Raw genomic sequence first — 57,671 nt, 5'->3', positions numbered from 1 at the left:
TCTCCGGTAACGGCTGCGTACCGATTTACGGTCTGATGGAAGATGCGGCCACCGCCGAAATCTCCCGCACCTCCATCTGGCAGTGGATCCACCACCAGAAGACGCTCAGCAACGGCAAGCCGGTGACCAAACCGCTGTTCCGCCAGATGCTGGCCGAAGAGATGTTGGTGATTCAGGACGAACTGGGCGAGCACCGCTACAGCAGCGGGCGTTTTGACGATGCCGCGCGCCTGATGGAGCAAATCACGACCTCTGATGAACTGATCGATTTCTTGACCCTGCCAGGTTACCGCCTGCTGGCTTAACTCACCACATAACAATATGGAGCATCTGCACATGAAAACCCGTACTCAACAAATCGAAGAATTACAGAAAGAGTGGACTCAACCGCGCTGGGAAGGCATCACCCGTCCGTATAGCGCGGAGGATGTGGTGAAATTACGTGGCTCGGTCAACCCGGAATGCACGCTGGCGCAGCTTGGCGCGGCGAAAATGTGGCGTCTGCTGCACGGTGAGTCGAAGAAAGGGTATATCAACAGCCTCGGCGCGCTGACCGGCGGCCAGGCGCTGCAACAGGCTAAAGCCGGTATTGAAGCGGTCTACCTTTCAGGCTGGCAGGTAGCGGCAGATGCTAACCTGGCCTCCAGCATGTATCCGGATCAATCGCTGTATCCGGCGAACTCCGTCCCGGCAGTGGTGGATCGGATCAACAACACTTTCCGTCGTGCGGATCAGATCCAATGGTCAAGTGGTATTGAGCCGAACGATCCGCGCTACGTGGATTACTTCCTGCCGATCGTTGCTGATGCGGAAGCGGGCTTTGGCGGGGTTCTGAACGCGTTTGAACTGATGAAATCGATGATTGAGGCTGGTGCAGCAGCCGTTCACTTCGAAGATCAGCTCGCATCAGTGAAAAAATGCGGTCACATGGGCGGTAAGGTGCTGGTGCCGACTCAGGAAGCTATCCAGAAACTGGTGGCTGCCCGTCTGGCTGCCGACGTCATGGGCGTGCCGACGCTGGTGATTGCGCGTACCGATGCTGACGCAGCTGATTTGATTACCTCTGACTGCGATGCCTACGACAGCGAGTTCATTACTGGCGAACGTACCTGCGAAGGCTTCTTCCGTACACATGCTGGTATTGAGCAGGCGATCAGCCGCGGTCTGGCCTACGCGCCGTATGCGGATCTGGTGTGGTGTGAAACTTCCACACCAGACCTCGAACTGGCGAAGCGCTTTGCCGATGCTATTCATGCGAAATTCCCGGGTAAACTGCTGGCCTACAACTGTTCGCCGTCGTTTAACTGGCAGAAAAATCTGGATGATAAAACCATTGCCAGCTTCCAGCAGCAGTTGTCGGACATGGGCTATAAATACCAGTTCATTACCCTGGCGGGTATTCACAGCATGTGGTTCAACATGTTCGACCTCGCGCACTCCTATGCGCAGGGTGAAGGCATGCGCCACTATGTTGAGAAGGTTCAGCAGCCAGAATTTGCGGCGGCAAAAGACGGTTATACCTTCGTGTCCCACCAGCAGGAAGTGGGTACCGGGTACTTCGATAAAGTTACCACCATCATTCAGGGCGGCGCCTCTTCCGTTACCGCGTTAACGGGTTCCACCGAAGAATCGCAGTTCTGATCAATGCCCGGTAGCGCTGCGCTTGCCGGGCCTACGAAGGGATGTAGGCCGGAAAAGCGCATGCGCCATCCGGCATGACGTTGTGCCGGATGGGAGAAATCGATGACGCGTGGCCTGGAATTACTGATTGCTCAGACTATCTTGCAAGGTTTCGACGCCCAGTACGGGCGTTTTCTGGAAGTCACCTCCGGCGCGCAGCAGCGTTTTGAACATGCCGACTGGCATGCGGTTCAGCAGGCGATGAAAAGCCGTATTCACCTTTACGATCACCATGTGGGTCTGGTGGTGGAACAGCTGCGCTGCATTACTGACGGCAAAAGTACCGACGCGGGTTTTTTGCTCCGCGTGAAAGATCATTACACCCGGCTCTTGCCGGATTATCCGCGCTTCGAGATTGCGGAGAGCTTCTTTAACTCCGTTTACTGCCGGTTATTTGACCACCGCTCGCTGACTCCCGAGCGGCTGTTTATTTTTAGCTCTCAGCCAGAGCGCCGTTTTCGCACGATCCCCCGCCCGCTGGCGAAAGACTTTTTTCCTGATACCGGCTGGGAGTGGCTGCTCACCCGCGTCCTCAGCGATCTGCCTCTGCGTCTACCGTGGCAGAATAAACATCGTGATATCCACTACATCATCGAACACCTGACCGAAACGCTGGGTGCGGATGTGTTGCCGCGCTGTCATTTACAGGTGGCGAACGAACTGTTTTATCGCAATAAGGCCGCCTGGCTGGTCGGTAAGCTGATTACCCCTTCCGGGACGCTGCCGTTTTTATTGCCAATCCACCGGACTGACGAAGGCGAACTGTTTGTCGATACCTGTCTGACCACGACGGCGGAAGCGAGCATTGTGTTTGGCTTTGCCCGTTCCTATTTTATGGTTTATGCCCCACTGCCCGCGGCGTTAGTGGAGTGGCTGCGCGAGATCCTGCCCGGTAAAACCACCGCTGAATTGTATATGGCGATTGGCTGTCAGAAACATGCGAAGACTGAAAGCTACCGCGAGTATCTGCTCTATCTCGCTGATTGCGATGAGCAATTTATCGAAGCGCCGGGGATCCGCGGCATGGTGATGCTGGTGTTTACCCTACCGGGCTTCGACCGGGTGTTTAAAATCATCAAAGACAAATTTGCGCCGCAAAAGGAGATGTCCGCCGCGCACGTCCGCGCCTGCTACCAGCTGGTGAAAGAGCACGACCGCGTCGGGCGCATGGCCGATACCCAGGAGTTTGAAAACTTTGTACTGGATAAACGGCAAATCGACCCGGCGCTGATGGCCCTGCTGCTACAGGAAGCGCCGGAAAAAATTACCGATCTCGGCGATCAGATTGCTATTCGCCATCTGTATATCGAACGGCGCATGGTGCCGCTGAATATCTGGCTGGAGCAGGTCGAAGGCCAGCAGCTGCGCGACGCGATAGAAGAGTACGGCAACGCCATTCGTCAGCTGGCCGCCGCCAATATTTTCCCGGGAGATATGCTGTTTAAGAACTTTGGCGTTACCCGCCACGGGCGCGTGGTGTTCTACGACTACGATGAAATTTGCTATATGACGGAGGTGAATTTCCGCCATATCCCACCGCCGCGCTACTCAGAGGATGAGATGAGCGCTGAACCGTGGTACAGCGTGTCGCCGGGGGATGTCTTCCCGGAAGAGTTTCGTCACTGGCTATGTGCCGACCCGCGCATCGGGCCGCTGTTTGAGGAGATGCACGCCGACCTGTTCAGCGCCGACTACTGGCGAGGGCTGCAAACGCGGATCCGTGAAGGGCACGTGGAAGATGTTTACGCTTACCGTCGTCGGCAGCGGTTTAGCGTACGTTATGAAACCGACCGTCGGCCAGATAAGGCCTTTGCGCCGCCATCCGACAATGTACGCCGCGCCTGATGGCGCTGCGCTTATCATGTTAACAAATCAGTCCCAACCCTTGCTTATCTAAACCCGCCGTACGCCAGCGTGACTTCTTTCGCTGCTTTGATCGCCATTGCGCCAAACTCGGTCACGCGGTCATCGGTAATACGTGAAATTGGCCCGGAAATGGAGATGGCGGCGAACGGCTCACGGTGTTCATCATAAATGCACGACGCCACGCAGCGCAGGCCCAGCGCGTGTTCTTCATCATCAAAGGAATAGCCGCGCTTACGCGTCTGCGCCAAATCCTCTTTCAGATGGACCGGCGACACCAGCGTGGCATGGGTATACGCGTGCAGCCCTTTGCGGTGCAGCAGGCCGGTAACCTGTTCTTCACTCAATTGAGATAAAAATGCCTTGCCCGCGCCGGAGGCGTGCATCGGCAGCTTGCCGCCGATAGGCGCAGACATGCGCATCAACTGGGTGCACTGCACCTGGTCGATAATAATGGCCTGATGGTCGCTTTGATCCAGTACGGCGAGGTTTACCGTCTCACCCGAATCTTCCATTAGTTTGCGCAGAATAGGGTGCACAATCGCCAGCAGATTGCGGCTTTGCAAAAAGCTGCTGCCGACAATAAACGCATGCGCGCCCACGGCCCAGTGGCCTAATTCGCCCACCTGGCGGACAAAACCCTGCTGCTGCATGGTGGTCAGCAGACGATGAGTCGTGGAGTTGGGCAGACCGGCCTGCTGCGCCAGCTCGGTTAGCGCCACGCTGCCGTTGGATTCCGCAATCCACTCCAGTAGCTTCAGACCCCGGGTCAAAGACTGAACCTGTCCGGTTGCAGGCGTAGTGGCAGCGGCGGGTTTTCTACCGCGTTTAGCGGGGACAGGGGCAACCATGGCGGACTCCTTTTCTGTATCGTGGAAATCATTTTCGTTTTATTCGATTATAATGCAAGAATTCCTGTACTGATCGGATGAGTGAAGCTGAACATGTCTCATGTTGGCCGTTGTTCTCTTTTCCGCCTCTCAGGTTTGTGCCAGTATGACCTGTTGAGTTTTTTTCGGTCTGGTTGAGCGTTGTCGGGAGCGAGTGTGAGCAGCAAAGTAGAACAATTACGTCAGCAGTTAAATGAACGTATTCTGGTGCTGGACGGCGGGATGGGCACCATGATCCAGGGATATCGTCTGAGCGAAGAGGATTTCCGCGGCGAGCGCTTCGCCGACTGGCCCTGCGACCTGAAGGGCAACAACGACCTGCTGGTGCTCAGCAAGCCGGAGGTGATTGCCGCGATCCATAACGCCTACTTTGAGGCGGGCGCGGATATCATCGAAACCAACACCTTTAACTCCACGACTATCGCCATGGCGGATTACCAGATGGAATCCCTGTCGGCGGAAATCAACTTTGCGGCAGCTAAACTGGCGCGCGCTTGCGCAGATGAGTGGACGGCACGCACGCCGGAAAAACCGCGCTATGTCGCGGGCGTGCTTGGTCCAACCAACCGTACGGCCTCTATCTCACCCGACGTCAACGACCCGGCATACCGCAACATTACCTTTGACCAGCTGGTGGCTGCCTATCGCGAATCCACCAAAGCGCTGGTGGAAGGCGGCAGTGACCTGATTCTGATTGAAACCGTCTTCGATACCCTCAATGCTAAAGCCGCTATTTTCGCGGTAAAAACAGAGTTCGAAGCGCTGGGCATTGAGCTGCCGATAATGCTTTCCGGCACCATTACCGACGCCTCCGGGCGTACGCTTTCCGGCCAGACCACCGAAGCGTTCTATAACTCATTGCGCCACGCCGATGCGCTGACCTTCGGTCTGAACTGCGCCTTAGGCCCGGACGAGCTGCGCCAGTACGTGCAGGAGCTGTCACGCATTGCCGAATGCTATGTCACCGCGCACCCGAACGCCGGCCTGCCGAACGCTTTCGGCGAGTACGACCTTGACGCCGACACCATGGCGGCGCAAATCCGCGAGTGGGCGCAGGCGGGTTTTCTCAACGTGGTTGGCGGCTGTTGCGGCACCACGCCGGAACATATCGCCGCGATGAGCCGGGCGGTAGAAGGTTTACCGCCGCGCAAGTTGCCTGAAATCCCGGTGGCCTGCCGGCTGTCCGGCCTTGAACCGCTGAACATTGGCGACGACAGCCTGTTTGTTAACGTCGGCGAACGTACCAACGTCACCGGCTCAGCGAAATTTAAGCGTCTGATCAAAGAAGAGAAATACAGCGAAGCGCTGGACGTCGCCCGCCAGCAGGTGGAAAGCGGCGCGCAGATTATCGACATCAACATGGATGAGGGGATGCTCGACGCCGAAGCGGCGATGGTGCGCTTCCTCAACCTGATTGCTGGCGAGCCGGACATTGCCCGCGTGCCGATTATGATCGACTCCTCCAAATGGGAAGTCATCGAAAAAGGGCTGAAGTGCATTCAGGGTAAAGGCATCGTTAACTCCATCTCGATGAAAGAGGGGGTGGAGACCTTTATCCATCACGCGAAGCTGCTGCGTCGCTACGGTGCTGCGGTGGTGGTGATGGCTTTTGACGAGCAGGGCCAGGCCGATACCCGCGCGCGTAAAATCGAGATTTGCCGCCGGGCGTACAAAATTCTCACCGAAGAGGTGGGTTTTCCGCCGGAAGACATCATCTTCGACCCGAATATTTTCGCCGTCGCCACCGGTATTGAAGAGCACAACAACTACGCGCAGGACTTTATCGGCGCCTGTGAGGACATCAAACGCGAGCTGCCGCACGCGCTGATTTCCGGCGGCGTGTCTAACGTTTCCTTCTCGTTCCGCGGCAACGACCCGGTACGTGAAGCTATCCACGCGGTATTCCTCTACTATGCGATTCGCAACGGGATGGACATGGGCATCGTCAACGCCGGACAGCTGGCGATTTATGACGATCTCCCGACCGAACTGCGCGACGCGGTTGAAGATGTGATCCTCAACCGACGTGAAGATGGTACCGAGCGTCTGCTGGAGCTGGCGGAGAAATATCGCGGCAGTAAAACCGACGACACCGCGAATGCCCAGATGGCGGAGTGGCGTAGTTGGGACGTGAAAAAGCGCCTTGAATACTCGCTGGTGAAAGGCATTACCGAATTTATCGAGCTCGACACAGAAGAGGCGCGCCAGCAGGCCGAACGCCCGATTGAGGTGATCGAAGGGCCGCTGATGGACGGCATGAACGTGGTCGGCGACTTGTTCGGCGAGGGCAAAATGTTCCTGCCGCAGGTGGTGAAATCCGCCCGCGTGATGAAGCAGGCAGTGGCTTACCTCGAACCGTATATCGAAGCCAGTAAAGAGAAAGGCTCCAGCAACGGCAAGATGGTCATCGCCACCGTGAAGGGCGATGTGCACGACATTGGCAAGAACATCGTCGGCGTGGTGCTGCAGTGTAACAACTACGAAATCGTCGATCTTGGCGTGATGGTGCCCGCGGAGAAAATCCTCAGAACGGCGCGTGAAGTGAATGCCGATCTGATTGGCCTTTCCGGGCTTATCACCCCGTCGCTGGACGAAATGGTCAACGTGGCGAAAGAGATGGAGCGTCAGGGCTTCACCATCCCATTGCTGATTGGCGGCGCGACCACCTCAAAAGCGCACACTGCGGTGAAAATTGAGCAGAACTACAGCGGCCCGACGGTTTATGTGCAGAACGCCTCGCGGACCGTCGGCGTAGTCGCCGCGCTGCTCTCCGACACCCAGCGCGATGACTTTGTCGCCCGTACCCGTAAAGAGTATGAAACCGTGCGCATCCAGCATGCGCGTAAGAAACCTCGCACGCCGCCGGTAACGTTACAGGCCGCACGTGATAACGATCTTGCCTTCGACTGGGAAAGCTACACGCCGCCGGTCGCGCATCGTTTAGGCGTGCAGGAAGTCGAGGCCAGCATCGAAACGCTGCGCAATTACATCGACTGGACGCCGTTCTTTATGACCTGGTCGCTGGCCGGGAAGTATCCGCGCATCCTCGAAGATGAAGTAGTGGGCGAAGAGGCGAAGCGCCTGTTCAAAGACGCCAACGACATGCTGGATAAACTCAGCGCTGAGAAGACCCTGAACCCGCGCGGCGTGGTGGGGTTGTTCCCGGCTAACCGCGTGGGTGACGATATCGAGATTTACCGTGACGAGACGCGTACGCACGTTATCAGCGTGAGTCATCACCTGCGCCAGCAGACGGAAAAAGTCGGCTTCGCCAACTACTGCCTGTCTGACTTTGTCGCGCCGAAACTGAGCGGCAAAGCGGATTACATCGGTGCTTTCGCGGTGACCGGCGGTCTGGAGGAGGATGCGCTGGCAGACGCCTTCGAAGCGCAGCATGACGACTACAACAAGATCATGGTGAAAGCCATCGCTGACCGTCTGGCGGAAGCGTTCGCGGAATATCTGCATGAGCGCGTGCGTAAAGTCTACTGGGGTTATGCGGCGAACGAGAACCTCAGTAACGAAGAGCTGATCCGCGAAAACTACCAGGGCATTCGTCCGGCACCGGGCTACCCGGCGTGCCCGGAACATACCGAAAAGGCCACCATCTGGGAGCTGCTGGACGTCGAAGCACATACCGGGATGAAGCTCACCGAATCCTTCGCCATGTGGCCTGGCGCCTCGGTTTCCGGCTGGTATTTCAGCCATCCTGACAGCAAGTATTACGCCGTGGCGCAAATTCAGCGCGATCAGGTTGAAGATTATGCCTTCCGTAAAGGCATGAGCGTGGCAGAAGTTGAACGTTGGTTAGCGCCAAACCTCGGCTACGACGCTGACTGATTCACAAAACTGTCATCTTTCTTTACAACAAACAGGGCACTCAATGAGTGCCCTGTCTCTTTCTTACGTTTAAACCCTTATACTGAAAGAACGTTCATCGGCACTGCTTGCCGGATGGCTCATTTTTGTAGGCCTGATAAGCGTAGCGTCCTCAGGCGGTATGTCATTGCGATGAACTTCAGGAACATATAACGATAAGGAGAACCTGATTCCGTGCTAACTCTGTTACACCTGCTTTCTGCTGTCTCTATGCTGGTTTGGGGCACACATATTGTGCGTACCGGCGTGATGCGCGTCTTTGGCGCCCGTTTGCGTACCGTACTCAGCCGTAGCGTTGAAAAGAAGCCGCTCGCCTTTTGTGCGGGTATCGGCGTGACGGCGCTGGTACAAAGCAGCAACGCCACCACCATGCTGGTGACCTCATTTGTCGCCCAGGATCTCGTGGCGCTTACCCCGGCGCTGGTCATTGTGCTGGGCGCCGACGTGGGGACCGCGCTGATGGCGCGTATCCTGACTTTCGATCTCTCATGGCTATCGCCACTGCTGATTTTCATCGGCGTGATCTTTTTTCTCGGGCGTAAGCAGTCCCGCGTGGGGCAACTGGGGCGGGTTGGCATCGGGCTGGGGTTGATTTTACTGGCGCTGGAGCTGATTGTGCAGGCGGTCACGCCGATAACTCAGGCTAATGGCGTCCAGGTTATTTTCGCCTCGCTGACCGGCGATATTATGCTGGATGCGCTGATTGGCGCCATGTTCGCGGTTATCAGTTACTCCAGCCTGGCGGCGGTTTTGCTGACGGCAACCCTGACCGCTGCCAGCATTATCTCGTTCCCGGTGGCGTTGTGCCTGGTGATTGGCGCCAACCTTGGCTCCGGCCTGCTGGCGATGCTCAACAATAGCGCGGCTAATGCAGCTGCCCGTCGCGTGGCGCTTGGCAGCCTGCTGTTTAAGCTGGTGGGGAGTCTGATTATCCTGCCGTTTGTTCATCCGTTGGCGAATCTTATGGATGAACTGCCGCTGCCGAAATCTGAGCTGGTCATTTATTTCCATGTCTTCTACAACCTGGTACGTTGCATAGCTATGGTGCCGTTCGCCGAACCGATGGCACGTTTTTGTAAACGTATTATCCGTGATGAGCCGGAACTGGACGCCCACCTGAAGCCTAAGCATCTGGACATCAGCGCACTGGATACCCCAACTCTGGCCCTGGCCAATGCCGCCCGTGAAGCCCTGCGTATTGGCGATGCGATGGAGCAGATGATGGACGGGCTAAAGAAGGTGATGCACGGCGAGCCGCGTGAAGAGAAAGAGTTGCGCAGGATGGCGGACGATATCAACGTACTGTACACGGCGATTAAGCTCTATCTGGCGAGGATGCCAAAGGATGAACTGGCAGAAGAAGAGTCGCGCCGTTGGGCTGAGATTATCGAAATGTCGCTCAACCTTGAACAGGCTTCGGATATTGTTGAGCGTATGGGCAGCGAGATTGCCGACAAGTCGCTGGCAGCGCGTCGGGCATTCTCTGTCGAAGGGCTGAAAGAACTTGATGCACTGTACGATCAACTGCTCAGTAATCTGCAACTGGCGATGTCGGTATTCTTCTCTGGCGACGTGACCAGCGCCCGTCGTCTGCGCCGCAGCAAGCACCGTTTCCGCATCCTTAACCGTCGTTATTCGCATGCGCACGTGGATCGTCTGCATCAGCAGAACGTGCAGAGCATTGAGACCAGTTCCCTGCACCTGGCGTTGCTGGGTGATATGCAGCGTCTGAACTCGCTATTTTGCTCTGTGGCTTACAGTGTGCTGGAACAGCCGGATGAAGACGACGAGCGCGAGTACTAACGAGGACAGGTGAAATGTTGCCCGGTGGCGCTGATGCTTACCGGGCCTACGGATAACCGTCAATGTTGTCGTCTACTTTGATGCCGGATAAGGCGAAGCCACCATCCGGCATCAGACAACAAACCAACTAAAAGCAGTGACCCGCCTCAACGGAAACCGCTTCTTCGCCCGCTTTAAAGATATAGGTGGTGTTTGGGCCGCCAAGCACGGATTGACCGTTGCTCACTTTGATCCAGTTCCCTTCCGGCAGACCAATCACCGTCAGTTCCGGTGCCACAACCAACAGCTCGCGAATACGCTGTTCACGCGTTTCGCCTTTATGGCCTTCCGGCAGCGCGTTGGTGAAGTGCGGGTTAATCTGCAGCGGGAAAAGACCCAGCGCATCAAAGCCTTTTGGATCGACAATCGGCATGTCGTTGGTGGTGCGGATGGTCTGGCAGGCAAGGTTGGAACCCGCGCTCCAGCCGATGTACAGCGCACCGCGTTTGACGACATCGACAATCGGCGCCAGCAGGCCGCGCTCGCGGCTCTCTTTCAGCAACTGGAAGGTGTTACCCCCGCCGACAATCACCAGTTCGGCGTTTTCAATGGCTGCAATCGGATCGGCAACGGTATGAATGCCAGTAACGTTAACGCCCATTGGCGCAAAGATGGCTGCCGTTTTCGCCGTGTACTCATCCCAGGTTTGCGTCACGCCGGCAAATGGAATAAACACCGCAGTGCGGCGACCGTTCAGTTGCTCTGCGATCAGCGGCAGCGCATGTTCCATCCAGCCTTTGCCCGGCAGCGTCGAGTTACTCAATAAAAGCAGTTCCATCATTTCTCCATGTAATCAGAAAATTACAAACCGCGGTAATGCTACCACTATCGATCTAACTCCTTCCTGATATGGCTCACGATGTTGGAAGGGAGGAGATAGAAGCTGAGACTATTTTTTAAGTGTCAATTATTTTTCTCCTCCCGAGAGCGCAGATGATTTCAAAATTAATATATATGATTTATCATATGTGTTCTCTAAAAGGAACGGAGAGGAAAATGCTACAACCTGTTCAGCTTTTCAAAATCCTGTCGGATGAAACACGGCTCGCCATTGTCATGCTTCTGCGGGAGTCCGGAGAACTGTGCGTGTGCGATATCTGTGCAGCTACCGCCGAATCACAGCCAAAAATATCACGCCATATGGCTATCCTTCGCGAGTCTGGGCTAGTTCTGGATCGTCGGGAAGGCAAATGGATTCACTATCGTCTGTCTCCTCATATTCCTGCGTGGGCCGCTGAGACAATCACGACGTCCTGGCAGTGCCTTCGGAAGGATGTGCGGGAATGGTTGGCAAAGTCGGCCTGTACCTCCTGTTGAGGCAGAAAAACATATTCATATAATCATATATAACGGAGTTTGAAATGTTTTTGGCAGGGAGTATATTTTTACTGACGCTGGTACTGGTGATCTGGCAACCCAGAGGCCTGAGTATTGGCTGGAGCGCGAGTATCGGAGCTGCGTTGGCGCTGGGAACCGGAGTCATCCATATCGCTGATATTCCCGTTGTCTGGAATATCGTCTGGAACGCGACAGCGGCATTTATTGCGGTCATCATCATCAGCCTGCTGCTCGATGAGTCCGGTTTCTTTGAATGGGCCGCACTGCACGTCTCCCGCTGGGGTAACGGACGTGGCCGCCTTTTGTTTACGTGGATAGTCTTGCTTGGGGCCGCTGTTGCTGCGTTGTTTGCCAATGACGGCGCCGCACTGATCCTGACGCCGATTGTAATTGCGATGCTGCTCGCACTGGGATTCAGCCAGGGCACGACATTGGCCTTTGTCATGGCTGCAGGGTTTATTGCAGATACGGCCAGCCTGCCGCTCATTGTTTCTAACCTGGTGAACATCGTCTCGGCGGACTTTTTCGGTCTGGGCTTTACGCAGTATGCCTCCGTTATGATCCCCGTAGATGTGGCAGCGATTGCGGCCACGCTGGTCATGCTGCATCTCTTCTTCCGCAGGGACATTCCGGCGACGTATGACGTTTCTCTGCTGAAGACGCCCGCCAGTGTGATAAAGGATCCGGCAACGTTCAAGGCGGGCTGGATTGTCCTGTTATTGCTGCTTGTCGGTTTCTTTGTGCTGGAGCCTCTGGGGATCCCGGTCAGTGCGATAGCGGCTACTGGCGCAGCAGTACTGTTTATAGTGGCGAAAAGAGGTCATGCCATCAACACCGGAAAAGTCCTGCGCGGTGCGCCATGGCAGATCGTTATTTTTTCGCTGGGCATGTACCTGGTAGTCTATGGCCTGCGCAATGCAGGGCTCACGGAGTATCTGTCTGACGTGCTGAACCTGCTGGCAGAAAAGGGGTTATGGGCAGCAACGTTCGGCACCGGTTTCCTGACCGCGTTCCTGTCATCGGTGATGAATAATATGCCGACGGTACTGATTGGCGCGCTGTCGATTGACGGGAGTACGGCGACTGGCATCGTCAAAGAGGCAATGATTTATGCCAATGTGATTGGCTGCGATTTAGGTCCGAAAATCACTCCCATTGGCAGTCTGGCAACCCTGCTTTGGCTGCATGTGCTTGCCCAGAAAAATATAACGATTACCTGGGGATATTACTTCCGCACCGGCATTATCATGACTCTGCCCGTGCTGTTTGTCACTTTGGCCGCGCTGGCGTTACGGCTCTCCCTCACTTTGTAATGAGATACAGATATGAGCAACATTACCATCTATCACAACCCTGCCTGCGGCACTTCTCGTAACACGCTGGAGATGATCCGTAACAGCGGCAACGAACCGACGATAATTTATTATCTCGATACGCCACCGACCCGTGATGAGCTGATTAAACTTATTTCAGAAATGGGAATTACGGTGCGTGCATTACTGCGTAAGAATGTTGAGCCTTACGAACACCTGGGTCTTGATGAAGAGAAATTTAGTGATGAGCAGTTGATTGATTTCATGCTTCAACATCCGATCCTGATTAATCGGCCGGTAGTCGTTACGCCGCTCGGCACTCGTCTTTGTCGCCCTTCAGAAAGAGTGTTGGATATTCTGCCGGAAGGTCAGAAAGGAACGTTTACCAAAGAGGATGGCGAGAAGGTCATTGACGAAACGGGGAAGCGGGTTAAGTAATCGGCCCACTTCAAAATATTGGACGCCTGTTAACGTTATGCGGGCGTCCGACTCACCCAGTACGTCCGCTCTGTGCCATAAGCGGAAGTTAACTACGGATAAAATTCAGCGCCTCACACCCAGAGGCGCTGCATAACGGCAATAAGCTACACTTGTTCATTATTTCCAAAGCAGGAAAGCCTTCCGCTGCTTCAACGGTATGTGTTTGACATCGCGCAGTTGGGGCATTTTGATCAACAACGAGCATGGCCCGCTAACGATGAAATTGATACTTGTTCGACACGCAGAAACAGAGTGGAATTTGGAAGGAATTATTCAGGGGCACAGCGATAGCTCCTTGACCTGTCGGGGTTTGCGTGAAACATCCGTCCTACTAGCAGCGTTTAGTGCAAGTGAGTATCAAATAGAGCGTGTTTACGCTTCTCCGCTTGGACGTGCCTGGCAAATGGGGCAAAGCCTGGCTGAACACTTTCGCTGTTCATTGACGGCTGAACCGGCCCTTAAAGAGCAGGCCTTTGGTCAGTTTGAAGGTATGCCGTTAGAACTACTCAGACAAAAACATCCGAACGATGCAAATGCGTTATTCAGGCTTGATGCAGAGTATTGTCCACCTGGGGGGGAGTCACTGGCGCATGCTTCTCAGCGAGTTATGCGTTTTTTACAAAACCTGGAAGATACCTCATCACATCAACAAACAATATGTATTGTGTCTCACGGGCATGTCAGTCAGGGCACTCTGGCAATTCTTAAAGAAGGGACTGTCAATAGTTTCCCTCGCTATGCTCACCCCAATGCAAGTTATTCTGTTATCGACCTGATTAATGGAAAATGTATCGGCCTAAAGTGGGGGATTGCTACACATTTACGTCACCTGAATTAGTGGCTACCTTTCAATCATTGAAAACCCATCCTGCCAGAGTCATCATTATTTAAGCACAATGTCAGCTCCCCGCTCTAAACAGATCTTCAGAAAACGATACAGAATTCCGGCCACCAGACTTCAATCTCTTTCTGCTTCAGCTCTTTTCTAACCACGCGTTTAATCCAGGCTGCCAACGATCCATCGTCATCCTGCTTGGTGATGACACATGATGACAGGCATACCTGTGAAGAATATGGGTAACTGTGTGAGAGACCTGACCGCAAACAGGGCAGAACTTCGAGATGCGATTGATTTCCTGCTTAATGGCTATTTTAGAGCGCCCATCCCTGGCGCTCAGTTCCTGCTTCTTTACCCCGCCCGCGCAAATTCTGCTGCTTCGGCGATTAGCGCGTCATCCGGGCGTACGCCGGTATACAAGGCGAACTGCTCTACGGCCTGTAAGGCAATCACCTCTGCACCGCTGATGGTCTTTTTACCTAATTGTTGTGCCAGTTTGATTACCGGTGTTTCCGGCGGCAGGGCGACCACGTCAAATACCACGCTGGCGGCAGCGACCATCGCTTCGCTGTAGGCCAGTTCATCGCTCTCTTTACCGCCAGCCATACCGACGGGCGTCACGTTGACCAGAATATCGCAGGCAATCCCTTCCGGCTGAGGCTGCCACTGGAAACCGTACTGTTTTGCCAGCGCCGGGCCGCTCTCACGATTGCGGGCGGCGACGATCACATCGTGAAAACCGGCATCGCGAAACGCGGCGATAACCGCTTTACCCATTCCACCGCTGCCGCGAATTATGACGCGTGCGCTGCTATTGAGCTGGTGGCTGGCAATCAGGCTTTTTACCGCAATGTAGTCGGTGTTAAATCCTGCCAGCGTACCGTTGTCATTGACGATGGTGTTGACGGAATCAATGACTTTTGCGGAAGGATCGATGACATCCAGAAACGGCATGCAGCTCTCTTTAAACGGCATAGAAACCGCACAGCCGCGAATTTCGAGTGCGCGAACGCCTTTCACTGCGGCCTCAATATCCTGCGTAGTAAAGGCTTTATAGATAAAATTTAACCCTAATTTTTCATACAGATAGTTGTGAAAGCGCGTGCCAAAGTTACCGGGCCGACCGGCAAGCGACATGCACAACTGGGTGTCGCGGTTAATCATGTTAAATCTCCTCGGCGTGAGACAATATGTACTGTTCGGCTTCCTGCGACCAAATCCCCTGATGACGCTCCAGGATATCGCGCAAGGCTGGATCATCAATCTGGGTGAGCGCGGTTAATGGTAAGGCTTTGCCGGTGTAAACCAGTTTTTTACCGCCACCGACTTGCGGCAATTCCAGCGTTGTTTCACCAGCCGCATTCAGCCCCAGAATGTGCGTCACCACTTTTGCTGCCTGAACTTTCTTCTCTTCGATCAGTTTTACCGCTGTGCGCATATCGTCGGTATTGCCGCCAGATGTCCCAACATAATGGGTGAAGGCGTAGTGCACGTCGTAGAAGTTAATCGGCGCGCTAAACTGCTTATCCTGCGGACCGGCAAAGAAGTTCATGCAGCCATCGGCAGCCAGCAGGGAAGAGGCCAGCGTGACCAGCCCTTCGTTGGGCACAAACACAAAGATGTCATCAAATCCATGCCCGCCGCTCAACGCCATCAAGGTATCATAAGCCGCATCCTGGGCGTGGAGATAGTGGATTAACGTTTGTGGTTCTGATGGATAGTGCTTGCGGGCGTAGCTCAACTTGTCGTTATTGGTGTCGGTTACCACAAGCAGCGCAGGGTTAACCGGGCCATGCAGTGCATAGTCGATCGCCAGTAGTCCCATTGGTCCGGTACCGCCGAGGATTAACGTGCGCCCCTGCGGACGAATGCCCATCTTATGGTTATAAGTGCCTTCCTGCAGGTGATAGTTGGCGTTGAATGCGCCAATCACGCAGGATAGTGGCTCAACCAGCGAGCCTTCAAAATAGGTTTCGCCTTCGTAGGCCAACAAGCAGTCCTGCTCCATGACTTCATCAGGAATGATGACGTGCGTGGCTTCACCGCCTACCCACGGGAAGGAGTAGCCGGGACAGTCCGGGCGATCCGGCAGTTGCAGGTTAGCCTGAATGACATAGCGTTGGCCGGGCTGAAACTTATGCTGCCATTTTTTCCCCACGGCAATAATATCGCCGCAGAACTCGTGGCCAATGATGATCGGGTTGGTGGCCACATCATCCGGCACTTTTTTGTGGTTCTCGCCCTGGTTAGCCTCTTTCCAGGAAGAAAGGCACAGGCTGTCGGTCACGACCGAGGCCAGAATTTCATCGTCCTGCATTTCGGGAAGGTCGAAGGTTTCCAGGCGCAGATCGCGTTTACCATAAAGGCGTAAAGCTGTTGTTGTTTGCATTGTTACCACCTCTTCCTCTTTCGAGGACAATTTGTTGAAGTAGCCCCAGCATCGCCGGGGCGGAAAAATCAGGACAGGAAGCCCAGCGCGTTGCCGATAATCCCCAGCGCAAACAGGGCGAAGATCAGCCATACCGGATTAATTTTCTTGTTGAGCAGCCGTACCATCAGCAGCGTCAGACCCAGCGCCAGCAGGCCAGGACAGAGTTGGTCGAGGATGTTCTGCACGGTCATGGTGACGGTGGCGCCGTCTGCGCCAGGCGTTTGCGATACCACCAGCGGCACGTTGATGCTGGTCCATTTGGTGACCAGTACCCCCATCACAAACAGGCCAAGAATTGATGCGCCTTCGGTCAGTTTTTGCAGCAGGTTGCCGCCCATGTCGCTGACGATATTGACCCCTTTACGAAAGCCAAGCTGTAAGCCGTACCACTTCATGGCAAGACGTACTGCATTGAAAAGAAAGAAGAACAATAGTGGCCCGAGAATGTTTCCGGAGAGCGCCAGCGAGGCGCCGAGCGCGGCGGTAATCGGGCGCAGCGTTCCCCATACCAGCGGGTCGCCAACACCGGCCAGCGGACCCATCAGCCCAACTTTGATGCCGTTGATGGCCCCGTCGTCAATTTCCGCACCGTTCGCGCGGGCTTCTTCCATCGCGGCGGTCACGCCAATTACCGGGCCGCAAACGGCAGGTGTGGTATTGAAGAACACCAGGTGGCGCTTGAGGGCCGCAACCTGGTCCTCTTTCAGTGGATACAGGCGCTTAATAGCCGGGATCATGTCGTAGCAAAAGCCCAGCCCATGAATGCGTTCAAAGTTGAATGACGCTTGCTGGAGGTTGGAGCGAACAAACATGCTAAACAGGTCGGATTTGGTCAGTTTTTTCTGTTCCATGGTGGGCTCCATTAGTCATCAAGCTGATCGAGAGCTTGAGAAGAGGCGGGTTGCGCCTGCGGTTCGGCTTTACGCCACTGTGGGTTCAACTGGATGTAGACCAGCGCGATAATCACGCCAACCCCACCGAAAGCCAGCAGGCTCAAATCGAGATACCCTCCGGCAATAAATCCGAGGAAGAAGAAGGGCATCAGGTACTTCACGCCCATCATGCGCAGCACCATGGCGTAACCGACCACCACGATAAAGCCACCGGCAATCTGCAATCCGCGGGTGACGAATTCTGGAATGGCGTTGAGCATATTGCTGACCATATCGGCGCTGACAAACAGCGAGACGATTAATGCAGGGATGGCAACGCGCAGCGCCTGTACGCCGAGAGCGGAAACGTGCAGCATGTCGATGGTGCGAAAGCGGGCCTCTTCGGCTGCTTTATCCGCCGCGTGCTGGAACACCACGGTGATGGTACGGGCAAAGACGGTTAGTACCTGACCTGCCGCCGCGACGGGCAGGGCGATGGCGATACCGGTCGCAATGCTTTGCTGACCGACGATAACCAGAATGGCGGAGATAATACTGGCGAGCGCCGAATCGGGAGACTGCGCTGCGCCGACGTTCATCCAGCCAAGAGCAATTAACTCCAGCGTGCCGCCGAGCATAATCCCGGTTTTTAAATCACCAAGAATCAGTCCGATAACGGTACAAGCGATCAGCGGACGGTGGGTCTGGAACTCATCCAGCACGCTGCCCATTCCGGCAATACAGGAAAATAGGAATATGGCGATAATTTGTAGGGTACTTATTTCCATAATATGTCACCTTGTGAATGTGAACATCCCTGCCTGTTAAAGCATAAGTACACAGGCATTTTTATTTATTCAGCGAAAGATTGTTCTTCTATTTTTTCGAGAATATTAATCGATGGATCGGATGCGACGACGCGTAAATCCAGCGTGACGCCTAGTTTATCTAACTCACGAAACGCATTAATGTCGTCGCTGTCTAAAGAAACGGCTTTGGTTAATTGTTTTTTACCCGGTCGCCAGGCCATGCCGCCAATATTTAACGTGGAAATTTTTACCCCTTGTTTTACCATTGCTAATGCATCCTGTGGGCGGGTAAACAAATAAAAAACGGTTTCGCTCTGATATTGCGGGTTATGGTAAACAGCGACCGCCTTTTCGATATTAACGACGTTAACCTTCATTCCTGGCGGGGCTGCCTGACGTAATAATGTTCGACGTACTTCATCGTTATAAACGTCGTCATTGCAGATAATAATTCGTTGGGCATTCGCCACCTTCGACCAGACGGTGGTGACCTGACCGTGAATCAAGCGGTCATCGATACGAGCAAGGGTAATGTTCATCAGAAATCCTCTTCGGTCGTTTCCAGATGTTGCCAGACGACACAGGTTTGTTGAGCAATGGTCGTCAGGTGTTCGCACAGTTCATCCACATTCATACAGCTTTGGTTGTCTACCAGTTCCAGAGCTAATGGCAGCGACAACCCGCTAATGACGCGAATGGTGGGGTTTTGCATTGCCAGCGAAGCGGCAGCATTCCAGGGACTGCCACACTGCAGATCGACGGCAATCAGCCATTCATCACTAGTGTGAATACTTACTAACTTTTCCAGCTTTTCCACGATGTTGCTGGCGTTCTCCCCAGGGACAAATGCCACCGCTTCGACGTTGACATCGCCGTAGACCATCTGTACCGATTCCAGCATGGCGCAGGCCAGTTTGCCGTGAGCACAGAAGATTGCATTGACCATAAAACCTCCTTAGCCGCGCGTTTTTCCGCCCGCAATGTTAGTGGTTACTCCGGTGATGTAACTGGCGCGCTCAGATAAAAGATAACAAATAAAATCAGCGACTTCGCTTAAGCGCCCTGATCGACCAATCGGGATCGCGTTCTTGGTATAACCCTCACGCAACTGTTCGACGGTGATGTTGCGGGTCCAGGCCAGCGCTTCTTCATACTCGGGGGTGCGCAGACCGGTTTTTTCCAGAATGCCAGGCGCAATTCCCACCACACGAATGCCGTGTTTGCCCAACTCTTTCGACCAGGAGCGGGTAAAGCTATTCAACGCGGCTTTGGTGGCGGCATAGCAGCTTTGGCCCTCTGAACCTTCCAGCCCGCTTTCGGAAGAGACATTCACGATCACGCCGTTATGCTGTTTTACCATTTGGCGTGCCGTTGCTTGCGACATTAAGAACACACCTTTCTGGTTGATATTAACCATTTTTTCAAAAGCAGCTTCGTTGAGTTCGTATTGCCCGGCGGGTGCTTTTTCATCAACCAATAGCCGTGGGAAGTTAACGCCAGCATTATTTACCAGTCCATCAATACGTCCGTAGCGTTGGATAATTTCAGCAACAGTATGATTAACCTCTTTGGCACTGGAAATATCCGTTGGCCAGAAATGATATCCGCTATGGCTGTCATATTTACCTTCTCCGCCATGAATATCCGCCATTTGTACATTAGCGCCTTGCGCTAATAGCTCCTCGACAATGGCCAGGCCAATTCCGGATGCACCACCGGTAACAATAATGACTTTTCCCTGCAAGTTTAACCACGTTTGCATAATAAACTCCCGATTTCAGATAATGGGATCCCACATAAAATTAATTATGGCAGGACCAATTAGAATTTATTTACTTCAACAATAATTCAGCGGTATGACTGTTGGTGACTAAACAGTTAATATAATTCCCACGTAATGCGCCTAATATCCCACTGTATTTTTCTTCACCCATTGCAATACCAATGGAGTAACGTGCCTGTTTTAATTTATCTGTTTCGATGGCGAGCGTCTTTTCACTCATCCTGGTCTCTACGGTCACACCGTTGATATCGTAAAAGCGCGAGCAAATGTCTCCGGCAACATGGCGGGCATGCAGGTCATCACTCTCTTCACTGCCGTAAAAAGCGTGCCAGTTGGCACCATCGCGTATTGCCGGAGACCCAATACCGACCAGCGCGACATCCAGATTATCCCAGTAAGCGGAAATCGATTTGAAGTGCCGGGACTGCATAATGCCGTTACGGATCAGCGGGTTTTCCAGCAGTGCCGGGAAATCTGCCAGGTGTGATTCCCCTTTGAGCTTTGCCGCAGCGCCGTAGGTCAGCGTATTGACGTGGTAGCGGCTTTCAAGCTTGCCGGATGGTCCGCCGATAATCGGCACACAGATCAGCTGGCGCGACTGGCTGGCAGGAGATAATCCTTCCACCAGTCCCCGTACCGCGCGGCCCCATGAGAACCCGATAATGTCGCCGGGTTCCAGTAAGCGTTCCAGCAACTGTGCGCCATGTACGCCCATCATATTAAGTTGTTCATCTTCCTGCTCGCTATCGCAGGAGACTACGACCGCCTCTTTCAGGCCAAATTTCTGTTTTAGCTGCTGTTCCAGCCACAGATTTTCGTTGTAGTCGTAATTAATGGCGATGGTGACGATACCCTGCTCGCGTCCACGTTTTAGTAACCGGCTGATCGTGGTGCGATAAATACCCAGCTCGCGGGCGATTTGCGCTTGTGTCATATCCTGTTCGTAATACAGCTGCGCTATTTTTACGATCAGGCGGATATCATCGCTGTTTTCCATCGCCATTTTTGGACTCCTGCACATTTGTGCAAATCACGAAATTGCCTTCTTGATCTGATATAACCCCATCTGTTTCACATCTCAAAGCTATTTTCACTTATTTCAGCGTTAAGAACTGAACGATTGTGTTGCACATTTGATGTGGAGATTGCGCGTTGTCGGCACAGATGTGCATGTTGCTCTAATGTATTGATTCTGCTTGTTTTCACTCAGCAAAATTGCAGGTATGCATTGCTAACACTTTTGTGTCAAAAGCTGGGACAGATCACAAATAGTGCGTAGGCAGTCGAACACGATTATTTTTTATCGCCCACAAGGTAGGGTATATTTCGCTGTCAAAGGAGAAACTATGCTGCCCGACTCATCCATCCGATTAAATAAATACATCAGTGAAAGCGGAATCTGCTCGCGTCGCGAGGCGGATCGCTTTATCGAACAAGGGAATGTCTTCCTGAATGGTAAACGCGCCACCATTGGCGATCAGGTAAAGCCTGGCGACGTCGTAAAAGTGAATGGTCGGTTGATTGAGCCGCGTGAAGCGGAAGATCTGGTCTTTATCGCGCTGAACAAGCCAGTAGGGATTGTCAGCACCACCGAAGACAGCGAGCGCGACAACATTGTTGATTTCGTGAATCACAGCAAGCGTGTGTTCCCAATCGGTCGTCTGGACAAAGATTCCCAGGGACTTATCTTTCTGACCAACCACGGCGACCTGGTGAATAAAATCTTGCGTGCCGGTAACGATCATGAAAAAGAGTATCTGGTGACGGTAGATAAGCCGGTCACTGATGACTTTATCCGTGGGATGGGGGCCGGTGTGCCAATCCTCGGCACCGTCACCAAGAAATGTAAGGTGAAAAAAGAAGCGCCGTTTGTGTTTCGCATCACGCTGATTCAGGGGCTGAACCGTCAGATCCGTCGTATGTGCGAGCACTTTGGCTATGAAGTTACCAAACTTGAGCGTACACGTATCATGAACGTTGGCTTGTCTGGCCTGCCGCTTGGTGAATGGCGCGACCTGACGGATGACGAACTGATTGATCTGTTCAAGCTGATTGAGAACTCGTCCTCAGAAGCCAAACCGAAGGCGAAAGCGAAGCCAAAAACCGCAGGCATTAAGCGCCCGGTAGTGAAAATCGAAAAATCTGCGGAGAAAGAGAAATCGCGCCCGGCAGCAAACGGTAAACGCTTTACCTCACCGGGGCGTAAGAAGAAAGGGCGTTAACGTCTGCCGCGCGTGGGCGTATTCGCTGACCAGGAAAACGATGCTTCCGCATCCGGTTTATAAGCCTGCTTTTTCTTTAACTGGCGGGCTTTTTTTGCTTCCGCTTCGCGCAAGGCCATCAGTTTATCGATGTACTCTTTCTTGATGCTGTTGGTCTCTGCGTTGGTCAGCAGCCGACCATGCGCGATGCGCGCGCGGTCGAGCAGCGTTTTCAGTTCACGCTGCTCGCGCTCGGTCATCTCTTTTTGGGTAATGCGGGGGAGTGCCATAGGGGTGCCCTCTGTTAGCCGATGTCCTCAGTGTACGGCAAAGTGCAGAGGCTGGGTAGGCCGGATAAGGCGTTAGCCACCATCCGGCGATTTGCACGCATTGTGCCTGATAGCGTTACGCTTATCGGGCCTACAGCCGACAATTAGCGGCGTTTTTTCTCATCAATCGGTTTACCGGACCAGTAACCCGCCAGCAGCGAACCAGAAAGGTTGTGCCAGACGGAGAACAGCGCACCGGGCAGGGCGGCGAGCGGGCCAAAGTAGATTTTGCCCAGCGCAGCGGCCAGCCCTGAATTCTGCATGCCGACTTCGATAGCTAACGTACGGCAGGTCGACTCGTCGAAACCAAACAGTTTTCCGCCCCAGTAACCGCCGAGCAGGCCAATGGTGTTATGCAGGATAACGGCGATAATCACCACAAAGCCGACGGACGCAATGTGCGAAGCGGAGCCTGCCACGACGGCGCTGATGATCGCCAGGATGCACACCATAGAAAACGCGGGCAGATACGGCTCGACGGCTTTTACGATGCGTGGGAACAAATGGTGAATGACCAGTCCCAGGGCAATCGGAATGACCACGATCTGCAGAATACTCAGTAGCATACCCATCACATCCACCTGAATATGCGCATCGACATACAGCCGTGTCAGCAGCGGTGTGGCGACAACGCCGACCAACGTTGAAACGGATGAAATAGTCACGGAGAGCGCTACATCGCCTTTGGCCAGATAGATCATGACGTTAGACGCTGTTCCGCTGGCGACACTCCCGACCAGCACCATGCCTGCGGACAGTTCCGGCGGCATATTAAAAGCCAGCGCCAAAATCCATGCGGCGAGCGGCATCACCAGATAGTGCAGGAAAATACCCGCGGCGACCGGCGCAGGACGTGAGAGTACGCGTTTAAAGTCATCCACTTTCAAATGGACGCCCATGCCGAACATAATCAGCATCAGTAACGACGGCACGAATGGCCCGACAGGCGTAAAGGTGGAGGGCGTGTAATACGCAATAACAGAGAGCAGCAGCGCCCATAATGGGAACAGCCGCGTCAGAGTAGCGAGCATGTTATATTCCTTGCGATTGAAATGTGTTGTGTTGTTATAAAAAAGCCGGGTTCGAGCCCGGCTATAGTTATTATTTATCGCGTGATGAAATATTATTCAAACAAATTATGGTGCAGCTTCTGTACCACCTGTTCGGCTTCGGTTCCGGGCACCAGGAAGCACAGGTTATGGCTGGACGCGCCGTAGCAAATCATGCGGATGTTGAACGGCTCCAGTACGCCGAACACCTCTTTACCCACGCCACAGGCTTTGGACAGGTCGTTGCCAATCAGCGCCACCAGCGCCAGGTCTTCTTCCACTTCAACCCGACACAGGGCAGAAAGTTCCATCAGCAGAGACTGTGTTAACAGCGTATCGCCGGTAGACGTTGAACCGGTGGTATCCAGCGTCAGCGCCACGCTGACTTCCGATGTAGTAATTAAATCTACCGAGATGTTGTGGCGCGCCAGGATGCCGAACACTTCCGCTAAAAAGCCGCGAGAGTGCAGCATATTCAGGCTATGCAGCGTTAGCAGCGTTTGCTTACGGCGTAGCGCCAGGGCACGGAATAACGGTGGATTTTGGGTTTTATTGCATACCAGCGTACCGCCTGCTTTTGGATCCTTACTGGAGCCAACAAACACCGGGATATCGCTACGTACAGCAGGTAACAGGGTTGCCGGGTGCAGCACTTTCGCGCCGAAGGTCGCCATTTCCGCGGCTTCTTCGAAGGCGATTTCATCAATACGTTTAGCGGCTGGAACGACGCGCGGATCGGTGGTGTAAATGCCGGGAACATCGGTCCAGATATCGACGCGCGTTGCGTGCAGCGCTTCAGCCAGCAGGGCGGCCGTATAATCACTGCCGCCGCGTCCCAGCGTGGTGGTGCGGCCCTTGCTTTCGCTGCCGATAAAGCCTTGGGTAATCACCAGGCCTTCGCTCAGACGCGGGGCTAACTGGAGCGTGGTCAGTTCGGCCAGCGCTGCGACGTCGGGTTCTGCACGACCGAAACGATCGTTAGTGCGCATCACTTTACGCACATCAAACCACTGCGCTTGGACGTTGCGCTCACGCAGGATCTCAACAAACAGGAGAGTAGACATCAGCTCACCGTGGCTGACCAGTTCGTCGGTCAGCGCGGTTGAGGTCGCCAGTGACGCCGCTTCTGCCAGCGTGGTGATGTTTTCCAGCAGGCGTTCGATCTCTTCACGAATCACGTTTGGATAACGCAGGCGTTCCAGAATATTGAACTGAATTTGACGAATGGCGTCGAGTTTTTCGAAGCGCTCGGTTGGCTCCAGCCCTTCGGCCAGCGCGACCAGCAGGTTAGTAATGCCTGCCGACGCGGAAAGCACCACTAATCGGACGTTCGCATCAGAAAGCACCACATCGGCGCTGCGATTCATGGCATCAAAATCCGCCACGCTGGTACCGCCAAACTTGGAGACAACTACATCAGTCATAACTACCTCGTGTCAGGGAGTGAATAGAGCGACCATGGCACATAAGGCAGAACGGAAACCGGTGCAGGCGCAAATGCAAATACCGTATTTATAAATAAAATGTGTAGCTTGCACTGTCAACGCTGGGATTATGCGGATTTTTCATGCTGCAACTGCGTTGAGTAACGGTACTAATAACAACGCTGATAACGGCTATACTTTTTAACCTCGTTTGGCGGATGCCCTGGCAATGGCATTAAAACAATCACACTTTTCTGTGACTGGCGTTACAATCGATCTCAGTCACAATTCTCAAAATCAGAAGAGTATTGCTAATGAAAAACATCAATCCAACGCAGACCTCAGCCTGGCAGGCACTACAAAAACACTTTGAAGAGATGAAAGACGTTACTATCGCCGATCTGTTCGCGAAAGATAGCGATCGTTTCACCAAATTTTCCGCGACGTTTGACGATCTGATGCTGGTGGATTTCTCCAAAAACCGCATCACTGAAGAGACGCTGGCCAAACTGCAGGATCTGGCGAAAGAGACCGATTTGGCAGGCGCCATCAAGTCCATGTTCTCCGGTGAGAAAATCAACCGTACCGAAGACCGTGCCGTGCTGCACGTGGCGCTGCGTAACCGTAGCAATACCCCAATCATCGTTGACGGCAAAGATGTGATGCCGGAAGTGAACGCGGTGCTGGAGAAGATGAAATCCTTCTCGGAAGCGATCATTTCCGGAAGCTGGAAAGGCTATACCGGCAAAGCTATTACTGATGTGGTGAACATCGGTATCGGCGGTTCCGACCTTGGTCCGTTCATGGTGACCGAAGCGCTGCGTCCGTATAAAAACCATCTGAACATGCACTTTGTGTCTAACGTCGATGGGACGCACATCGCTGAAGTGCTGAAGAAAGTGAACCCGGAAACCACGCTGTTCCTGGTCGCTTCGAAAACCTTCACCACCCAGGAAACCATGACCAACGCCCATAGCGCGCGCGACTGGTTCCTGAAAACCGCCGGTGATGAAAAACACGTTGCCAAGCACTTCGCAGCCCTCTCCACTAACGCGAAAGCGGTCGGCGAATTCGGTATTGATACCGCCAACATGTTTGAGTTCTGGGACTGGGTTGGCGGTCGTTACTCTCTGTGGTCAGCAATTGGTCTGTCGATCATCCTGTCCGTTGGTTTCGATAACTTCGTTGAGCTGCTGTCCGGCGCGCATGCGATGGACAAACACTTCTCCACTACCCCGGCGGAGAAAAACCTGCCGGTGCTGCTGGCGCTGATCGGGATCTGGTACAACAACTTCTTCGGCGCTGAAACCGAAGCGATCCTGCCGTACGACCAGTATATGCACCGTTTCGCGGCCTACTTCCAGCAGGGCAATATGGAATCCAACGGTAAATACGTTGACCGTAACGGCAACGCGGTGGACTACCAGACGGGCCCAATTATCTGGGGTGAGCCGGGGACTAACGGCCAGCATGCGTTCTACCAGCTGATTCACCAGGGCACCAAAATGGTACCGTGCGATTTCATCGCGCCGGCTATCACCCATAACCCGCTGTCCGACCACCATCCGAAGCTGCTGTCCAACTTCTTCGCTCAGACCGAAGCGCTGGCGTTCGGTAAATCCCGCGAGGTGGTAGAGCAGGAATACCGCGACCAGGGTAAAGATCCGGCAACGCTGGACCACGTGGTGCCGTTCAAAGTGTTCGAAGGCAACCGCCCGACCAACTCCATCCTGCTGCGTGAAATCACGCCGTTCAGCCTGGGGGCGCTAATTGCACTGTATGAGCACAAAATCTTTACTCAGGGCGCGATCCTGAACATCTTCACCTTTGACCAGTGGGGCGTGGAGCTGGGCAAACAGCTGGCAAATCGCATCCTGCCTGAGCTGAATGATGATAAAGAGATCACCAGCCATGATTGCTCGACTAACGGTTTGATTAACCGTTATAAGTCCTGGCGCGCCTGATGACGCTGCGCTTATCCGGCCTACAGGCACACATTTGTAGGCCGGATAAGGCGTTTAGCCGCCATCCGGCATTAATGAAATATAAAAGCCGATATTAATATCGGCTTTTTTTATAAGATTGCTCCAGGATATTTACGTTGTTACTTCACTCCCTAATTGAGCTTAATCCTAAAGTAATTAACTTACCGGAATTCCATCTCTGTTATTTTCGGAATTTACGGATATTGCATATCTGATGTTTATATTTTAACTGATTGATTTTAATGTTTAATATTATTAATTAATAATGACGATTTGCTTTCTTTTCTAATTATCCTAAATTCCCGCCTGACGTAATTTGCACACTTTGGCTTGTGTATACTCGATCTCGCCCGAAATTCTTTTGGGTAAATCTCCATTCATTAAATGAAGGGAATTTGTGATGAAAAAAGTTCTGTATGGCCTTTGGGCTATATCTGCGCTTGCGGCGACCTCTGTCTATGCTGCCCCCGTTCAGGTGGGTGAAGCTGCAGGGTCGGCTGCCGCGTCGGTTTCGGCAGGAAGTTCCTCCGCTACCAGCGTGAGCACCGTAAGTTCTGCGGTGGGGGTGGCCCTTGCGGCGACCGGTGGTGGTGATGGTTCTAATACCGGAACCACAACCACGACAACCACCAGTACCCAGTAATACCGGTACGTTTAATTCTAACCACACTTCGGTGTGGTTATTTTGAATTACCAAAAGCCTGCGGGATTTGTAGGCCGGGTAAGCGTTGCGCACCCGGCAATAATGCGGAGAAGTGTCGTGAAGCGACCAGCGCTCATATTGGTTTGCCTGTTACTACAGGCGTGCTCGGCCACCACCGAAGGGCTGGGCCATTCGCTGTGGGATAGTGTGTTTGGTACTCCCGGCGTTCAGATGACGGATGATGAAATCCAAAACATGCCCTACGCCAGCCAGTATATGCAGCTCAATGGTGGTCCACAGCTGTTTGTCGTACTCGCGTTTGCAGAAAACGGACAGCAGAAGTGGGTGACTCAGGATCAGGCTATTCTCGTGACGCAGCATGGGCGCATTGTGAAAACGCAGCTCGGCGGGGACAACCTGATTGAGGTGAATAATCTGGCAGCAGACCCGCTCATCAAACCCAATCAGATAACCGATGGCGCAACATGGACCCGCACGATGGGCTGGACTGAACATCAGCAGGTGCGCTATGCCACCGCCCGCTCTGTTTTCACATGGGATGGCACTGACAGCATTCAGGTCGGCAGTGATGAAACGCCAGTGCGCATCCTTGATGAAGAGATAACTACCGATCAAACGCGCTGGCATAACCGCTACTGGGTCGATAGCGAAGGGCAAATCCGTCAGTCGGAACAGTATCTGGGAGCTAACTTCTTCCCGGTGAAAACCACGCTGATTAAGGCGGCAAAATCATGATGAAACGAGCCGTAATGGCGCTGATTTTTAGCCTGAGCGCACCCTCTGTTTTTGCTGCGGGCAATGTCAAAGTAATGATTGCAGGCAGCGCTGAACCCAAAATATTGACCGGTGCGGAGCATCTGATCGATCTGGTTGGACAGCCGCGGTTGAGTAATAGCTGGTGGCCCGGAGCGGTCATCAGCGAAGAGCGGGCAACGGCGGCGGCAGAACGCCAACAGCAGACATTACTGGCTCGTCTGGCAGCGCTGAGTGCTGAAGAAAGCGGTGACGATGCCGAGGCTATCAACACCTTACGCCAGCAAATTCAGGCGCTGAAGGTGACCGGCAGACAGAAAATTAACCTTGACCCGGATGTGGTGCGCGTCAGCGAGCGAGGCAACCCACCGTTGCAGGGCAACTACACGCTATGGGTTGGATCCCAGCCAACGGATATCACATTGTTTGGTTTGCTAAGCCGTCCGGGTAAACAACCGTTTGTGCCCGGGCGTGATGTCGCCAGCTATCTCGATGGGCAAAGTCGGCTCAGCGATGCGGATCGCAGCTACGCGTGGGTCATCTATCCCGATGGGCGCTCGCTAAAAGTCCCTATCGCTTACTGGAACAAACGTCACGTTGAGCCGATGCCCGGCAGCATCATTTTTGTCGGACTCTCTGATGCCTTCTGGAGCAGTACCCCGGATGAAATCAATGCCGATATTCTTCACACCCTGACCCAGCGGATACCTGAATAATGAGAAAAACTTATCTGCTCAGCTTACTGGCGCTGGGCGTAAGCGTTGCCTGTCACGGTGAAACATGGCCTGCGCCCATTGGTCCATCCCAGTCCGATTTTGGCGGCGTAGGTCTGCTGCAAACCCCGACTGCACGGATGGCGCGTGAAGGGGAAATGAGCCTCAACTACCGGGACAACGATCAGTACCGCTACTACTCTGCGTCGGTGCAACTGTTCCCCTGGCTGGAAACCACGCTGCGCTATACCGATGTGCGTACCAAAAAATACAGCAGCGTAGAGTCATTTTCTGGCGATCAGACATACAAGGATAAAGCGTTTGATCTCAAACTTCGGCTGTGGGAAGAGAGCTACTGGATGCCGCAGGTGGCCGTTGGCGCGCGGGATATCGGCGGGACGGGTCTGTTTGATGCGGAGTATATCGTGGCGAACAAAGCCTGGGGCCCGTTTGATTTCTCGCTCGGTCTGGGCTGGGGATATCTTGGCACCAGCGGCAACGTCAGCAATCCGTTTTGCTCATACAGCGATAAATTCTGTCATCGCGATAACAGCTACAAGCAGGCTGGTTCTATTGACGGCAGTCAGATGTTTCATGGTCCGGCATCGTTATTTGGCGGCGTGGAATATCAGACACCCTGGCAGCCGCTGCGCCTGAAACTGGAGTATGAAGGCAATAATTACCAGCAGGATTTTGCGGGCAAGCTGGATCAAAAGAGCAAGTTTAACGTCGGCGCTATCTATCGCGTCACCGATTGGGCCGACGTTAACCTCAGCTATGAGCGCGGGAACACCTTTATGTTTGGGTTCACGCTGCGGACTAACTTCAACGACTTGCGACCAAACTATAACGATAACGCCCGTCCGAAGTATCAGCCACAGCCGCAGGATGCGATTCTGCAACATTCGGTAGTGGCGAATCAGCTAACGCTGCTGAAATATAACGCCGGGCTGGCGGATCCTAAAATTCAGGTGCAGGGCGATACGCTGTATGTGACCGGCGAACAGGTGAAATACCGTGATTCGCGTGAAGGGATCGAACGCGCCAACCGGATCGTGATGAACGATCTTCCCGACGGGATCCGCACGATCCGTATTACCGAAAATCGCCTTAACTTGCCGCAGGTGACGACCGAAACGGAGGTTTCCAGCCTTAAGCGACACCTGGAAGGTGAGCCGTTGGGTCATGAAACACAACTGGCGCAAAAACGCGTTGAGCCTGTGGTGCCGAAAACGACTGAGCAGGGTTGGTATATTGATAAGTCTCGCTTTGATTTTCATATCGATCCGGTGCTCAATCAGTCGGTGGGCGGCCCGGAAAACTTCTATATGTACCAGTTGGGTGTAATGGGAACTGCGGATTGGTGGGTGACCGATCATCTGCTGACTACCGGGAGTTTGTTCGCCAACCTCGCCAATAACTATGACAAATTTAACTACACCAACCCGCCACAGGATTCGCATTTACCACGCGTTCGTACTCACGTGCGTGAGTATGTACAAAACGATGTCTACGTGAATAACCTGCAGGCCAACTACTTCCAGTCACTCGGAAACGGGTTCTACGGACAGGTTTACGCTGGTTATCTGGAGACCATGTACGGCGGGGCGGGGGCAGAAGTGTTGTATCGTCCGTTAGACAGCAACTGGGCGTTTGGCATTGACGCTAACTATGTGAAACAGCGCGACTGGCGTAGCGCGCAGGATATGATGAAATTCACCGACTACAGCGTGAAGACCGGGCATTTGACGGCTTACTGGAATCCTTCATTCGCTCAGGATGTACTGGTAAAAGCCAGCGTCGGCCAGTATCTGGCGGGAGATAAGGGGGGAACGCTGGAAATTGCCAAACGCTTCGACAGCGGTGTGGTGGTAGGAGGCTATGCGACCATCACCGACGCCTCGCCGGATGAATATGGCGAGGGTGATTTTACCAAAGGGGTGTACGTTTCCGTGCCGCTGGATCTCTTCTCTTCAGGCCCAACCCGCAGCCGTGCGGCGATTGGCTGGACGCCGTTGACGCGTGACGGTGGGCAGCAGCTTGGACGTAAGTTTGGTCTGTATGATATGACCAGCGACAGAAGCGAGAACTTCCGTTAATGCTTGATCGCCCGGTGCGCTTATCCGGCCTACATTGCCGGTCGGATAAGGCATTTATGCCGCCATCCGGCGATTTACAAACGACGCAATAATTTTGCCGGGTTGCCCGCGTACACGCCTTTCTCGGTAATCGATTTTGTCACCACGCTTCCCGCGCCGATGACTGCGCCATCGCAGATTGTGACTGCCAGAATGGTCGCCCCACTGCCGATCGAGACATCATTGCCAATCGTAATTCTTCCCCAACTGGTGCGGTCGGCATTGGGTTTTCCTTGCCGAAACATATCATTGGCGAACATCACCCCATGCCCAATAAAACAGCGGGAACCGATGGTGACATATTCGCAGATGAAGGTGTGAGACTGAATTTTGCTGTCTGCGCCAATTTGCGTGTTGCCCTGGATTTCAACAAACGGTCCGACAAAAACGTTGTCTTCCAGTATGCAGTCGTACAGGTTCGCCGGTTCATAAACCACTACATTCTCACCGCACGTGACGTTGCGAACAGCGGATTGACGAATATTCACCATTTATATCCTCTTAAATCTGCTTTTCCATAACGTACAAAATGCTGGTCTGGGAGGCGGTAGTGAAAGCAATTTCCTTTACAAACGTCATCCCTTGCCGTTCATAGAACTGCCGTGCCTTAGGATTATCAGCCAGTACCTCAAGCCAGAGCCGTTGCTCATTTTGCACTTTGGCCTGGCGGACAACTTCGGCAAAAAGCTGCTCACCGTACTGCTTGCCCGTTTCATCTGGCATCAGGTAGATCTTATGTAGTAATGCCCCTGAACGCCCTTCTGGATCAACAGAGTGGCGGAGACTGTATTTGGCAAAGCCAACCGGTGCATCGGCAAAGGCGATAAGCCAGAAGGTTCCTGGCTCGGCCAAACTGCTGGATATCGCTGGTAAGGAATATTCCTGCTCAAGATAAGCGTCGAGCTCGCTCGGGTTTTTCCACAAAGGCGCAAAGTGATGTCGATAGCTGGTATAGCCCATTGAGCTTAGCAAGCTGGCATCGTCGACGGTTGCCATTTGAATCTTAAGCATTTCTATTCCGTTCAAGATGTTAGAGTCAGAAGCATTGTTGCACTATTATTGAGCTGCACAAAACATAAACAAAAAATGTAGATCTCTGTCACATTTCTGCGTTATACAGGAACCTTGTTACTGAACAGGAGGGGCCGTTATGACGTCGCTATCTCGTCCGCGCGTGGAGTTTATCTCCACCATCTTACAGACCGTGTTGAATCTGGGGTTGTTGAGTCTGGGCCTGATCCTGGTCGTATTCCTGGGGAAAGAAACGCTGCATCTGGCAGATGTGCTGTTCGCGCCGGAACAAACCAGCAAGTATGAGCTGGTGGAAGGGCTGGTGGTTTACTTCCTCTACTTTGAATTTATCGCCTTGATTGTGAAATACTTTCAGTCAGGGTTTCACTTTCCGCTGCGCTACTTTGTCTATATCGGGATCACCGCGATTGTGCGGTTGATCATCGTCGATCATAAAGCGCCGATGGATGTGCTGATCTATTCTGCAGCGATCCTGCTGTTGGTGATCACTCTGTGGCTGTGTAATTCTAAACGGCTGAAGCGAGAGTAAAAGACAACACGCCGCAATCGGGCTGCGGCGTATTGTATGTCAGGGTTACTGCGCAGAGGCTGGCTGGGTTTTCTCTGCTGCGGGTTCCCACAGCTCTTCAAGTTCTTCCAACGTTTTGCCTTTGGTTTCCGGCACGAACTTCCACATAAACAGCGCCGCCAGAATACCCATACAACCGTAAATCCAGTAGGAGAAACCGTTGTGGAAATGGGAAACCAGCCACGAATTTTTGTCCATCATCGGGAAGGTCCAGGAGACGAAGTAGTTCGCCAGCCACTGAGCGGCGACGGCAATGGCGAGCGCTTTGCCACGAATCGCGTTCGGGAAGATTTCTGCCAACAGCACCCAACAAACCGGTCCCCAGGACATAGCGAATGCGGCGACGTAAAACAGCATCGACAGCAGCGCTATCAGCCCGGAAGCCTGGGTGTAAAACGCGGTGCCAAGGCTGAACATCCCAAGAGCCATACCCAATGCGCCAATTATTTGCAGTGGTTTGCGACCAAATTTGTCCACCGTCATGATTGCCAGCACGGTGAAGCTCAGGTTGATTACACCGACAATAATAGTCTGCAAGAGCGCCACGTCGGTGCTGGCCCCTAACGTTTTAAACACTTCCGGCGCGTAGTACAGCACGACGTTAATACCGACAAACTGCTGAAAGATGGAGAGCATCACGCCGATGACGATAACGCCCACACCAAACATCAACAGACGTCCGCCGGTTTTACGGCCATGCTCCAGTGACTGATTGATCTCCTGCATGGCCTGGGTGGCAAGGTTGTTGCCCATAATTTTGCGCAGAATGCCCTCCGCCTGCTCGTGTCTGCCACGCGCCATCAGCCAGCGCGGGCTTTCCGGTACGGTGTACAGCAACAGTAAAAACAGCAGGGCGGGAATGCTTTCGGAAGCAAACATATATCGCCAGCCATCGGTATTCAGCCAGTTAGCGTCACCGGAACGGGCAATGAAATAGTTAACGCAATACACCAACAGTTGGCCAAAAATAATGGCGAACTGGTTAAAGGAAACCAGTTTTCCACGAATATGCGCTGGAGCCAGTTCTGCAATATACATCGGTGAGAGCATTGAGGCTAAACCAACGCCAATACCACCAATGATGCGATAAATAACAAATTCGGGGACGTATCCGGCCAAATAAACAGGCACGGCATTATCTGGGTTAATCGTGGTAAATCCTAATTCTGGCCACGCAGAACCAATACCGGAAATAAAGAACAGCAGGGCGGCGATTTTCAGCGAGTCCCGACGACCAAAGCGGTTACTGCAATAACCGCCCAGCGCACCGCCGATGATGCAGCCAATCAACGCGCTGGCGACGCAAAAGCCCAATAGCGAGTTAGCGGCGGATTCACTTAAATGTTGCGGGGCGACAAACACGGTATTTAAGGACTCTACCGTTCCGGATATGACGGCGGTGTCATAGCCGAATAATAGCCCTCCTAATGTTGCTACTAATGTAATCGAAAAAATATAACTGGAATTATATTGGGTGTTCATTCAGACCTGCCTTAGAGGATACAGCTCTTTTGATCAGTGTCGTGATGGTGGATTTAACAGGCAGGGAAGACAATTATCATTTTTTACATTGCAATTATGTTTTGTCTTTTCTGTGATCTTAATTCTGTTTAATTTGTCTGTTTTCAGGCGGTAAATATAATTGCAGTGATGGGGGCCACGAAAGGAAATAATCGTAACAGCAATGCAAAATAACATAAAAAAGGGCGCTCCGTAGAGCGCCGAATAACAGTCACAGGTTGGGATAACATAAGTTGAGGGTTGCAGTGGCATTGCCCGTTGCCGGGCAGGTACTTCGATAAAACTTAACCTTTCACACCACCCGCCGTCAGGCCGTTGACCAGCCAGCGCTGTGCCAGCAGGAACACCAGAGTAATCGGAATAGCGGAAAGTACAGCTGCGGCGGCAAAGTCGCCCCACAAGTAGTTCTGTGGATTGAGGTACTGCTGCATACCAACCGCAAGGGTGTAGCTGTTCACATCACGCAGCAGCAGTGACGCGACCGGTACTTCGGTAATAGCGGCAATGAATGACAGAATAAACACGACCGCCAGAATCGGTACGGAAAGCGGCAGCAGTACCAGGCGAAATGCCTGCCACGGTGTGGCGCCATCCAGCGCGGCCGCTTCTTCCAGCGAACCGTCGATGGTTTCAAAATAGCCCTTAATCGTCCAGACATGCAGTGCGATACCGCCGAGATAGGCGAAGATCACGCCGCCGTGAGTGTTCAGGCCGATAAAAGGAATGTACTGGCCCAGGCGGTCAAACAAGGCATACAACGCAACCAGAGACAGCACCGCCGGGAACATCTGGAAAATCAGCATCCCTTTCAGCAGGGTCGCTTTACCCGGGAAGCGCATACGGGCAAAGGCGTAAGCACAGGTGGTGGAAAGCGTCACAATACCAATCGCGGTAATGGTGGCGACTTTCACCGAGTTCCACAGCCACAGCAGCACCGGGAATGGCGGCGGAGTGACGCGGCCATCCGCGTGTTCTACGCTAAAGCCCAGCGCCAGTTTCCAGTGTTCCCAGGAAATATTATCTGGGATCAGGCTGCCGGTAGCGAAGTTACCTTCACGCAGCGAAATGGCGATAACCATCAGCAGCGGGAACATGATCGCCGCGATAAAAATCAGCAGCCCTAAGTGCGTTGCGAATAAACGTAACTTTTGTGATTTCGGTTGGACCATAGCCATTGTCGTTATCTCCCTTAATCAAACTTCATACGCGTGGCTTTCAGGTTCACGATGGCCAGCGCGCCTACCAGCAGGAAGATCAGCGTAGCAATCGCTGCCGCCAGACCGAAGTCCTGACCGCCGCCGCCTTCAAAGGCGATACGGTAGGTGTAGCTCACGAGCAGGTCGGTGTAACCGGCAGGCGTGGTGGTGCCGAGGCGATCCGGGCCGCCGTTGGTCAACAGTTGAATCAGCACGAAGTTATTAAAGTTAAAGGCGAAGCTGGCGATCATCAGCGGCGTCAGCGGCTTAATCAGCAGCGGTAATGTAATTTTAAAGAAGTTCTGGAACGGACCCGCGCCGTCCATTGCCGAGGCTTCATATAGATCGTCAGGAATCGCTTTCAGCAGCCCCATGCACAGGATCATCATGTACGGATAACCCAGCCAGGTGTTAACGATGATAATCATCGAACGCGCGGTGGTTGGATCGCTAAACCAGGCCGGCTTGATACCAAACAGCGCGCTGAGCATCATGTTAATTTCACCAAAACTCTGGTTGAACAGTCCTTTGAAAATCAGAATCGAGATAAACGACGGTACGGCGTAGGGCAGAATCAGCAGGACGCGGTAAATCGCTTTGCCCTTCAGAGATTCCCACTGCACCAGACAGGCCAGCACCATACCCACAGCCACGGTCAGAATCACCGTCATGACTGAGAACACGACCGTCCAGACAAAGATGGCGAAGAACGGTTTCTGGATGCCCTCGTCGGTAAATACGCGGGTGAAATTGTCCCAGCCGATGGTGACGGTATAGCCCGGGCTGAGTTTTTCAGTACCCCAGCTACCGTCTGCGTTAATGGCCTGATAATAACCAATATCGTTATTAGCGCGGTACTTCACGCCGCTTTGATTGTTGGTGAGCGTCCCATCATCGGCCAGGGAGTAGAGCGGCTGCGTACCTGAGAACTGACGCAATGAACTCATGATGACTTTGCTTTCGTCCGGCAGAATGGCTGTTAGCTGAGTCAGCGCCTGACGATTCTGGGTGATGATGCGCAGCGTCGCACGTTCGCCCGCTGGCAGCGCCTCGGTTTCTTTTAACTGCAGCTTCTGTTCGCCGCCAAATTTAAAGGCGTCGGAAACATAATTTTTTCCCGTTTCACCGTCGGTGAGGGCCAGTTGCCACTCATCACCCGCCGGATACAGGCCAAAGTTGTAAGTTTTACCTGCCTGATAAGAACGATCCATCAGGACTTGTTGAGCACGTTCAAAGGTCAGCTGGTTGGTGCTGCTGTAGTTGGTAAAAGCAATGGCGATGGTACAAATGAGCGGAAACAGGACAAACAGCCCCATACCGGCCACGCCAGGATAAACATAGCGCCAGGCATAGGCTTTACGGTTAGCGAAAATATACAGGCCAACAGAGCTTAAAATTAGCGTCATGATGGCAAACAGATACTCCCCCTGAGCGTACATCAAAACAACAAGGTAACCGACCAGCAGACCAAGCAGACCCATTACTGACCATTTCAGCATGTCGCTTTGCCACCAGTGTTTCTTTTTAATGACATCCATGGGGTTCAATCCTCAACAACAATGAAAACCTGTTGGTCAGCGTGCCTGATGGCGCTGCGCTTATCCGGCCTACATACGTTGTAGGCCGGATAAGGCATGTATGCCGCCATCCGGCACGTTCACAACTGTATTACTTGGTGATACGACCCTGCGCGTCTTTCAGCGCGGCATCGACGGTCTGACGACCGCTGGCGGCGTTGATCACTGCAGTACGCACGGCATACCAGAATGCGGACATCTGCGGGATGTTCGGCATGATTTCGCCTTTCTGGGCGTTATCCATGGTGGCCGCGATACGCGGATCTTTCGCTAACTGTTCCTGGAAGGATTTCAGCGCAACCGCGCCCAGCGGTTTGTCCTTGTTCACTTCATCCAGGCCCTGGTCGGTCAGCAGGTAGTTTTCGAGGAATTCTTTCGCCAGTTCTTTGTTCGGGCTGGCGGCGTTGATACCCGCACTCAGTACGCCAACGAACGGTTTAGACGGCTTGCCTTTGAAGGTTGGCAGCAGCGTGACGCCGTAGTTCACCTTGCTCTTATCGATGTTGGACCACGCCCACGGACCGTTGATGGTCATCGCGGTATCGCCTTTGTTAAAGGCCGCTTCTGCGATGGAGTAGTCGGTATCCGCGTTCATGTGTTTGTTTTTGATAAGAGAAACCAGGAAGGTCAGGCCCGCTTTCGCGCCAGCGCTATCCACGCCAACGTCTTTCACGTCGTACTTGCCGTTTTCAAACTTGAACGCGTAACCGCCGTCGGCGGCAATCAGCGGCCAGGTGAAGTACGGTTCTTGCAGGTTAAACATCAGCGCGGATTTACCTTTCGCCTTCAGCTCTTTATCCAGTGCAGGAATTTCTTCCCAGGTTTTCGGTGGATTTGGAACGAGGTCTTTGTTGTAAATCAGCGACAGCGCTTCCACGGCGATCGGGTACGCAATCAGTTTGCCGTTATAGCGTACGGCATCCCAGGTGAACGGATAGAGCTTGTCCTGGAACGCTTTGTCTGGGGTGATTTCAGCCAGCAGGCCAGATTGTGCGTAGCCGCCAAAACGGTCATGCGCCCAGAAGATGATGTCCGGGCCGTCGCCAGTCGCGGCAACCTGCGGGAACTTCTCTTCCAGCTTATCCGGGTGCTCAATGGTAACTTTGATACCCGTGTCTTTCTCGAATTTTTTACCCACTTCAGCGAGGCCGTTATAGCCTTTGTCGCCGTTAATCCAGATGACCAACTTACCTTCTTCAATCTTGGCGAGAGCCGAGGCGGAAAACATCATCGTCGTTAATGCAGACAATGCGAGGATGCGTGCGCCAGTTTTGATATTCATAGTTCCCATCCTGTTTGGTGATTTTGCAGAGGTGGCTTAACGGGTACTAGTTTCTTTATACGGCAACCTCTTTCCATCCTCCTTACTCCTACGCCCCACCCGCTCTTTATGTGATCTGTGTTACATAAATGTGAGTATTGCGCACTGGCGCACATAAAACCCCACCCATTTTTGCAAGCTGCATCACGAAATTCCTCTGAGGCTGGTGGTCCGGGTCTCAGACGCTGCGCTCTCATCCTCCCGCCTCCTCCCCCATAAAAAAGCTGGGGGGTGGAGGATTCACGCCCGTGAGGGATAACGCATAGTCAGTCCATCATGAATGTTGCTGTCGATGACAGGTTGTAACGAAGGGAGAAGGGCATGGCGAGCGTACAGCTGCGAAATGTAACGAAAGCCTGGGGTGACGTGGTGGTATCGAAGGATATCAATCTCGACATTCACGAAGGGGAATTCGTGGTGTTTGTCGGACCATCAGGCTGTGGTAAGTCGACCTTGCTGCGTATGATCGCCGGACTTGAAACCATCACCAGTGGCGACCTGTTTATCGGGGAGACCCGGATGAACGACATTCCGCCCGCCGAACGCGGTGTGGGTATGGTCTTCCAGTCCTATGCGTTATATCCCCATTTATCTGTCGCGGAAAACATGTCGTTTGGCCTCAAACTGGCCGGTGCGAAAAAAGAGGTAATGAACCAGCGTGTTAATCAGGTAGCTGAAGTTCTGCAACTGGCGCACCTGCTGGACCGTAAACCGAAAGCGCTTTCCGGCGGCCAACGTCAGCGTGTGGCGATTGGCCGTACGTTGGTTGCTGAGCCGCGAGTATTTCTGCTGGACGAACCGTTGTCGAACCTTGACGCCGCGTTGCGCGTCCAGATGCGTATTGAAATCTCCCGCCTGCATAAACGTCTTGGCCGCACGATGATTTACGTCACCCACGATCAGGTCGAAGCGATGACCCTGGCAGACAAAATTGTGGTGTTGGATGCCGGTCGTGTGGCGCAGGTCGGTAAACCCCTGGAGCTGTACCACTATCCTGCCGACCGCTTTGTCGCGGGCTTTATCGGTTCGCCAAAAATGAACTTCCTGCCGGTGAAAGTTACCGCAACGGCGATTGATCAGGTGCAGGTTGAATTACCAAACCGCCAGCAAGTCTGGTTACCCGTCGACAGTGCCCGCGTTCAGGTTGGCGCCAATATGTCTTTAGGTATCCGCCCGGAACATCTGCTGCCCAGCGAAATCGCCGATGTCACCCTCGAAGGTGAAGTCCAGGTGGTCGAACAACTTGGTCACGAAACACAAATTCATATCCAGATCCCCGCCATCCGTCAAAACCTGGTTTACCGCCAGAACGACGTGGTGTTGGTAGAAGAGGGTGCCACATTCGCTATCGGCCTGCCGCCAGAGCGTTGCCATCTGTTCCGTGAGGATGGCACTGCATGTCGTCGGTTGCACCAGGAGCCGGGCGTTTAAGGTCCCCATAAAAAACGAAACGCAAAACCATTCGCAGTTTTAGAAGGTGGCAGCGTTTAAAGAAAAGCAATGATCTCAGGAGATAGAACGATGATTACTCTGCGCAAACTTCCTCTGGCGGTTGCTGTGGCAGCAGGCATTATGTCTGTTCAGGCAATGGCTGTGGATTTCCATGGTTATGCTCGTTCCGGTATCGGCTGGACGGGTAGTGGCGGCGAACAACAATGTTTCCAGGCAACAGGTGCACAAAGTAAATACCGTCTCGGTAACGAATGTGAAACCTATGCGGAAATCAAATTAGGCCAGGAAGTGTGGAAAGAAGGCGATAAGAGCTTCTACTTCGACACCAACGTCGCCTACTCCGTAGCACAGCAGAATGACTGGGAAGGGACTGACCCAGCCTTCCGTGAAGCCAACGTGCAGGGTAAAAACCTGATTGAATGGCTGCCAGGCTCTACTATCTGGGCCGGTAAGCGCTTCTACCAACGTCATGACGTGCACATGATCGACTTCTACTACTGGGATATTTCAGGTCCTGGTGCCGGTATTGAAAACATCGATCTGGGCTTCGGTAAACTGTCTCTGGCCGCGAGCCGTTCTCAGGAAGCGGGTGGTTCATACGCGTTCAGCAGCCAGAATATCTATGATCGTACCAAAGACACCGCTAACGACGTATTTGACGTTCGTTTAGCGCAGTTGGCAACGAACACTGATGGTATGTTGGAACTGGGTGTTGACTACGGTCGTGCGAATACGACAGATGATTACAGCCTGGCAGACGGCGCATCAAAAGATGGCTGGATGTTCACCGCTGAACATACCCAGAGCATGCTGAAGGGCTACAACAAGTTTGTTGTTCAGTACGCGACAGACTCCATGACCACGCAGGGTAAAGGTTTGAACCAGGGTTCTTACGGTTCTTCTACCGGTGTTGATAACAACGGTAACAAAGTCGCCAATAACTTTATTAATAACAACGGTAGCCTGGTTCGTATTCTTGACCACGGCGCCATCTCCCTGGGCGACAAATGGGATCTGATGTACGTCGGTATGTATCAGAACCTCGATATGGATAACGATCTGGGTACCGAATGGTACACCGTCGGTATCCGCCCAATGTACAAATGGACGCCAATCATGAGCACCCTGATGGAAGTCGGTTACGACAACGTCAAATCTCAGCAGACTGGCGATCGCAACAGCCAGTACAAAATCACCCTCGCGCAACAGTGGCAGGCTGGCGACAGCATCTGGTCCCGCCCGGCAATTCGTGTCTTCGCAACCTATGCCAAGTGGGATGAGGAGTGGGGCTACGTCAAAAATGGTAACGACGTAACCAAATACGCAGCTGCAACGAACTCTGGTATCAGCACCACCAGCCGTGGTGACAGCGATGAGTGGTCCTTCGGTGCTCAGATGGAAATCTGGTGGTAATTCAGCACTAACCTGACGTAAAGACCGAAAGAGGGGCGTAAGCCCCTCTTGATTACGGTTTAGCGCGCTATTGCCTGGCCACCGCTGAACCCATGCTATCTGAGGTGATAACAATGAAAATGAAGAAAAGTCTCGTTGCCCTTTGTTTATCTGCAGGGTTATTTGCCAGCGCGCCTGGCATCAGCCTGGCTGATGTGAATATTGTTCCGCAGAACACTACCGCGGCGCCTGTTATTCCTACAGCTGCGTTGCAACAGCTAACCTGGACGCCCGTTGATCAATCCAAAACTCAGTCCACGCAGCTTGCGAGCGCGGGCCAGCGTTTGGATGTTGCTGGTATTACCGGTCCGGTCGCGGCCTGGAGCGTACCGGCCAATATTGGTGAGTTGACCCTGACGCTAACCAGTGAAGTAAACAAACAAACCAGCGTATTTGCGCCAAACGTCTTAATTCTTGATCAGAACATGACGCCATCTGCGTTCTTCCCCAGCAGCTATTTCACCTACCAGGAGCCCGGCGTGATGAGTGCCGATCGTCTGGAAGGCGTAATGCGTCTGACGCCAGCGCTGGGCCAGCAAAAACTGTATGTTCTGGTCTTTACGACGGATAAAGACCTCCAACAGACCACGACCCTGCTTGATCCGGCGAAAGCTTATGCCAAGGGCGTCGGTAACGCTGTTCCAGATATTCCGGACCCGATCGCGCGTCATACGACCGATGGTCTGTTGAAATTAAAAGTCAAAACCAGCTCGTCCTCCAGTGTGTTGGTGGGGCCGCTGTTCGGTTCTTCCGGCCCTGGCCCTGTCACTGTCGGCAATACCGCAGCGCCTGCAGTGACTTATGCGGCTCCGGCAGCTGCGGTTGCCGCTCCAGCGCCGCAGCCGGTGAAGAAAAGTGAGCCGATGCTGAACGACACCGAAAGCTATTTTAATCAGGCGATTAAGGATGCCGTGGCGAAAGGCGATGTTGATAAAGCGCTGAAGCTGCTTGATGAAGCTGAACGTCTGGGATCCAAATCAGCCCGATCCACCTTTATCAGCAGTGTAAAAGGCAAGGGGTAAACATCACCCCACATTGTTGATTTTGCAACAACTGGTGCGTCTCCTGGCGCACCTTTTTTTATCCTTCAGTGCGAATTGTTACGCTTATGTTGCTCTGCCGATCACTTAATTGTGTTTGCTCACCCCGTAATGCCTTTTCTGCGATACAATGCCTTTAGGTTATAAATCGGAGAGTAAGGCATGCCACACCCTGCGTTAACGCAACTGCGTGCGCTGCGTTATTTTGATGCGATCCCGGCGCTGGACCCGCAACTGCTCGACTGGTTGTTACTGGAAGATTCCATGACCAAACGTTTTGAGCAGCAGGGCAAAGAAGTCACCGTCACGTTGATTCGCGAAGCGTTCGTTGGGCAAAATGAGGTGGCTGAAGAACTGACGCTGCTGCCCAAAGAGTCCCGCTATTGGTTACGCGAAATCCTTTTATGCGCGGATGGTGAACCCTGGCTTGCCGGACGTACAGTGGTGCCTGAATCCACCCTGTGTGGCCCTGAACTGGCCTTACAAAACCTGGGGAAAACCCCGCTCGGACGCTACCTGTTTACGTCATCGACATTGACCCGAGATTTTATTGAGATTGGCCAAGATGCAGCGCTGTGGGGGCGTCGTTCCCGCCTGCGGCTGAGCGGTAAGCCGTTGATGCTTACTGAGCTTTTTCTGCCTGCATCGCCGTTGTACTGAGAGGAAGATAAAGATGGAGTGGAGTCTGACGCAGAATAAGCTGCTGGCGTTTCACCGCTTGATGCGTACGGATAAGCCAATCGGCGCCTTACTGCTGCTCTGGCCTACGCTGTGGGCATTATGGGTAGCAACCCCTGGTATGCCGCAACTGTGGATCCTGGCGGTTTTTGTCGCCGGCGTATGGTTAATGCGCGCTGCCGGATGCGTGGTGAATGACTATGCCGACAGGAAGTTTGACGGCCATGTTAAACGTACCGCGAATCGACCGCTGCCGAGCGGCGCAGTCACCGAGAAAGAAGCCCGAACGCTGTTTGTCGTATTGGTATTACTGGCCTTCCTGCTGGTCCTGACCCTTAATACGATGACCATTTTGTTGTCCGTTGCGGCATTAGCGCTGGCGTGGGTTTACCCGTTTATGAAGCGCTATACGCATCTGCCGCAGGTGGTGCTGGGGGCGGCGTTTGGCTGGTCGATCCCGATGGCGTTCGCCGCCGTGAGCGAGTCCGTACCGCTGAGCTGCTGGCTGATGTTCCTTGCCAACATCCTCTGGGCTGTGGCCTATGATACGCAGTATGCAATGGTTGACCGCGATGATGACCTGAAGATCGGTATTAAATCGACCGCGATTCTGTTCGGCCAGAACGACAAGCTGATTATTGGTATCCTGCAGGTGGGCGTGCTGGCGCTGATGGCGCTGGTGGGCTGGTTAAACGGGTTGGGACTGGGCTATTACTGGTCTCTGTTAGTGGCTGGGGCGCTGTTTGTGTATCAGCAGAAACTGATCGTCAACCGTGAACGTGACGCCTGCTTTAAAGCGTTTATGAACAATAACTATGTTGGTCTGGTGCTGTTCTTAGGCCTGGCAATGAGCTACTGGCATTTTTGAGTTTGGCTTAGCCTGCAAAATAAAAACCGGTCATTATGACCGGTTTTTTTATGCTTACTCGCCTTGTGTGGCGCTCTCGATGGTCAGACGCACATCCGACGTGACCAGTTCGGCCAGCATCTGATAGATCTTCATCGTCTCTTCCGGTTCGGCATCTCCGGTATCGCTGATATATCCCTCGTCACGCAGCGTCAGCACCAGAGAACTGAACACGGCCTTGTCGAAGAATTCTGGCGCGTTAATGCCGTGCAGGACGGAAAGACGCTGAGCCACGGTGCGGCTCTCTTTCTCCAGCGTACCACGGTTGATAGACGGATTAGCGCTCAGCAGCCAGAAGGTAATAGCATAGCGCTGCAACGTCTCACGAGCACCCGCCGCCAGCAACTGTAGTGTACGGGAGCGTGCCGGATTGATATGCAGTTCGCCATCGTCCAGGGTGATGAGTCCCTGGCGCTGCATTTCGCTGGCCAGTTCGTCGATCACGCCAGCGAGTTCGTCACGCTCCCAGCGCAGGAACAGCTCCGCTTTCAGCATCGGGTATAGCGCTTCAATATGCTGCAGCAGCGCGGCGCGTGAAATATGACGATGCTGAGTTACGATGGCCGCCATTAACGAAGGCAGTACCAGCATATGCGCAATGTTGTTGCGGTAGTACGTCATCAATACCGCCTGCTCGCGCGGCAGAATGATGATGTCGCCGATGGTGTCTTTCTCGACCTCAAACTTGTTCATCTGCAAGGCATGGTCAATCAGTTCACTGGCGCTCTGCGCAGGAACCGTCGCATCCGGGGCATACGGTACGTTGCGCAGCAGACTCAGATAGCAATCGAGTTGTTCAGTCAACTGCTCACGGGTCAGAGAGCGCTGGCGGGAAGCCAGTAACGCGGTACAGCACAGGTTCATGGCGTTGGCTGCGCCTGCGTTGTTAATGCGTACCATCAGATCGGCGGCAATGTTATTTACCGTCGGCGTCAGCCAGGCAGGACGAATAGACTCGATAGGATCGATAGATTCACGCCACTCCGGCACATGCTGGTTGAGGTAAGTCATCAACGGCATCGGCTCGCCAAAGTTAACGTAACCCTGACCCAGATTACGCAGCTTGCTTAAGCCACGCAGCATTTGCGGCAGGCTCTCTTTCTCTTTCGTCGCGCCCCGCAGTTCTTTCGCATACGTGCCCACTTCCATTACGTGCTCGTAGCCGATGTAGATCGGTACGAGGGTAATCGGACGCGTACCGCCGCGCAGCATCGCCTGAATGGTCATCGACAGCGTGCCGGTTTTCGGGTCGAGCAAACGACCAGTACGTGAACGGCCGCCTTCGACAAAGTACTCAACCGAGTAGCCGCGGCTGAACAACTCGCCCAGGTATTCGCGGAAAACAGTGGAATAAAGCTTGTTGCCCTTGAAGGTACGACGAATAAAGAATGCGCCCAGGCGGCGGAAAATCGGACCCGCCGGCCAGAAATTCAGGTTGATGCCTGCCGCGATATGCGGCGGAACCAGACCCTGATGATACAGAACGTACGACAGCAGCATATAGTCCATATGGCTGCGATGGCACGGAACATAGACGATTTCGTGTCCATCGTGCGCCAACTGGCGTACACGCTCTGCATTATGAACGTTAATCCCCTGATACAGACGGTTCCAGGTAAAACCCAGAATACGGTCTGTCAGACGGATCATCTCGTAGGAGAAGTTGGCGGCAATCTCTTCCATCAACGCTATCGCATTTTGCTGCGCTTTTTCGTGGGAGATTTTTTTACTGCGCGCTTCATCTTCTACCGCGCGCGCGATAGCTTTTGAGGCCAACAGCTTGTTGAACAGATCCTGACGGGCAGGGAGGCGCGGACCGACTGCGGCCAGGCGCTGGCGAGCAAAGTGCATACGCGCTACGCGCGCCAGCTTCTGGGCGATAATTTTATCTGTACCGTGTTCATCCGCCATGCGACGCAGGGAAACCGACGGGGAGAAGCGGACAAAGCTGTCGCGACCCAGCCAGGACACAGCAAAGAATTTTTGTACGCCGTTCAGCATACGCAGCGGCGGGTTGACCTCGCCTTTTTCGCGTCCAGGCGCACGGCCAAACATCACCGAAACCGGCACCATCTGCACATCCAGGTCTGGATTGCTGCGATGCAAGTCGAGATAGTTATGGAACAGCTTAATAGACTCTTCTTTTGGCGTGTAATAGGTGAAGACACGTGGGCCGCCGTGAATAAACACGTAGCGCGGCAGTAGAGTTCCGTCTATCTCCAGCGGTTCCAGGGGATCCGGGAGATCGTGCGCCAGACATTGGGCGCGCAGCGTCAGCAAGTCTGCTTTGGAGTTGTACGGTAGGACGTACATAATGGGGCGAGAAGTATCGAGCCCCAATTCCGGTGCAGGTTCCGCCGGAATAGACTTGCTTTTTACCAGCACGCTTAATGGTAAATTCAGTAATTTGTAGTAAATTCGTGGCCAGCCGGACATAAACGATGTAAAGCCTCTGGTTAATAATGCAAATGCGCTGCAAGGATATCAGAAAGTTTAGTGAATTTCTGGTGTATCCGGTCATACTTCGCGCTGCTTTGCCACACCCTGAAACAAACGGGGTAACGTTACAATGACATTGACGCTAATAATGTAAAAAGGTTCTTTTTGATGGCCAATAATACCACTGGATTCACCCGAATTATCAAAGCTGCAGGCTATTCCTGGAAAGGTTTTCGCGCCGCATGGATTAATGAAGCGGCATTTCGCCAGGAAAGCGTTGCCGTTCTGCTAGGCGTTGCCATCGCCTGCTGGCTGGACGTCGACGCCATTACGCGCGTGTTGCTGATTGGTTCCGTGATGCTGGTGATGATCGTTGAAATTCTTAACAGTGCGATAGAGGCGGTGGTTGATCGTATCGGTTCCGAGTACCACGAACTGTCTGGTCGTGCGAAAGATATGGGGTCGGCGGCGGTATTGCTGTCAATTTTTGTCGCCCTGATCACCTGGGGCATCCTGTTGTGGTCGCATTTGCGATAAAGATTCCACAACTTCATCATTCTCCTGTTTTTTGTGCAGTTTGCGGTTCCAAAATCACCTTTAGCTGTATATACTCACAGCATAACTGTATATACACCCAGGGGGCGGAATGAAAGCGTTAACGGCCAGGCAGCAAGAGGTGTTTGATCTTATTAGAGATCACATCAGCCAGACAGGTATGCCACCGACGCGTGCGGAGATCGCGCAGCGTTTGGGGTTCCGTTCCCCAAACGCTGCTGAAGAACATCTGAAAGCGTTGGCGCGTAAAGGCGTGCTGGAAATTGTATCCGGCGCATCGCGTGGTATTCGTCTGTTGCAGGAAGAAGAAGAAGGTTTACCGCTTGTAGGTCGCGTTGCGGCAGGTGAGCCACTTCTGGCGCAGCAACACATTGAAGGCCATTATCAGGTCGATCCTTCACTGTTCAAACCGAACGCCGATTTTCTGCTGCGTGTCAGCGGTATGTCGATGAAAGACATCGGGATTATGGACGGTGATTTGCTGGCTGTGCATAAAACACAGGATGTGCGTAACGGTCAGGTTGTTGTCGCGCGCATTGACGACGAAGTGACGGTGAAACGCCTGAAAAAACAGGGCAACAAGGTTGAGCTTCTGCCAGAAAACAGCGAATTCAAACCGATTGTGGTCGACCTGCGCGAGCAAAACTTCACTATTGAAGGGCTGGCGGTAGGCGTCATTCGTAACGGTGAATGGCTGTAATCACAGGTTGCTTTCCCGACAGCCGGATAAGACGTTTGCGTCGCCATCCGGCAACTAGCCCGGTGGTGCTGTGCTTACCGGGCCTGAACAACATCTTCCAGTACGTCTAACTTCTTTTCAGGCGCTATTTCATGCCTTTCTTTACCTCCTCCGACAAAGCACTCTGGCGTCTAGCCTTACCGATGATCTTCTCCAATATCACCGTTCCCTTGCTGGGATTGGTCGATACTGCGGTCATTGGTCATCTGGATAGCCCGATTTATCTTGGCGGCGTTGCCGTTGGCGCCACCGCGACCAGTTTTCTCTTTATGCTGCTGCTTTTTTTACGCATGAGCACCACGGGCCTTACCGCCCAGGCATTTGGCGCGAAAAATCCGCAGGCACTGGCGCGTGCGCTGGTGCAGCCGCTAATGCTGGCGCTGGGTGCGGGGCTGCTTATCGCACTGTTTCGTACGCCGATTATCGATCTGGCTCTGCATATTGTCGGGGGAAGTGAAGCGGTACTGGAGCAGGCCCGACGTTTCCTGGAAATCCGTTGGTTAAGCGCACCCGCGTCTCTGGCGAATCTGGTGCTGCTCGGCTGGCTGCTTGGCGTTCAGTATGCGCGGGCGCCGGTTATCCTGCTGATAGTCGGTAATGTTCTCAACATTGTGCTCGATTTATGGCTGGTAATGGGCCTGCATATGAACGTGCAGGGAGCGGCGCTGGCGACGGTCACCGCCGAATATACCACCCTGCTGATTGGCCTGATGATGGTACGTAAAGTCCTGCATATGCGCGAAATTTCGCTGGCAATGTTGAAACAGGCGTGGCGTGGCAATTTCCGCCGGTTACTGGCGCTTAACCGCGACATCATGCTGCGCTCGCTGTTGCTGCAGCTCTGTTTTGGTGCCATTACGGTGCTGGGCGCGCGTCTGGGGAGCGATATCATTGCGGTAAATGCTGTTCTGATGACTCTACTGACTTTTACCGCCTACGCGCTGGACGGGTTTGCCTACGCCGTAGAAGCGCATTCTGGTCAGGCCTATGGCGCAAGAGATGGCAGCCAGTTACTGGATGTCTGGCGCGCAGCCTGTCGACAGTCCGGTCTTGTGGCGATTCTGTTTTCGCTGGTTTATGCCCTGTTTGGCGAGCACATTATAGCGTTGCTAACCTCGCTCCCGCAGATTCAACTGCTGGCCGATCGCTATCTTATCTGGCAGGTGATTTTGCCGCTGGTTGGCGTCTGGTGTTATTTGCTGGACGGTATGTTTATCGGCGCAACACGGGCTGCAGAAATGCGCAACAGCATGGCCGTTGCCGCCGCGGGATTCGCATTAACGTTGCTGGCTCTACCGCTGCTGGGTAACCACGGCTTGTGGCTGGCGCTCACCGTATTTCTTGCCCTGCGCGGGCTTTCGCTGGCCTTTATCTGGCGACGTCACTGGCGCAACGGGACGTGGTTCGTTGAAGCCTGACGGTTAAAAATTCTGAATAGTGAATCGAATGCCGAATCAGTGACTACACTTATTCTCACGTCCAGCAGAAAAGATAGCAGAGTTGGACGAGATACTCTGGCTATTCACAACCTAACGATGAGGATTTGATGATGAATAAAGACGAAGTCGGCGGCAACTGGAAACAGTTCAAAGGTAAAGTGAAAGAGCAATGGGGCAAACTGACCGACGATGATATGACGGTCATTGAAGGCAAACGTGACCAACTGGTCGGTAAAGTCCAGGAGCGTTACGGTTATGCAAAAGATCAGGCGGAGAAAGAAGTCACTGACTGGGAAACCCGCAACGATTACCGCTGGTAATTAGTCCCCTCCTGAGAGTACAGGGATGTACGCTCTCTTGCTTAGCGACCGACTTTCTTTTTCACCAGAATTGAGTGGTCATGCTGGCATTCGCCTGGATGCCGACAGGCTTCAACCTCCACGCATGCCGGGCAGAGTCCGTGAGCTTCAATCACGTTATGCCGCAGAGCAAAGCCCATTTTTGCCGCCAGCATATGCATGATGTCTTCCACACCTTCCGCACACTCTTCTTTTACCACGCCACAGCGATCGCAAATAAACATCGCAGAACTGTGGGTCGGTTGATCGAACAGGTGACACAGCACGTAGCTGTTGGTCGATTCCACTTTATGTACAAAACCTTGTTCCAGCAGAAAATCGAGCGCACGATAAACGGTTGGCGGCTTGGCCTGCGGCTCGGTTTCCCGTAGCAGGTCGAGCAGGTCGTAAGCGCTAATGGCGCCTTCCTGCAGGCTCATCAGGCGCAGCACTTCGAGGCGCTGTGGCGTTAGCCGCACGTTGCGTTGCGCACAGAGTTTTTCAGCTTGAGCCAATAACTCCTGCGTGGTGGTTTTGTCCATTTGGCGCCTCGATTTGTGTGAAAGGTTAATCCCTTACTTTATCATGTTCTGCTTAAAACGCCGAGATCCGCCGCTGTGTGCTATACCTGACGCATCGTATTCTGGAGAATCAACATGAAAAGACCCGACTGTATTCGCCACTGGCGAGAGGTGGAGGGGGCTGATGACTCCACCTACCCCGACAGCAATGAACTTTTTGCTATTGGCGCGCCGCTTGCCCGTAAACTGGGGTTAGGAAGACTGGGTATTCATCATGAACGCCTGCCGCCGGGGCGTCGCACATCTTATCCTCATGCGGAAAGCGATGAAGAAGAGTTTATCTATGTGCTGGAAGGCTATCCGGAAGCCTGGATCAACGGTTATTTATGGAAGCTCGAGCCTGGCGACAGCGTCGGTTTTCCGGCTGGAACCGGGGTGTGTCACACCTTTATCAATAACACCAGTGAAGAGGTGCGCCTGCTGGTCGTGGGTGAGGCAAACAAAAAATATAATCGCATTTACTACCCGCTTAACCCGGTCTATGCCGCCACGCGCGAGGATCGCTGGGTGGACCATCCGCCGCAGTTTTTTGGCCCACATGACGGCAAGCCGGGGCGCAAATAACGCACTGTGAGAATATGCTGCGGTAGCCACGATGATGGGGCGCACTATCGCACCGGTCTATGCTATAGTAGCGCCCCTTTTTTAACCGGATGCTTGAATATTCGCCATGCTGCCTGAATCTCAGTCTACCGCTTTTCCCGCTCATCGTTTTTCTATCGCGCCGATGCTCGACTGGACGGACAGACATTGCCGCTACTTTTTGCGCTTACTGTCCCGCCAGACGCTGCTGTATACGGAGATGGTGACCACCGGAGCGATCATTCATGGTAAAGGCGATTATCTGGCGTATAGCGAAGAAGAACATCCGGTCGCGTTGCAACTGGGCGGGAGCGATCCGGCTGCACTGGCGCAGTGTGCGAAGCTCGCTGAACAGCGGGGTTATGACGAAATTAACCTCAACGTGGGTTGTCCTTCCGACCGCGTACAGAATGGCATGTTTGGCGCCTGTCTAATGGGGAATGCGCAACTGGTCGCTGATTGCGTCAAGGCTATGCGCGATGTGGTGTCGATTCCTGTGACGGTGAAGACCCGAATCGGCATTGATGATCAGGACAGCTACGAATTCCTGTGCGACTTCATCAACACGGTGTCTGGCAACGGCGAATGCGAGATGTTTATCATCCACGCCCGCAAGGCCTGGCTGTCCGGGTTAAGCCCGAAAGAAAACCGCGAGATCCCACCGTTGGATTATGACCGTGTTTATCAGTTAAAGCGTGATTTCCCGCATCTGACGATGTCGATCAACGGCGGTATTAAATCGCTGGAAGAAGCGAAAAAGCATCTGCAACATATGGATGGCGTGATGGTGGGGCGTGAAGCCTATCAAAATCCCGGAATTCTGGCGTCGGTCGACCGCGAAATTTTTGCTGCCGCTACCCATGATGCCGATCCGGTCGCCGTGGTGCGTGCCATGTACCCATATATTGAGCGTGAACTGAGTCAGGGCACTTATCTGGGGCATGTGACGCGCCATATGCTGGGACTGTTTCAGGGGATCCCCGGCGCACGTCAGTGGCGTCGTTACCTGAGTGAGAACGCGCATAAAGCCGGAGCCGATATTAACGTCCTGGAACATGCTTTGAAGCTGGTGGCCGATAAGCGTTAGTTTCTCACTAAAAGTTAGTTAATTTCACCACGCCCTGTGCGTTGTCACAGGGTTTTTTGTTTTATAAATCAGTGGATTAACTTTGTCATGTTTCTTGTAAAGGAATGGAGAGTATTTTATTTCGGGAGAGAGTCATGCTGGAACTACTTTTTGTGATTGGATTTTTTATCATGCTGATGGTCACCGGCGTCTCGTTGCTGGGGGTGCTGGCCGCGCTGGTCGTAGCCACCGTCGTCATGTTTTTGGGCGGGCTATTTGCCTTGATGATTAAACTGTTGCCCTGGCTGTTACTGGCCGTTGCCGTGGTGTGGGTGATCAAGGCGATAAAAGCGCCAAAAGTCCCACAGTATCAGCGCAATAACCGCCGATTTTACTAAGGTATTGAGTGGTCCGTCACAACCTGAAACATTGCCTTTAGAACCAAATAGGAATTGATTATCAAATCTGTCACTATTGCCTGGTTAACGAATTCATCGAGCTGTACCCTACATACAGCCGAACTAAAAAAAGAAAGGGCTTCCTGCGGGAAGCCCTAATTCTTTACGGGATCAGCAGACTCGATCCCTGCGTGGCGCGACTTTCCAGCACTTCATGAGCACGCTGCGCGTCGTGCAGCGCAAATGCCTGACCAGGTGCGACATCCACTTTGATCACCCCGCTGGCAATCAGCGAGAACAGCTCATTGCTGGCTTCGGTTAATTCATGGTGGTTGGTGATGTAACCCTGCAGAGAGGGACGGGTCACGTATAGCGAACCTTTCTGATTCAGAATCCCTAAATTTACACCGGTCACTGGTCCGGACGCGTTGCCAAAACTGACCATCAGTCCGCGGCGCTGCAGACAATCGAGAGAGGCCTCCCAGGTATCTTTCCCCACCGAGTCGTACACCACCCGCACTTTTTTACCGCCGGTGATCTCTTTTACCCGCTCAATAATGCTTTCTTCACGATAGTTAATTACCTGCCACGCCCCGGCCTGCTGCGCAATTTGCGCTTTTTGCGCATTGCCGACGGTGCCAATCAGTTTCGCTCCCAACGCTTTCGCCCACTGACAAGCGATCAGACCGACGCCACCTGCGGCTGCGTGGAATAAAAACGGTTCGTCAGGCTGGATTTCATAGGTTTTGCGTAACAGGTAAAAAACGGTCAGCCCCTTCAGAAACGAGGCGGCTGCCTGTTCAAATGAGATAGCGTTAGGCAGAATAGCGGCTTTATCAGCCGGCACGTTATGCACTGAGCTGTAAGCGCCAAGCGCAGACTGAGCATACACCACGCGATCGCCAGCTTTAATGTGCGTCACTTTGTTGCCAACTTTGCTGACCACGCCCGCGGCTTCGGTACCCAGACCGCTGGGCAGAGAAGGTGGTGGATAAAGACCACTGCGGATGTAGGTGTCGATGTAGTTGATCCCAATCGCTTTATTCTCGACCTGGATTTCGTTTTCCGCCGGGTCAACTGGCGTAAACTCCACAGCCTTGAGTACATCAGGCCCACCATGCTTGTGAAATTCAATACGTGTTGCCATGCTTCCTCCAAAAGAAATGTGGTAATCTTTCGACCCAATCATTATCTCGGTAACTCCATTCACTATGGCAGGAAATAAACCCTTCAACAAACAACAGACTGATGCTCGTGAGCGCGATCCCCAGGTCGCCGGGCTGAAAGTACCGCCGCACTCGATTGAAGCGGAACAGTCGGTGTTGGGCGGTTTAATGCTGGATAACGAACGCTGGGATGACGTGGCCGAACGCGTGGTGGCGGAAGATTTTTATACCCGCCCGCACCGGCATATCTTCACGGAAATGCATCGCCTGCAGGAGATGGGAAAACCCATCGATCTGATTACCCTGGCAGAGTCGCTGGAGGTTCAGGGCCAACTGGACAGCGTCGGCGGTTTTGCGTACCTGGCTGAGTTATCGAAAAATACGCCAAGTGCGGCCAACATTAGCGCTTATGCGGATATCGTTCGCGAACGTGCCGTTGTCCGTGACATGATTTCGGTCGCGAACGAAATTGCGGAAGCCGGATTCGATCCGCAAGGACGTTCCAGTGAAGACCTGCTGGATCTCGCGGAGTCTCGCGTCTTTAAAATCGCTGAAAGTCGCGCCAACAAAGACGAAGGCCCGAAAAACATTACCGATGTGCTCGACGCCACCGTCGCGCGTATCGAGCAGCTATTCCAGCAGCCGCACGACGGCGTTACCGGGGTGAACACCGGTTATGACGACCTCAACAAAAAAACCGCTGGTTTGCAGCCGTCAGACCTCATCATCGTCGCTGCGCGTCCGTCGATGGGTAAAACGACATTTGCAATGAACCTCGTCGAAAATGCGGCGATGTTGCAGGATAAGCCAGTTCTTATCTTTAGTCTGGAAATGCCCTCAGAACAGATCATGATGCGTTCCCTGGCCTCGCTCTCACGCGTAGACCAGACCAAAATCCGTACCGGTCAACTGGATGACGAAGACTGGGCGCGAATTTCCGGAACAATGGGTATTTTGCTGGAGAAACGAAACATCTATATTGATGACTCTTCCGGCCTGACGCCAACGGAAGTGCGTTCGCGTGCCCGTCGTATCGCCCGTGAACACGGCGGTATCGGACTTATCATGATCGACTACCTGCAGCTGATGCGCGTGCCGTCGCTTTCCGACAACCGTACGCTGGAAATTGCTGAAATTTCCCGCTCGCTGAAAGCGTTAGCGAAAGAACTGCATGTACCGGTGGTGGCGCTGTCGCAGCTTAACCGCTCTCTGGAACAACGCGCCGACAAGCGTCCGGTCAACTCAGATCTGCGTGAATCCGGTTCCATCGAGCAGGATGCCGACTTAATCATGTTTATCTATCGTGATGAGGTTTATCACGAAAACAGCGACCTGAAAGGGATCGCAGAAATCATTATTGGTAAGCAACGTAACGGTCCGATCGGAACGGTTCGCCTGACGTTTAACGGACAGTGGTCGCGATTCGACAACTATGCCGGTCCTCAATATGACGATGAGTAATTTCTAAGGAATACAAATGCAAGCGGCAACTGTAGTTATTAACCGCCGCGCTCTGCGACACAACCTGCAACGTCTGCGTGAACTGGCTCCTGCCAGTAAACTGGTTGCGGTCGTGAAAGCGAACGCCTACGGCCATGGTCTGTTAGAGACCGCGCGAACGCTCCCCGATGCGGACGCTTTTGGTGTCGCTCGTCTTGAAGAAGCCCTGCGGCTGCGCGCGGGGGGCATCACGCAGCCCATCCTGCTGCTGGAGGGGTTTTTTGATGCCTCCGATCTACCGACTATTTCCGCGCAGCGTCTGCATACTGCCGTCCACAACCTGGAGCAGCTCGAGGCCCTGGAGGCCGCAAAACTGGCTGAACCCGTTACCGTCTGGATGAAGCTCGACACCGGTATGCACCGCCTGGGCGTACGCCCTGAGCAGGCCGAGGCGTTTTATCAGCGCCTGACGCAATGTGAAAATGTGCGCCAGCCGGTCAATATCGTCAGCCACTTTGCACGCGCGGACGAGCCTGAGTGTGGCGCGACTGAAAAGCAGCTCGATATCTTTAATCGCTTCTGTGAAGGCAAACCGGGGCAGCGTTCGATTGCCGCATCCGGTGGTATTCTGCTGTGGCCGCAGTCTCACTTCGACTGGGCGCGTCCGGGGCTGATTCTGTACGGCGTATCACCGCTGGAAAACCACTCTATCGGCGCCGATTTTGGCTGCCAGCCGGTGATGTCGCTAACCTCCAGCCTGATTGCGGTGCGTGAGCACAAAGCGGGCGAGCCGGTTGGTTATGGTGGTACCTGGCAGAGCGAGCGCGACACGCGTTTAGGCGTGGTGGCGATGGGTTATGGCGATGGTTACCCGCGTGCGGCGCCGTCTGGGACACCGGTGCTGGTCAATGGCCGTGAAGTGCCGATCGTGGGTCGCGTCGCGATGGATATGATCTGCGTCGATTTAGGTCCCGAGGCGCAGGATAAGGCTGGTGATTCTGTGATTCTTTGGGGTGAAGGTTTGCCCGTTGAACGCATTGCTGAAATGACGAAAGTTAGTGCTTACGAACTTATCACACGCCTGACCTCAAGGGTGGCGATGAAGTATATCGACTAAGTTCATGATATGCCGGACAGGCGGGAACCCCGCCATCCGGCAATATGCTCGCCAACTGCAACATCCTCTCGATCTTCTTCCGCTTCCGGTTTATTGTGTTCTTATCCTCTGCCTGTAAACCTGGAGAACCACCTCGTGTTTCAAAAAGTTGACGCCTACGCTGGCGACCCGATTTTATCGCTCATGGAGCGATTCAAAGAAGATTCACGTAGCGACAAAGTGAACCTCAGCATTGGCCTGTACTACAACGAAGACGGCATTATTCCTCAGCTTAAAGCGGTGGCGGAGGCGGAAGCCCGACTCAATGCCAAACCGCATGGCGCTTCGTTGTATCTACCGATGGAAGGTCTGAACACGTATCGCCATACCATTGCGCCGCTGTTGTTTGGCGCGGATCATCCGGTTCTCCAGCAACAGCGTGTCGCAACCATTCAGACGCTGGGTGGTTCCGGGGCGCTAAAAATTGGCGCAGACTTCCTGAAACGCTATTTCCCTGACTCTGGTGTGTGGGTTAGCGATCCGACATGGGAAAACCATATCGCGATTTTTGAAGGGGCTGGATTCGAAGTGAGTACTTACCCCTGGTATGACAACGAAACCAACGGGGTACGTTTCAATGACCTGCTGGCCACGCTGAATACCTTACCGGCGCGCAGCATCGTGCTGCTGCATCCGTGCTGCCATAACCCGACCGGTGCAGATTTAACCCCTGCGCAATGGGATGCGGTTATTGAGATTCTGAAATCGCGCGATCTGATCCCGTTCCTCGACATTGCTTATCAGGGCTTTGGTGGCGGAATGCAAGACGATGCTTACGCGATCCGCGCCATTGCCAGCGCCGGGTTACCGGCTCTGGTCAGTAACTCATTCTCGAAAATCTTCTCTTTATACGGCGAGCGCGTCGGTGGGTTGTCTGTGGTATGTGAAGACGCCGATGCGGCAAGCCGCGTTCTGGGGCAATTAAAAGCGACCGTACGTCGTAACTACTCCAGCCCGCCGAACTTTGGTGCGCAGGTGGTCGCTACGGTACTGGGTGACGACGCGCTGAAAGCCAGCTGGCTTGCAGAAGTCGAAGAGATGCGGACCCGCATCCTGGCAATGCGCCAGGAGCTGGTTAACGTGCTGAGTGCTGAAATCCCTGACCGTAACTTTGATTACCTGCTGCAACAGCGCGGAATGTTCAGCTATACCGGGCTTAGCGCCGCTCAGGTCGATCGCCTGCGTGATGAGTTTGGCGTGTACCTGATTGCCAGCGGTCGTATGTGCGTGGCCGGATTGAATCACGCTAACGTGCAGCGCGTGGCGAAGGCATTTGCTGCCGTTATTTAACCAGGTTTGTTATTTCTCGCACAGTGTTGCCGGATGGCGGCGTAACGCCTTATCCGGCCTACAAAGGCAGTGGATTTTTCGTTTGTAGGCCTGATGAGCGTTGCGCTATCAGGCACGCTTTTCTGTGTGATCGTGCTCTTTTTCTGTAACAAAACCAGAGAAAATCCTTCCTTTCCCTTCCCTCAGGGGGTAAGGTCAGATAGTTTTTTGACCAGTTGTTAATAAAAAAATGATAACTAACTGACTACTTAGGGAAAAATATGCGCAAGCTTACGTTGGCACTGAGTGCCGTTTGTTTATTGTTCACGTTAAATCAGCCTGCTCAGGCATTAGTTTCTTCTCCCTCGCAGCTCAATCCAGGCACCAACGTTGCAAAACTCGCCGAGCAGGCTCCCATTCACTGGGTTTCCGTGGCGCAAATTGAAAACAGTCTGACAGGCCGCCCGCCGATGGCCGTCGGGGTT

Annotated in this window: 53 protein-coding genes and 1 pseudogene (1 of these 54 running past the window's edge); 32 read left to right on the top strand and 22 right to left on the bottom strand. The window is 53.4% G+C overall.

The annotated features are described in order from the left end of the window. The 3 genes from aceB to aceK all read left to right on the top strand — a co-directional run. Positions 1–305 carry the 3' portion of a malate synthase A gene (aceB, locus tag FDW92_RS22925; RefSeq protein WP_042313075.1) on the top strand. 1,297 nt of this gene lie to the left of the window's left edge, so 305 of the gene's 1,602 nt are visible here — the last part of the coding sequence; the start codon falls outside the window, past its left edge; the stop codon is at positions 303–305. 31 nt (positions 306–336) lie between these two features. Then, positions 337–1,641, top strand: a complete 1,305-nt coding sequence (gene aceA / locus FDW92_RS22920) for an isocitrate lyase (protein ID WP_042313073.1) — start codon at positions 337–339, stop codon at positions 1,639–1,641. A gap of 102 nt (positions 1,642–1,743) precedes the next feature. Then, on the top strand, positions 1,744–3,525 hold the full coding sequence (gene aceK / locus FDW92_RS22915; protein WP_042313071.1) for a bifunctional isocitrate dehydrogenase kinase/phosphatase: 1,782 nt from the start codon (positions 1,744–1,746) through the stop codon (positions 3,523–3,525). Positions 3,526–3,569: 44 nt separating this feature from the next. Here the strand turns inward: aceK and iclR are convergent, their stop codons facing one another. Then, positions 3,570–4,394 carry a glyoxylate bypass operon transcriptional repressor IclR gene (gene iclR, locus FDW92_RS22910; protein ID WP_038636184.1) on the bottom strand — a complete coding sequence of 275 codons (825 nt, stop codon included), beginning with the start codon at positions 4,392–4,394 and terminating at the stop codon, positions 3,570–3,572. A 195-nt stretch (positions 4,395–4,589) separates the two neighbouring features. Here iclR and metH point away from each other — a divergent pair, with 195 nt between their 5' ends. Beyond that, positions 4,590–8,273, top strand: coding sequence for a methionine synthase (gene metH, locus FDW92_RS22905; RefSeq protein WP_042313068.1), 3,684 nt, complete (start codon positions 4,590–4,592; stop codon positions 8,271–8,273). A gap of 213 nt (positions 8,274–8,486) precedes the next feature. Further along, positions 8,487–10,115, top strand: a complete 1,629-nt coding sequence (locus FDW92_RS22900; RefSeq protein ID WP_038636190.1) for a Na/Pi cotransporter family protein — start codon at positions 8,487–8,489, stop codon at positions 10,113–10,115. A gap of 127 nt (positions 10,116–10,242) precedes the next feature. On the opposite strand, the gene pepE is transcribed toward FDW92_RS22900, so the two are convergent. After that, positions 10,243–10,932, bottom strand: coding sequence for a dipeptidase PepE (gene pepE / locus FDW92_RS22895; RefSeq protein WP_042313066.1), 690 nt, complete (start codon positions 10,930–10,932; stop codon positions 10,243–10,245). 218 nt (positions 10,933–11,150) lie between these two features. Here pepE and FDW92_RS22890 point away from each other — a divergent pair, with 218 nt between their 5' ends. The 4 genes from FDW92_RS22890 (at position 11,151) to FDW92_RS22875 (ending at position 14,123) form a co-directional block, all read left to right on the top strand. Further along, positions 11,151–11,471, top strand: a complete 321-nt coding sequence (locus tag FDW92_RS22890; protein ID WP_042313063.1) for a transcriptional regulator — start codon at positions 11,151–11,153, stop codon at positions 11,469–11,471. Between the two features lie 44 nt (positions 11,472–11,515). Then, complete coding sequence (locus FDW92_RS22885) at positions 11,516–12,805, top strand: arsenic transporter (RefSeq protein WP_042313061.1); 1,290 nt, start codon at positions 11,516–11,518, stop codon at positions 12,803–12,805. 12 nt (positions 12,806–12,817) lie between these two features. After that, entirely contained in the window at positions 12,818–13,243 is a 426-nt protein-coding gene (gene arsC, locus FDW92_RS22880) for a glutaredoxin-dependent arsenate reductase (RefSeq protein WP_042313059.1), read from the top strand. Between the two features lie 259 nt (positions 13,244–13,502). After that, a complete protein-coding gene (locus tag FDW92_RS22875) occupies positions 13,503–14,123 on the top strand; it encodes a histidine phosphatase family protein (protein WP_042313085.1) in 621 nt (206 codons plus the stop codon). A 351-nt stretch (positions 14,124–14,474) separates the two neighbouring features. Here the strand turns inward: FDW92_RS22875 and FDW92_RS22865 are convergent, their stop codons facing one another. From FDW92_RS22865 to FDW92_RS22830, 8 genes are all read right to left on the bottom strand, one after another. Continuing rightward, positions 14,475–15,287 (bottom strand): shikimate 5-dehydrogenase, encoded by an 813-nt coding sequence (locus FDW92_RS22865; RefSeq protein WP_042313056.1) that lies wholly within the window; start codon positions 15,285–15,287, stop codon positions 14,475–14,477. Between the two features lies 1 nt (position 15,288). Beyond that, positions 15,289–16,512, bottom strand: coding sequence for an L-sorbose 1-phosphate reductase (gene sorE, locus FDW92_RS22860; RefSeq protein WP_042313054.1), 1,224 nt, complete (start codon positions 16,510–16,512; stop codon positions 15,289–15,291). A gap of 68 nt (positions 16,513–16,580) precedes the next feature. Continuing rightward, the gene (locus FDW92_RS22855; RefSeq protein WP_042313051.1) at positions 16,581–17,405 is read right to left on the bottom strand and encodes a PTS system mannose/fructose/sorbose family transporter subunit IID; all 825 of its coding nucleotides are present in this window, start codon (positions 17,403–17,405) and stop codon (positions 16,581–16,583) included. 11 nt (positions 17,406–17,416) lie between these two features. Continuing rightward, entirely contained in the window at positions 17,417–18,214 is a 798-nt protein-coding gene (locus tag FDW92_RS22850; protein WP_042313048.1) for a PTS mannose/fructose/sorbose transporter subunit IIC, read from the bottom strand. A 65-nt stretch (positions 18,215–18,279) separates the two neighbouring features. Continuing rightward, positions 18,280–18,774 (bottom strand): mannose/fructose/sorbose PTS transporter subunit IIB, encoded by a 495-nt coding sequence (locus FDW92_RS22845; protein ID WP_042313046.1) that lies wholly within the window; start codon positions 18,772–18,774, stop codon positions 18,280–18,282. Then, a complete protein-coding gene (locus FDW92_RS22840) occupies positions 18,774–19,181 on the bottom strand; it encodes a mannose/fructose/sorbose PTS transporter subunit IIA (RefSeq protein ID WP_042313044.1) in 408 nt (135 codons plus the stop codon). The genes FDW92_RS22845 and FDW92_RS22840 overlap by 1 nt, the downstream gene beginning before the upstream one ends. A gap of 9 nt (positions 19,182–19,190) precedes the next feature. After that, positions 19,191–19,997, bottom strand: a complete 807-nt coding sequence (locus FDW92_RS22835) for an SDR family oxidoreductase (protein WP_042313042.1) — start codon at positions 19,995–19,997, stop codon at positions 19,191–19,193. 70 nt (positions 19,998–20,067) lie between these two features. Continuing rightward, entirely contained in the window at positions 20,068–21,015 is a 948-nt protein-coding gene (locus FDW92_RS22830) for a sugar-binding transcriptional regulator (protein ID WP_121530049.1), read from the bottom strand. 349 nt (positions 21,016–21,364) lie between these two features. On the opposite strand from FDW92_RS22830, the gene rluF reads away from it, so the two are divergent. Continuing rightward, positions 21,365–22,240, top strand: coding sequence for a 23S rRNA pseudouridine(2604) synthase RluF (gene rluF, locus FDW92_RS22825; protein WP_042313037.1), 876 nt, complete (start codon positions 21,365–21,367; stop codon positions 22,238–22,240). On the opposite strand, the gene FDW92_RS22820 is transcribed toward rluF, so the two are convergent. The 3 genes from FDW92_RS22820 to lysC all read right to left on the bottom strand — a co-directional run bounded on the left by FDW92_RS22820 (position 22,237) and on the right by lysC (position 25,021). Continuing rightward, on the bottom strand, positions 22,237–22,509 hold the full coding sequence (locus FDW92_RS22820) for a DUF3811 domain-containing protein (protein WP_003826541.1): 273 nt from the start codon (positions 22,507–22,509) through the stop codon (positions 22,237–22,239). The genes rluF and FDW92_RS22820 overlap by 4 nt on opposite strands. A gap of 143 nt (positions 22,510–22,652) precedes the next feature. Then, positions 22,653–23,579, bottom strand: coding sequence for a ketopantoate/pantoate/pantothenate transporter PanS (gene panS, locus FDW92_RS22815; RefSeq protein ID WP_042313035.1), 927 nt, complete (start codon positions 23,577–23,579; stop codon positions 22,653–22,655). 92 nt (positions 23,580–23,671) lie between these two features. After that, on the bottom strand, positions 23,672–25,021 hold the full coding sequence (gene lysC, locus FDW92_RS22810) for a lysine-sensitive aspartokinase 3 (RefSeq protein WP_042313032.1): 1,350 nt from the start codon (positions 25,019–25,021) through the stop codon (positions 23,672–23,674). A gap of 314 nt (positions 25,022–25,335) precedes the next feature. Here lysC and pgi point away from each other — a divergent pair, with 314 nt between their 5' ends. From pgi to FDW92_RS22785, 5 genes are all read left to right on the top strand, one after another. After that, positions 25,336–26,985 carry a glucose-6-phosphate isomerase gene (pgi, locus tag FDW92_RS22805; protein WP_042313030.1) on the top strand — a complete coding sequence of 550 codons (1,650 nt, stop codon included), beginning with the start codon at positions 25,336–25,338 and terminating at the stop codon, positions 26,983–26,985. A gap of 421 nt (positions 26,986–27,406) precedes the next feature. Then, positions 27,407–27,649: an exopolysaccharide production protein YjbE gene (gene yjbE / locus FDW92_RS22800; protein ID WP_003826562.1), complete on the top strand. Its 243-nt coding sequence runs from the start codon at positions 27,407–27,409 to the stop codon at positions 27,647–27,649. A gap of 117 nt (positions 27,650–27,766) precedes the next feature. Further along, positions 27,767–28,405, top strand: a complete 639-nt coding sequence (locus FDW92_RS22795; protein ID WP_042313028.1) for a YjbF family lipoprotein — start codon at positions 27,767–27,769, stop codon at positions 28,403–28,405. Continuing rightward, entirely contained in the window at positions 28,402–29,139 is a 738-nt protein-coding gene (locus FDW92_RS22790) for a capsule biosynthesis GfcC D2 domain-containing protein (RefSeq protein WP_042313026.1), read from the top strand. The genes FDW92_RS22795 and FDW92_RS22790 overlap by 4 nt, the downstream gene beginning before the upstream one ends. Further along, positions 29,139–31,235: a YjbH domain-containing protein gene (locus FDW92_RS22785; RefSeq protein ID WP_042313024.1), complete on the top strand. Its 2,097-nt coding sequence runs from the start codon at positions 29,139–29,141 to the stop codon at positions 31,233–31,235. Before FDW92_RS22790 ends, FDW92_RS22785 begins: the two co-directional genes overlap by 1 nt. A 74-nt stretch (positions 31,236–31,309) precedes the next feature. Here FDW92_RS22785 and FDW92_RS22780 read toward each other — a convergent pair whose 3' ends face one another. After that, on the bottom strand, positions 31,310–31,765 hold the full coding sequence (locus tag FDW92_RS22780; protein WP_042313022.1) for an acyltransferase: 456 nt from the start codon (positions 31,763–31,765) through the stop codon (positions 31,310–31,312). Between the two features lie 10 nt (positions 31,766–31,775). Then, a complete protein-coding gene (locus FDW92_RS22775; protein WP_042313019.1) occupies positions 31,776–32,285 on the bottom strand; it encodes a GNAT family N-acetyltransferase in 510 nt (169 codons plus the stop codon). A 139-nt stretch (positions 32,286–32,424) separates the two neighbouring features. On the opposite strand from FDW92_RS22775, the gene psiE reads away from it, so the two are divergent. Next, on the top strand, positions 32,425–32,835 hold the full coding sequence (gene psiE / locus FDW92_RS22770) for a phosphate-starvation-inducible protein PsiE (RefSeq protein WP_003031674.1): 411 nt from the start codon (positions 32,425–32,427) through the stop codon (positions 32,833–32,835). Between the two features lie 45 nt (positions 32,836–32,880). Here psiE and xylE read toward each other — a convergent pair whose 3' ends face one another. From xylE to malE, 4 genes are all read right to left on the bottom strand, one after another. Continuing rightward, positions 32,881–34,356: a D-xylose transporter XylE gene (xylE, locus tag FDW92_RS22765; protein ID WP_042313016.1), complete on the bottom strand. Its 1,476-nt coding sequence runs from the start codon at positions 34,354–34,356 to the stop codon at positions 32,881–32,883. Positions 34,357–34,679: 323 nt separating this feature from the next. Beyond that, complete coding sequence (malG, locus tag FDW92_RS22760) at positions 34,680–35,570, bottom strand: maltose ABC transporter permease MalG (protein ID WP_038636242.1); 891 nt, start codon at positions 35,568–35,570, stop codon at positions 34,680–34,682. A 14-nt stretch (positions 35,571–35,584) separates the two neighbouring features. Next, positions 35,585–37,129, bottom strand: a complete 1,545-nt coding sequence (malF, locus tag FDW92_RS22755; protein WP_042313014.1) for a maltose ABC transporter permease MalF — start codon at positions 37,127–37,129, stop codon at positions 35,585–35,587. Between the two features lie 130 nt (positions 37,130–37,259). Then, on the bottom strand, positions 37,260–38,450 hold the full coding sequence (gene malE, locus FDW92_RS22750) for a maltose/maltodextrin ABC transporter substrate-binding protein MalE (protein ID WP_042313011.1): 1,191 nt from the start codon (positions 38,448–38,450) through the stop codon (positions 37,260–37,262). A gap of 360 nt (positions 38,451–38,810) precedes the next feature. Here malE and malK point away from each other — a divergent pair, with 360 nt between their 5' ends. The 5 genes from malK to ubiA all read left to right on the top strand — a co-directional run bounded on the left by malK (position 38,811) and on the right by ubiA (position 43,979). Continuing rightward, a complete protein-coding gene (gene malK / locus FDW92_RS22745) occupies positions 38,811–39,920 on the top strand; it encodes a maltose/maltodextrin ABC transporter ATP-binding protein MalK (RefSeq protein ID WP_038636246.1) in 1,110 nt (369 codons plus the stop codon). A 90-nt stretch (positions 39,921–40,010) separates the two neighbouring features. Then, complete coding sequence (locus FDW92_RS22740; RefSeq protein WP_042313008.1) at positions 40,011–41,354, top strand: maltoporin; 1,344 nt, start codon at positions 40,011–40,013, stop codon at positions 41,352–41,354. A gap of 113 nt (positions 41,355–41,467) precedes the next feature. Continuing rightward, positions 41,468–42,415, top strand: a complete 948-nt coding sequence (malM, locus tag FDW92_RS22735) for a maltose operon protein MalM (protein ID WP_042313006.1) — start codon at positions 41,468–41,470, stop codon at positions 42,413–42,415. Positions 42,416–42,595: 180 nt separating this feature from the next. Then, positions 42,596–43,093 (top strand): chorismate lyase, encoded by a 498-nt coding sequence (gene ubiC / locus FDW92_RS22730; RefSeq protein ID WP_042313004.1) that lies wholly within the window; start codon positions 42,596–42,598, stop codon positions 43,091–43,093. Positions 43,094–43,106: 13 nt separating this feature from the next. Next, on the top strand, positions 43,107–43,979 hold the full coding sequence (gene ubiA, locus FDW92_RS22725; protein WP_042313002.1) for a 4-hydroxybenzoate octaprenyltransferase: 873 nt from the start codon (positions 43,107–43,109) through the stop codon (positions 43,977–43,979). A 54-nt stretch (positions 43,980–44,033) separates the two neighbouring features. Here ubiA and plsB read toward each other — a convergent pair whose 3' ends face one another. Beyond that, positions 44,034–46,454 (bottom strand): glycerol-3-phosphate 1-O-acyltransferase PlsB, encoded by a 2,421-nt coding sequence (plsB, locus tag FDW92_RS22720; protein ID WP_042313000.1) that lies wholly within the window; start codon positions 46,452–46,454, stop codon positions 44,034–44,036. Positions 46,455–46,625: 171 nt separating this feature from the next. On the opposite strand from plsB, the gene FDW92_RS22715 reads away from it, so the two are divergent. From FDW92_RS22715 to FDW92_RS22700, 4 genes are all read left to right on the top strand, one after another. After that, entirely contained in the window at positions 46,626–46,994 is a 369-nt protein-coding gene (locus tag FDW92_RS22715) for a diacylglycerol kinase (protein WP_003826594.1), read from the top strand. Positions 46,995–47,103: 109 nt separating this feature from the next. Further along, positions 47,104–47,712 (top strand): transcriptional repressor LexA, encoded by a 609-nt coding sequence (lexA, locus tag FDW92_RS22710; protein WP_003826596.1) that lies wholly within the window; start codon positions 47,104–47,106, stop codon positions 47,710–47,712. Between the two features lie 131 nt (positions 47,713–47,843). Next, the gene (gene dinF, locus FDW92_RS22705; protein ID WP_042312997.1) at positions 47,844–49,169 is read left to right on the top strand and encodes an MATE family efflux transporter DinF; all 1,326 of its coding nucleotides are present in this window, start codon (positions 47,844–47,846) and stop codon (positions 49,167–49,169) included. Between the two features lie 131 nt (positions 49,170–49,300). After that, positions 49,301–49,510, top strand: a complete 210-nt coding sequence (locus tag FDW92_RS22700) for a CsbD family protein (protein WP_006688302.1) — start codon at positions 49,301–49,303, stop codon at positions 49,508–49,510. 41 nt (positions 49,511–49,551) lie between these two features. Here the strand turns inward: FDW92_RS22700 and zur are convergent, their stop codons facing one another. Then, positions 49,552–50,070, bottom strand: a complete 519-nt coding sequence (zur, locus tag FDW92_RS22695) for a zinc uptake transcriptional repressor Zur (protein WP_038636258.1) — start codon at positions 50,068–50,070, stop codon at positions 49,552–49,554. A 114-nt stretch (positions 50,071–50,184) separates the two neighbouring features. On the opposite strand from zur, the gene FDW92_RS22690 reads away from it, so the two are divergent. The 3 genes from FDW92_RS22690 to pspG all read left to right on the top strand — a co-directional run bounded on the left by FDW92_RS22690 (position 50,185) and on the right by pspG (position 52,155). Continuing rightward, positions 50,185–50,673 carry a cupin domain-containing protein gene (locus FDW92_RS22690; RefSeq protein WP_038636260.1) on the top strand — a complete coding sequence of 163 codons (489 nt, stop codon included), beginning with the start codon at positions 50,185–50,187 and terminating at the stop codon, positions 50,671–50,673. 106 nt (positions 50,674–50,779) lie between these two features. After that, positions 50,780–51,778: a tRNA dihydrouridine(20/20a) synthase DusA gene (dusA, locus tag FDW92_RS22685; RefSeq protein ID WP_038636262.1), complete on the top strand. Its 999-nt coding sequence runs from the start codon at positions 50,780–50,782 to the stop codon at positions 51,776–51,778. 134 nt (positions 51,779–51,912) lie between these two features. Next, complete coding sequence (pspG, locus tag FDW92_RS22680; protein ID WP_016155352.1) at positions 51,913–52,155, top strand: envelope stress response protein PspG; 243 nt, start codon at positions 51,913–51,915, stop codon at positions 52,153–52,155. A 163-nt stretch (positions 52,156–52,318) separates the two neighbouring features. Here pspG and FDW92_RS22675 read toward each other — a convergent pair whose 3' ends face one another. Next, the gene (locus tag FDW92_RS22675; RefSeq protein WP_042313083.1) at positions 52,319–53,302 is read right to left on the bottom strand and encodes a quinone oxidoreductase; all 984 of its coding nucleotides are present in this window, start codon (positions 53,300–53,302) and stop codon (positions 52,319–52,321) included. A gap of 64 nt (positions 53,303–53,366) precedes the next feature. Between FDW92_RS22675 and dnaB the strand changes: the two genes are divergently transcribed. The 4 genes and pseudogenes from dnaB to aphA form a co-directional block, all read left to right on the top strand. Beyond that, positions 53,367–54,782 carry a replicative DNA helicase gene (gene dnaB / locus FDW92_RS22670; protein ID WP_003826610.1) on the top strand — a complete coding sequence of 472 codons (1,416 nt, stop codon included), beginning with the start codon at positions 53,367–53,369 and terminating at the stop codon, positions 54,780–54,782. Between the two features lie 16 nt (positions 54,783–54,798). Then, a complete protein-coding gene (gene alr / locus FDW92_RS22665) occupies positions 54,799–55,878 on the top strand; it encodes an alanine racemase (RefSeq protein ID WP_042312992.1) in 1,080 nt (359 codons plus the stop codon). Positions 55,879–56,013: 135 nt separating this feature from the next. Then, positions 56,014–57,207, top strand: coding sequence for an aromatic amino acid transaminase (gene tyrB / locus FDW92_RS22660; RefSeq protein WP_042312990.1), 1,194 nt, complete (start codon positions 56,014–56,016; stop codon positions 57,205–57,207). Positions 57,208–57,467: 260 nt separating this feature from the next. Further along, positions 57,468–57,671, top strand: a pseudogene (gene aphA / locus FDW92_RS23290) (acid phosphatase AphA); the annotation flags it as partial.

It is taken from the genome of Citrobacter sp. wls706 (assembly GCF_005281305.1).
In the GTDB taxonomy this organism is placed as follows: Bacteria; Pseudomonadota; Gammaproteobacteria; order Enterobacterales; family Enterobacteriaceae; genus Citrobacter; species Citrobacter werkmanii.
Note: the sequence above shows the minus strand (reverse complement) of the source record. Positions and strands in the feature narration are given on the sequence as shown.

What these genes read in the sequence shown, in the direction of transcription:
- aceA (WP_042313073.1), top strand. Translation starts at nt 337, where the DNA reads ATGAAAACCCGTACTCAACAAATCGAAGAATTACAGAAAGAGTGGACT.
- aceK (WP_042313071.1), top strand. Translation starts at nt 1,744, where the DNA reads ATGACGCGTGGCCTGGAATTACTGATTGCTCAGACTATCTTGCAAGGT.
- iclR (WP_038636184.1), bottom strand. Translation starts at nt 4,394, where the DNA reads ATGGTTGCCCCTGTCCCCGCTAAACGCGGTAGAAAACCCGCCGCTGCC.
- pepE (WP_042313066.1), bottom strand. Translation starts at nt 10,932, where the DNA reads ATGGAACTGCTTTTATTGAGTAACTCGACGCTGCCGGGCAAAGGCTGG.
- FDW92_RS22890 (WP_042313063.1), top strand. Translation starts at nt 11,151, where the DNA reads ATGCTACAACCTGTTCAGCTTTTCAAAATCCTGTCGGATGAAACACGG.
- FDW92_RS22885 (WP_042313061.1), top strand. Translation starts at nt 11,516, where the DNA reads ATGTTTTTGGCAGGGAGTATATTTTTACTGACGCTGGTACTGGTGATC.
- arsC (WP_042313059.1), top strand. Translation starts at nt 12,818, where the DNA reads ATGAGCAACATTACCATCTATCACAACCCTGCCTGCGGCACTTCTCGT.
- FDW92_RS22875 (WP_042313085.1), top strand. Translation starts at nt 13,503, where the DNA reads ATGAAATTGATACTTGTTCGACACGCAGAAACAGAGTGGAATTTGGAA.
- FDW92_RS22865 (WP_042313056.1), bottom strand. Translation starts at nt 15,287, where the DNA reads ATGATTAACCGCGACACCCAGTTGTGCATGTCGCTTGCCGGTCGGCCC.
- sorE (WP_042313054.1), bottom strand. Translation starts at nt 16,512, where the DNA reads ATGCAAACAACAACAGCTTTACGCCTTTATGGTAAACGCGATCTGCGC.
- FDW92_RS22855 (WP_042313051.1), bottom strand. Translation starts at nt 17,405, where the DNA reads ATGGAACAGAAAAAACTGACCAAATCCGACCTGTTTAGCATGTTTGTT.
- FDW92_RS22850 (WP_042313048.1), bottom strand. Translation starts at nt 18,214, where the DNA reads ATGGAAATAAGTACCCTACAAATTATCGCCATATTCCTATTTTCCTGT.
- FDW92_RS22845 (WP_042313046.1), bottom strand. Translation starts at nt 18,774, where the DNA reads ATGAACATTACCCTTGCTCGTATCGATGACCGCTTGATTCACGGTCAG.
- FDW92_RS22840 (WP_042313044.1), bottom strand. Translation starts at nt 19,181, where the DNA reads ATGGTCAATGCAATCTTCTGTGCTCACGGCAAACTGGCCTGCGCCATG.
- FDW92_RS22835 (WP_042313042.1), bottom strand. Translation starts at nt 19,997, where the DNA reads ATGCAAACGTGGTTAAACTTGCAGGGAAAAGTCATTATTGTTACCGGT.
- FDW92_RS22830 (WP_121530049.1), bottom strand. Translation starts at nt 21,015, where the DNA reads ATGGAAAACAGCGATGATATCCGCCTGATCGTAAAAATAGCGCAGCTG.
- rluF (WP_042313037.1), top strand. Translation starts at nt 21,365, where the DNA reads ATGCTGCCCGACTCATCCATCCGATTAAATAAATACATCAGTGAAAGC.
- FDW92_RS22820 (WP_003826541.1), bottom strand. Translation starts at nt 22,509, where the DNA reads ATGGCACTCCCCCGCATTACCCAAAAAGAGATGACCGAGCGCGAGCAG.
- panS (WP_042313035.1), bottom strand. Translation starts at nt 23,579, where the DNA reads ATGCTCGCTACTCTGACGCGGCTGTTCCCATTATGGGCGCTGCTGCTC.
- lysC (WP_042313032.1), bottom strand. Translation starts at nt 25,021, where the DNA reads ATGACTGATGTAGTTGTCTCCAAGTTTGGCGGTACCAGCGTGGCGGAT.
- pgi (WP_042313030.1), top strand. Translation starts at nt 25,336, where the DNA reads ATGAAAAACATCAATCCAACGCAGACCTCAGCCTGGCAGGCACTACAA.
- yjbE (WP_003826562.1), top strand. Translation starts at nt 27,407, where the DNA reads ATGAAAAAAGTTCTGTATGGCCTTTGGGCTATATCTGCGCTTGCGGCG.
- FDW92_RS22790 (WP_042313026.1), top strand. Translation starts at nt 28,402, where the DNA reads ATGATGAAACGAGCCGTAATGGCGCTGATTTTTAGCCTGAGCGCACCC.
- FDW92_RS22785 (WP_042313024.1), top strand. Translation starts at nt 29,139, where the DNA reads ATGAGAAAAACTTATCTGCTCAGCTTACTGGCGCTGGGCGTAAGCGTT.
- FDW92_RS22780 (WP_042313022.1), bottom strand. Translation starts at nt 31,765, where the DNA reads ATGGTGAATATTCGTCAATCCGCTGTTCGCAACGTCACGTGCGGTGAG.
- FDW92_RS22775 (WP_042313019.1), bottom strand. Translation starts at nt 32,285, where the DNA reads ATGCTTAAGATTCAAATGGCAACCGTCGACGATGCCAGCTTGCTAAGC.
- psiE (WP_003031674.1), top strand. Translation starts at nt 32,425, where the DNA reads ATGACGTCGCTATCTCGTCCGCGCGTGGAGTTTATCTCCACCATCTTA.
- xylE (WP_042313016.1), bottom strand. Translation starts at nt 34,356, where the DNA reads ATGAACACCCAATATAATTCCAGTTATATTTTTTCGATTACATTAGTA.
- malG (WP_038636242.1), bottom strand. Translation starts at nt 35,570, where the DNA reads ATGGCTATGGTCCAACCGAAATCACAAAAGTTACGTTTATTCGCAACG.
- malF (WP_042313014.1), bottom strand. Translation starts at nt 37,129, where the DNA reads ATGGATGTCATTAAAAAGAAACACTGGTGGCAAAGCGACATGCTGAAA.
- malE (WP_042313011.1), bottom strand. Translation starts at nt 38,450, where the DNA reads ATGAATATCAAAACTGGCGCACGCATCCTCGCATTGTCTGCATTAACG.
- malK (WP_038636246.1), top strand. Translation starts at nt 38,811, where the DNA reads ATGGCGAGCGTACAGCTGCGAAATGTAACGAAAGCCTGGGGTGACGTG.
- FDW92_RS22740 (WP_042313008.1), top strand. Translation starts at nt 40,011, where the DNA reads ATGATTACTCTGCGCAAACTTCCTCTGGCGGTTGCTGTGGCAGCAGGC.
- malM (WP_042313006.1), top strand. Translation starts at nt 41,468, where the DNA reads ATGAAAATGAAGAAAAGTCTCGTTGCCCTTTGTTTATCTGCAGGGTTA.
- ubiC (WP_042313004.1), top strand. Translation starts at nt 42,596, where the DNA reads ATGCCACACCCTGCGTTAACGCAACTGCGTGCGCTGCGTTATTTTGAT.
- ubiA (WP_042313002.1), top strand. Translation starts at nt 43,107, where the DNA reads ATGGAGTGGAGTCTGACGCAGAATAAGCTGCTGGCGTTTCACCGCTTG.
- plsB (WP_042313000.1), bottom strand. Translation starts at nt 46,454, where the DNA reads ATGTCCGGCTGGCCACGAATTTACTACAAATTACTGAATTTACCATTA.
- FDW92_RS22715 (WP_003826594.1), top strand. Translation starts at nt 46,626, where the DNA reads ATGGCCAATAATACCACTGGATTCACCCGAATTATCAAAGCTGCAGGC.
- lexA (WP_003826596.1), top strand. Translation starts at nt 47,104, where the DNA reads ATGAAAGCGTTAACGGCCAGGCAGCAAGAGGTGTTTGATCTTATTAGA.
- dinF (WP_042312997.1), top strand. Translation starts at nt 47,844, where the DNA reads ATGCCTTTCTTTACCTCCTCCGACAAAGCACTCTGGCGTCTAGCCTTA.
- FDW92_RS22700 (WP_006688302.1), top strand. Translation starts at nt 49,301, where the DNA reads ATGAATAAAGACGAAGTCGGCGGCAACTGGAAACAGTTCAAAGGTAAA.
- zur (WP_038636258.1), bottom strand. Translation starts at nt 50,070, where the DNA reads ATGGACAAAACCACCACGCAGGAGTTATTGGCTCAAGCTGAAAAACTC.
- FDW92_RS22690 (WP_038636260.1), top strand. Translation starts at nt 50,185, where the DNA reads ATGAAAAGACCCGACTGTATTCGCCACTGGCGAGAGGTGGAGGGGGCT.
- dusA (WP_038636262.1), top strand. Translation starts at nt 50,780, where the DNA reads ATGCTGCCTGAATCTCAGTCTACCGCTTTTCCCGCTCATCGTTTTTCT.
- pspG (WP_016155352.1), top strand. Translation starts at nt 51,913, where the DNA reads ATGCTGGAACTACTTTTTGTGATTGGATTTTTTATCATGCTGATGGTC.
- FDW92_RS22675 (WP_042313083.1), bottom strand. Translation starts at nt 53,302, where the DNA reads ATGGCAACACGTATTGAATTTCACAAGCATGGTGGGCCTGATGTACTC.
- dnaB (WP_003826610.1), top strand. Translation starts at nt 53,367, where the DNA reads ATGGCAGGAAATAAACCCTTCAACAAACAACAGACTGATGCTCGTGAG.
- alr (WP_042312992.1), top strand. Translation starts at nt 54,799, where the DNA reads ATGCAAGCGGCAACTGTAGTTATTAACCGCCGCGCTCTGCGACACAAC.